This is a genomic window from Paenibacillus sp. FSL F4-0243 (genome assembly GCF_037963295.1).
Taxonomy (GTDB): Bacteria; Bacillota; Bacilli; order Paenibacillales; family Paenibacillaceae; genus Paenibacillus_AQ.
In genome coordinates this window covers 4,667,259-4,724,929 of record NZ_CP150151.1, presented here as the reverse complement: position 1 = coordinate 4,724,929, position 57,671 = coordinate 4,667,259, and the positions used below count along the sequence as shown (strand labels likewise).

Sequence of the window (57,671 nt, the reverse complement as noted above, 5' to 3'; positions counted from 1 at the left end):
CATGACTTGGGGGCCGGACCTGCGTTTTGATCTCTACCAACAAATCGGAGCACCTGAAATTTCAAAAATTGAAGATTATCTGCCCGTGCTGAAAAAAATGCAAGAGCTTGAACCCAAAAATGAGCAAGGAAAGAAAACCTATGCCTTCTCGATGTGGTCTGACTGGGACGGCAACTATAAAATGACACTGGCGAAACAGTTCGCCAACATGATGGGCTATGACGAAATTCCTGATACCGCTGTATATGTTAAAGCAGACGAAGAGAAATATTATGACTTCTTATCCGAAGACAGCTGGTATATGAAGTCGCTTAAACTGTATTTTGAAGCTAACCAAATGGGTCTGGTGGATCCAGATTCTATGACACAAAAATTCGACGATGTTGTAGCGAAATACAAGGATGGTCGTCTGTTGTTCTCTTGGTTCCCGTGGCTAGGGGCAGCAAACTACAATACACCGGAAAGAACAGCAGAAGGTAAAGGTTTTGCATTAGTTCCGTTCAAGGATGAGCTGATGTATTCCACTGGCTTCAATGTATACGGTGGTAACGGTATTATAGCAATCGGTGCAAAAGCTAAAGAACCTGCTAGAATTATGGAATTTATTAACTGGATGTATACTCCGGAAGGTGCAATGATCTCTGCAGGAAGCGGAACAGCGGTGCCTAACGGACCTAAAGGTCTAACCTGGGATATGGATGCAAGCGGTAAACCTGTCGTGACTGACTTTGGTTGGAAGGCTTATGCCGATCAACAGAATACACAAGTGCCTGCAGAATATGGTGGTGGTGACTACTATTACGGCTCTAATCAAATGAACTTCTCTTTTGTAGTTCCGGCGATGGTGAATCCAGACAACAAAGAGCCATACGATCACAATCTATGGACGACAACCCTAGAGCGTAATCCGTCTAAGCTTGATAGTGACTGGAGAGCGAAGATGGGCGTTCTGACGCCTAAGGAGTATTTTGAGAAAAATAATCTATTGGCCGTAGCACCACAAGGCTTCACTGGAAAAGAACCATTGATGATGGACAAAACACTGGAGCAAAAGAACAAACAAATTGGTACGGTCATTCAACAAATTTCTTGGAAAATGGTTTTTGCTAAAGATCAAGCGGAATATGACAAATTGAATAAAGAAATGCATGATAAGGTGAATGGTCTCGGCTATGCCGAAGTTATGGATTTCTCGATTAAAAAGGCAGAGGAATTGTTCGAGGCTCGTAAAAGCGTGAAATAAGGTGTGATTAGAAAAATACAAATAGGGCGGGGCGGCGTGGCGTGGAGGCTGTTCTGCCCTATTCTATTCAATTAAGGATAAATGTGGTATTCTCACATTGATATATATATAGAACGCTTACAGGAAGAAGGAAGAGGATCATTCGGATGGTAAGAGTACTTAAGCGTAATCATACCCCAGTTGTCAAATCCTTACGGAATACCTTATTCATCTATCTAGTTATCGGAACACTTCTTCCGCTTCTCTTAGTAGGATTCGTAACCTACACCTCTATTTACTCTATTCTTTCAGGGAAAATTGGCAATGGTATAAGTGCAAGCTTGAAACAGGAAGCCTCTAGCTTGGAGAATGCCATCGACAATATGGATTTTGCCTCTAAACAGTTTGCGCTGGATGGTCAGATTGTGGAAGAAATGTCCTCATTTATTCAGGAAAAGCAAATTTATCGCAAATCGCAAATGATGAACTCCATCAACCAGAAGATCAACCTCGTTAATTTCACGAATCCCTACATTGGACTTACAGCCTACATTATGCCAAGCAGTGATGATCCGGTTCTGTTCACGAATATGAGTGCGCGCAGAAATTTCGATATCAGTACGTTACCTTCTTTTATGCGATATAACGGAGCTGATTATTATGGACCTCATTCTACGATGTATGCCGTCGGCGATAATCTCGTGTTCTCAGAGCAGCGCATTGTACGCGTACCAGGTGAGCATAAGCTATATATTTATTTAGAGACGAATTATAGCCTGCTTCGCAAAATATTTAATCAGGAATCTTACGGGATGAAGGTTAACCACCTGCTTGTGAATCAACAGGGCTCTAGCACTTATGTCATTGATGGTAAATTGCCTCAAGGAATTATCAAAGCTGCTGGAAGCAACTCTAATCTATCACATGAAACACTTACCGGATATCATCTGTTTCGATACGCTAGTCCACAGGGATGGAAGCTTATTGCAGTAGTTAAAAAGTCCGAATTCAACAGTGAAATTTATTCTTGGTTCTATAAAATGATCCTGCTCGCGTTCTCGACACTACTCTTTGCTGGAGTTCTGGCTTTGATGATCTGGAAAAAGATTTATGGTCCTTTGCGTAAGGTTAACCTTGAAATTAATCGAATGGCGGAAAATGTTACCTCTCCGGTTGCCTACACGAATGTGGAAGAGTTTGATTTTGTGCTTAGTAACTTCCAGCAGATGAAGAAACAGGTGAATGAGCTGATTGTTGCGGTTGCCCATAATGAGAAGCAGAAAAGCCAATTTGAGATTGAAAAGCTACTTAGCCAGATTAACCCTCACTTTTTGCATAATACATTGAATACGGTGCAGTGGATGGCAAGGCTTAACGGTCAGAAGGAGATCGACAAGCTGGTTACCCTTCTTGTAAAGGTGCTGCATTATAATCTGGGCAAGCAAAGCATCATTGTTACCCTTGGAGAGGAAATTGAAGCGATCCGAAATTATATGGAACTGCAGCGCATCCGTTATGACTATGAATTCGAATTTAACGTGGAGGCTGATGAGGATGTATTGTCTGTGGCTGTCCCCAGATTCTTACTTCAACCTCTTGTTGAGAACTCGATTTATCATGGACTAAGCGATAATGGCAGGGTGGACGTCTTGATTACAGAGCATGGTGAAGGAGAAGTTCAGCTGTGTGTAAGAGACAATGGGGCTGGAATGGATGCGGATACGTTAGATCAACTGCTGTCAGAGGATGGCGCCAAGAAACGGGGGCTCGGAATCGGATTCTCGTACGTGAACCGGATGCTCAGAACCTACTATGGAGAACAAATGAAGCTAGAGATGTACAGCAAGCTAGGGGAAGGTACGGTTGTATCTATCGTGATTCCGAGGAAAGGTAAGGAGGACTTCGATGATTAAGGCTGTAGTGGTTGATGACGAGAGACTTGTGCGGAAAGGCTTCATATCTCTAATTGATTGGTCATCCTTAGGGGTTGTGATTGTCGGCGAGGCGGGAGATGGCAAATCGGCCTTGGAGCTACTTCAACAACAGGATGTGGATCTGTTATTTGTAGATTTGACCATGCCCGGCATTTCTGGGTTCGAGCTAATTAAACTAGTAAGGCAGCGTTTCGCAGGTATTCGGTGTGTTGTGCTTACTTGCCATCATGAGTTTGACTATGTGCAGGAGGCCATGCGTTTAGGAGCCGTTGATTATATTGTCAAAACTCTATTGGAGATGGAAAATGCGGACGAGACTATACGTCGCCTGGTCGATCGCATCAAATGGGAGGACAATACAAGGGATGCATTGGTTCATGGTGAAGGTAAAAGGATAGCTGCAGACAAGGCACTGCTCTATTTACCATTAAGCAGCCACTGTAATGAAGAAGAGTTATTTCACCTATCCTTCGTGAAGAATAATCCGCTGATTACCTTTCATGAGATGTGGATGTCGCCCTTGCTTCACCGGTTCTCGGAAGAGGAGGGGAAGCGTGAGCTTAAGAACCAGCTTTCTGGGAGATGGCAGACCGCGCTCATCAGTGGGTTAAGAGATCAGTCACTACAGGAATTGGAGGAGCAGCTCACCACGAAGCTTCGGCATATGCTATTTTATCATTCTAGTGCTGAAGAACTGACCTTTCTGAATTATGAGGAACTAAAGAAGGAAATAGCGGTTCCCCATTTAAAACCGGATGAAGCTGATCTATTCGTGCAAGCTCAAAATCTCAAGTGGACGATTGATGGAAACGAATGGGAGAATTTTGTAACGAACATACTCCTGCAGAAGCCAAGGCAAGATAGATTTCTAACGTTCGCCCATTCCCTTTTGCAAAGCTGGAGTTCTTTACTTTTGAAGTCAGAGGATGCTGTTCAACTAGAACGGGATATTTCTTTTAATTTGAACTGGTGCCATTGGAAGACCTGGCTGCGCCGATTTTCTGATCATGTGGGAAGGAGAATGCTCGAGCTAGGATTGACTAAAGAGGTGATGTCTTGCCTTATTCGCGCAGTTCGTTACATGCAGAGCCATGCAGGTGACAAAATCAATCAGAGCGACGTAGCGGCGGAAATTAATATGAGCCGTGGTTATTTCAGTCAATGTTTCGCTCGTTTTGCCGGGGAGACATTCGGTGAATGTTTACGGGGAATGCGACTTGAGTTGGCTAAATCATTATTGCGGGAGACTTCATTACCCGTCTGTGAGATTGCTTCAAGGTCTGGCTTTGAAGATGACCGTTACTTCAGTAGACTGTTCAAAGAACGTATTGGTCAACTCCCGAGTGAATATCGTGCGGAGGGGAAGGACCAATGATGAGATTGTGTAGATCTATCCTCTTACTTGTAATGATGATCGGACTTACATCATGCCGTGACCAGAACAAAACAGTAGATTCTACTCGAAGTCCTCAGGGTGAGGTCGAAGATGCTTCTATAGCGTATAGCAAATACGAAGATCCGATCGTGATTCGTGTAGGATTTAAGGTTCCCGATTCCAGGCTAAATACAGGTGACAGCAACGACAACAATCCTATCACCCGTTATTTGGAGAGCATTACGAATATCAAGGTAGTTCACTCTTGGGAAGCGAAGGGTGAAGATGCTTTTAATCAAAAAGCACAGCTTGCGATCGATAGCAATGATTTGCCGGATGCGATGGTTGTTGATCGAGATCAATTGAAGAAACTCATTGATAATGACATGATAGAGGATCTTACAGAGACCTACAATGTATATGGCTCTGATTTAATTAAGGATATGTACAATTCTACTCAGGGTGAGGCACTATCCGATGCTTCTCGATACGGCAAATTATACGGATTGCCTAATGTAGCCATTGATGCGGATTCGCCTGTTCTGCTCTGGGTGCGTCAGGATTGGCTGGATAAACTGGAGCTGCAGGCACCGCAAACCTTCGAAGATATTGAGAATATAGCGAAGGCTTTTATTGAGAAAGACCCCGATGGCAATGGCAAAAGAGATACGGTCGGACTTAGCGGCTACAAAAATATCATCTATGGGACAAAGCCATTAGTAAATGGTCTGGATGCTGTGTTTAGTGCATTGCATGCTTTTCCCACCAATTGGATCAAGGATAACGCTGGGAATATCGTATATGGATCCATTACACCTGAGACCAAACAAGCGCTAGCCAAACTGGCTGATTGGTATAAAAGAGGGCTCTTGGACCCTAATTTTGCACTTTATAAAGAAACGCAAGAGCCTATTATTACAGGGAAATCAGGCATGTTCTTTGGCCCGTGGTGGATGCCGTATTATCCTTTGTCAGAGGCGGTTGCTCTCGATACGAAGGCAGAATGGAGAGCGTATGCTGCTCCACTTGATGAGTCTGGTAAATTTGTTGCTCATTTGGCTCCGGTAACAGACCGTTACCTTGTTGTGCGTAAAGGTTTCGAGCATCCAGAGGCGATTATGAAGCAGTTGAACGTGTTTACAAGACTTGAGAGAAGACAAGACCCTAATTCGGAGGAAGTTAAGAAGCTGGATGATTTCTCTGCGCAAACAGGAATTCAGCTGCGTGCTTATTATCCGTTTGACCTTTTAATTGATTATTCGGATGCGATAGAGAAACATTATGCAGATATCCAGCAAGCTTTACATGGCAAAATAGACCCGGAAACATTAAATCCAGATACCCGTCTCATTTATGATCAATGGGTGGAGGACACTGAACAACCAAAGAAAGATCTGGAAGGCTGGAAAGCAGCGAATGCATATAAATATGGAGTTGCCGTCTTAACCTCAACTGCAATTGAGGGAGTGCGGGGAGTATTTTACGGAAACACCCAACTAATGAAGAGTAAGTGGACGGAGCTGCAAAATCTGGAGAGCGAGACATTTTTGAATATCATTGTGGGCGATTCACCGCTTAGTGACTTTGATGTTTTTGTAGCGAAATGGAAGAGCCTCGGCGGGGAGGCGATTACTAAAGAAGTTGCTGAAACTGTAAAGGTGAAGTAAGTACGGGATGATATAGATTTTTTCTCTAAAAGTAGCGGAGTGAATGGACTGATTGTGGAAAAGTGGAGTGTCCTCACCAAGGAAACGGGAGCACAGATCGATAATTAGGGAATTTCTCCCTATAATTTCGCTGATTTGTTGGCAAATACCGATATATTACTCTGATTTTTAAGGGAGGATTTCCCTAATAATTCTCAAAAAAAAGAAGCTGTCCTTTAAGTAGCCTTTACTACTTTTGAGACAGTTTCTTTTTTTGTCCTATTCTTCGTCAGTGCTGATTTTTTGAAGTAAGTAGCGAAGCTGCTCTACTTCCTCGCTGGTTAATTTACCAACTAGGTTCTTGTTATAATCATCTAAAATAGACTGAAGAATTGGCGAGAAATCGATTGCTTTAGGCGTTGGATATAGTAGTTGAGAGCGTCGATCATTAGGATCTGGTTTACGTTCAATATAACCCGAATTCTCTAATTGCTTCACGGAGCGTGCGGTGGTGGCTTTATCGAATTTTAGTTCAGAAGTTAGTTGATCTTGTGTAATCCCTGGTCTGGAAGTAATCAGTTTTAGAAAACTATGTTGCCCACCACTTCCTATTTCATAGGGCATGAATTTTTTTACCAATTGCTTTTGATTTTGACGATGAAAATAGGAAATCAACTTTCCTATAGGCTCTTTTTCCAAGATATAGACACCTCTTTGGGTTTATAGTTCGCGTATTTGCTACTCTGAGACAAAGTGTACAATAAAGTCGTTGCGCGCGCAACTAAATTGATGTACACTGGGTAAGTAAGTTTTGTTGCGTGCGCAACTAAACGTTGATTTTATATTCAATGAGGTGTTAGTTTATGAGTTCTATTAGCGCAACCTATCAGGAAGACAAGGAAATTCAGAAGAAACGCTGGATGATTTTAATTGTTCTGAATATTTTCACCTTCATGTCCACACTTGATGGTAGTATTGTCAACATCGCTCTGCCAGAATTATCGAAACAATTGAAGCTGCCTATGGCACAAATCGAATGGGTAACCACAGGATATTTGATGGCAATTTGTGCTGCGATTCTTTTCTTCGGGAAGCTTGGAGATATTGTCGGGAAGATTCGAATCTTTAAGATTGGTACGATAGTTTTTGTTATTGGTTCTATGCTGTGTGGATTTAGTATAAGTTTACCTGCTTTACTTGCTTCGCGTGTCATTCAGGCTATCGGAGCTTCGATGACAATGGCGAACAGCCAGGGAATCGTTACGGATATCTTTCCTGCCAATGAGCGGGGGAAAGCGCTTGGTTTCATAGGTACATTCGTGTCTCTGGGAAGTATAGCTGGCCCTAGCTTAGGTGGGATTATGGTTTCGACATTAGGCTGGGAGTATATTTTTTGGGTGAACATTCCTATTGGAGTGATCGCTATCCTGTTAGGCTGGAAGGTACTGCCTAAGGATTTAACTAGGACGAAATCTACAATAGACGTTCCAGGTAGTTTACTCTTCGCTATTTTTATCATAAGTTTGTTCGCAGGGCTATTATTGGGACAGCAGCTCGGTTATGGGGATAGCTTAATTGTGACGTCTTTAATCGTAGCTATAGTCAGCTTCATTGCTTTCTTATGGACGGAGCTTCGCCGGAAAGAACCGCTACTGCAATTGTCATTATTTAAGAATCCGTTGTTTTCATTAAGTATTTTATGTGGGTTTCTCGTGTTTACAGCGAACTTCTGCTTTAATATCATCGCGCCGTTTTATGCACAGAATATGCTGAATCTATCGCCCTTTGAAGCGGGATTCCTGTTGATGTTATTACCGATATGTATGGTAGTCGTAGCACCAATAAGCGGTGCTTTATCGGATAAAATCGGGTCTGAATTCCTAACTTTTGCAGGGCTGGTAGTTATGGTTAATGCTCAGTTTGGATTAGCTGAGCTTCATGAAGGAAGCTCTGTTGTGCTGGTAGGCGTGTGGATCGCTATGTTAGGAATAGGGAGTGGTCTGTTTCAGTCGCCAAATAATTCGCTTGTGATGTCAAAGGTGCCTAGAACTCAGCTTGGTTCTGCGGGCAGCGTCAACTCGCTTGTTCGTAATGTGGGGATGGTCGTCGGTATTACGATAGCTACGACGATTCTCTTTCATGTGATGAGCAGTGAAGCTGGTTATCGGGTAACAGGTCTAGTTCCAGGCCGACCAGAGTTATTTATCAGTGGGATGCATGTAGTGTTCATGACTTCGGCATCCATATGCTTTGTGGCTGCACTGCTAACGGGTTGGAGAATGATTAGTGCAAGAAGCGCCAGAGTGCAGACTTCGGAAAGACCATAAGGAGTAAAAGAAGAAGATCCTTCTGACGCTACGGCGTGGAAGGATCTTCTTTGTGATGATATTGAAGGGCTTTCTTAATGGCTTGCAAGTATTGATACCGATAATGATCATCCGGTTCTAAATAGGCACCCTCAGCCCATTCGTTCCAAGCGTTAATATAAATAAAATCACTTTTGAACATCTTCTTGGTCCTCTCAATTTGTCGTGACAGGTATTGACCGAATTTGTGAGGATTTGCACCTAAAGTACTTTGTCCGGCAGCACCTTTGCGTGGTGTATTATCCCAGTTAACAAATGCTCCCGGATATATAATTTCCCCATCCCTATGAGGTGTCCGTTCTAACATAGATTCCCATAATTCATCGTAATCAATGACAATATGCTTTTGATCCTCCACCTGCTTGGAACTCCATAAGTGCTTTACACCGCCATGTGCGAATGTGTAGTGAGGCTCGAATTCTAGACTGGCGTCGAACCCGTGCTCTGTATATAGGGGGAATCCGCCCAGTGTCCGGACAAGATGAAGGCCCTTAAGTCCGTTTTGCTGAGCCAAATCACGCCAACATTGAAGCATTTCATCACACCGAGGGATGCTGGAGGATCTATAGATAATGAATACTGGTTTGCCGTCTACGCAAATATATCGTTCATCTTTGAAGGCCTCCAACAAAGCATAAAAATGCATTCGCCAATCCCGTTCTTCTCCATATTCTTGTGGCATCAAGACATCTTCTTCAGTGCCATCCCAGCTACGTGTCCAAGGTTCGTTAGCCCAAGACAGACAAAAGGGGAAGTCAGGCTCTTTGCTGGCAAGAATCTGCTGAACCGGTTGTTCCAGAAGTCGCCTGCCATTGAACCAATAGTGATAATAACAAAAACCGTAAATGCCATGAGCTTTTGCAGTTTCTGCCTGCCATTGTTTCACATTAGGGTCCGTTAAATCGTAGTAGTTATTATTTAACGGTTTTTTCGGTTGATCATGTCCAGGATAAAGGGCTGTAGCCTTCCTGACATTTGTCCATTCTGTAAATCCCTCTCCCCACCAGGAATCGTTCTCTGCTATCTGATGAAACTGAGGCAATACAAAAGCGATGCATTTCAAGTCAAGTCACCCCCTATGGTTCCGTGAATATTTTTTTGAGAAGCAGCTTTCCCTGCTGAAGATAAGAATGATTGTACTTCACTTCCTTTAGAGCAAGAGAGGCCGAACTTCTCCTTGCATCACTATGAGCAATATAGTACTTGAAGCTCTCAGAGAGCTCTTTAAAGTTCTGGAAACGAATAAGGCCTTCTTCTGTGATGGGGTAACTTTGAAAATGGGGATGATCTTCCACGAACTGAAATACACCGCAAGCAGCGACCTCCATAATTTGCTGCACAGATCCTGTGCAATTGATGATGATCCTTGCTCCATTATAATAGTTAGATATTTCTGCTTTATCGTAGGTGATGTCTATGAAATTTTTGGTGGGCTCCCACCCGCTACCAATGGTCAATATCTTGAGGCCATGAAGTAGTTCTGAATGAGCTAGGGTGTCCAGAACACTATTCATTTGAAAATGGCCGAGAATGAGTACGTCACTGTGGTAACGGTTCTCGACACGTCTTGGATAATAGAGTTCTGTATCTGGAGCATAAGGGAGGTAGCACGAATGTTTCTCACGTAAACCTTGATAATAGATTAGATTAGCTATGTTCTGTGTGAAAATATAATCGAATAACAGCGCTAGATTACGTTCTGTTCGGGTAAGGCAGGTCGCGTCTGCCATCCATACAGCCTTAGGAGCGTTATAAGCTTTGAGGGCAGGAATATTCTCCTCAGGGAACAGGGATTCTGATCCCAAGGCTAGTATCATATCAGGCTGATACTGGGCTAAATATTCTTCTAGATTATGATGTAACTTAATGGCAAGCACTTCTTTGACCAGATGTCTTAGCTGATCTTTAAAAAGTCGTACATTAGGCATTTTATCACTTATCTCTGAGGGGACCAGAAGCAATACTCTTAATTGCTTTAGTTCCCGTGTTATGGTTTCCGCTCTGTAAGAGTTCTCGAGAATGAGATTATGGTGTTGCGATTGATGAACTTGGCTGATGGAGACTTCGTGAGTTGAGGTCCTTTGAGGAGTGAGCCTAGTAGCTGTCTTCTTCATAATTCCTCCTGTATTCATTGGAGCCAGTCGTTCGCTCTAGCACCTAGTCTTGCTAATCATTATATGTGTAGGGGGTTCATTTGACTTTAGGTATAAGACCATTAATCTGAATCTTGAAGGAAAAAGCGGATTTAGTAAAAGATGTATATCTATCTATGACCGGATTGTCTTGTCTAACATAAGATATACTATAAAACCTGAAAGGGATGATCGTCTTGCCAACCTTCGATAATATTCTTGTTACAGGAAGTCAGACCATTCAAAATGATCTGCATGTCAACGGGAATGAGACTATCGATTCAAACTTGCAATTAAATGGTAGTCAGACTATTATGGGAAGCCTTCAGGTGAACGGCAGTCAGTCCCTGCTCGGTCATTTGGGGGTTACCGGTGAGATTAGCGGTGCAGGCACCATCAAAACTGCGACCCGTTTGATCGCGGTGAATCAGGCATTGTCACCAGTTTCAGCACCTACGAGCCTTCAGCAAGTCAGATATTTCGCTGTGGGAGTTTCAAGTCAGACAGGACTCGTGCTGAAGGGCACGGATGGAAATGACTATGTATTATTTATCGATTTGACCGGGGGAACACCTAATATTGGGATCCAGAGAGCTTAAATCTGATAACATTAACATCTTCAAGCTCTGAACAATAAAAAAACAGCAAGTCGCCTAGGTACAAATAGGGACTTGCTGTTTGAGGTTTCTATTAGTTCTTAAAGCTGTGAATTGGAGCAGGAATTCGTCCGCCTCGGTTGATAAAGTTGGCACAATTGAAGCCGTTAACAGCCATGACAGGCGCATATCCAAGTAGGCCGCCAAATTCTACGATTTCGCCTACATCCTTGCCAATGACAGGAATGACGCGAACAGCGGTTGTTTTGTTGTTGACCATTCCGATAGCAGCTTCATCGGCGATGATGCCAGAGATCGTCTCTTTGGTGGTACTTCCCGGAATAGCAATCATGTCCAGTCCCACAGAACATACACAGGTCATGGCTTCTAGCTTCTCAAGTGTAAGAGCACCACGTTGTACGGCTTGAATCATTCCGTGATCTTCACTAACTGGAATAAAGGCTCCACTGAGTCCACCAACATAGGAGGAGGCCATCACGCCACCTTTTTTAACATTGTCATTTAGAATCGCCAGAGCTGCTGTTGTTCCTGGTGCGCCAGCTTCTTCCAGACCCATGACTTGAAAGATCTCCGCAATGGAATCCCCAATTTCTGGTGTTGGAGCCAGAGATAAATCGATAATCCCAAAAGGCACGTTCATCCGTTTCGATGCTTCCTGCGCAACTAGTTGTCCCACACGCGTAACTTTAAACGCAGTTCGTTTGATCGTTTCACACAGGGTTTCGAAGTCCTGACCTTTTACTTCCTCTAATGCACGCTTGATTACACCCGGGCCACTGACGCCAACGTTGATGACACATTCCCGTTCACCGACCCCATGAAAGGCTCCAGCCATAAAAGGATTGTCCTCGACAGCATTACAGAAGACAACCAGCTTAGCACAGCCGATGGAATCCCGATCCTTGGTGCGTTCCGCAGTTTGAATAATGATATCACCCATTAATTTCACAGCATCCATATTGATTCCACTTCTGGAGGAGCCGACGTTGACGGACGAACAGACTCTTTCAGTGACTGCGAGTGCTTCTGGGATACTGTCGATTAGAATACGATCACCTTTGGTGCACCCTTTTTGCACAAGCGCAGAGAAGCCGCCAATAAAGTTAACGCCGACTTCTTTGGCAGCCTTGTCCAAAATTTCCGCTACAGGCACATACGTATCCGTCTTCACGGCGCCAGCAGCAATAGCAATAGGAGTCACAGAAATCCGTTTATTAACAATGGGTACACCGAATTGTCTTTCCAGATCTTCACCTGTTTTGACGAGCTTCTCGGCGGATCTAGTGATTTTGTCGTATACGTTTTGGTTAAAAGTTCTCATATCTGTATGTGCACAATCCATGAGGCTGATCCCCATCGTTATAGTACGTACATCCAGATTCATTTCACGGATCATCTTATTCGTTTCTTGTACTTCCACCAGTGATGTCATGGTCATCCTCCTAAATGCGGTGCATAATATTAAAAATATCCTCATGCTGAAGCTTGATTTCCACGCCGATCGCTTCTCCGATCAAATGTAAATCTTCAACAATATCCTCAAATGCTTTAGTCGCGCCAGAAATGTCTACAATCATCATCATGTTAAAATAATCTTGTACAATCGTCTGAGAAATATCCAGAATGTTCAAATTGTGCTCGGCAAGATATGTACATACCTTGGCAATAATCCCTACTTTGTCTTTTCCTAATACAGTAATAATCCCCTTCATAAATACAGCCTCCCTTTGTATATGGTGATTACGCCGTGTAAACGGAATGAACCATTCCAATCATTATTACAAATGCTGAAGCAAGCTTCAACCAAAGGTTTTTTGTCCGTTTGATCATTTTTATATAAAGTCCTATGAATTTAAAGAAAATTCGATTGACAGTATATGAAAAATATGATGAAGTGAGAGATTGATACGATACTCTGAAGGAGTAAATATGACTACACAAAAATATAAAAATATGGTTGAAGAGCGGACCAAACAAACCCTCCAGGAATGGTCGGAACTGTCGGAAGTTAACGAGAAGGACATTTATCGTTTTTTGCATAATTTGAAAGGTACGGCAGGAACAGTGGGGTTACAAGAAGTTGAACAGTTTGCCGATGCAACGTTGCCCTATTTCATGGAAAGTAGCCTTAAGGGCTGGTCTATTGAAGAGTGGGGCGATTATTTGTATCCGCTTATTCCACTGTTTAACCAAGATTCATCGGTTTCTCTAAGTTCAGTTAAGCCGTTAGACAAAAAAGGAAATGATGATGCGCTCCCACATAATGATATTTTGCTTATTGATGATGATGTAGAATTAGTGGCTTATTTAAAAGAATCATTGGAGAAGCAGAACTATTATGTAAGCATAGCCTTATCCGCTGAACGGGGTCTCAAGATTTTTTATGAAACCAAACCGGATCTAATTCTTCTGGATATTCTTTTGCCTGATATCAGCGGAATTGAGGTCTTGAATCAAATTATCGGCAAAGCCAAAAAAGAACGTATTCCAATCATCATTATAAGTGGGGAGTACTCCAAAGCGACTCAACTGCATGCGTATAGGCTGGGCGTGATGGATTTTTTATCGAAGCCTGTAGATATTGATTTATTTCTGGCTTTGATTAAAAACCGCTTTGAGTTAAAGCGGGAGTGGCAGGAATCCATCATTGTGGATGAATTGACGGGTGCGTTTAATCGAAAACACTTTAATCAAGTGATGAAGCAGCTGATTTGCGATTTTAAGCGCACGGAACGGGTGTTTTCTTTAGCACTGATTGATCTGGACTATTTCAAAAAGATTAATGATACATATGGTCATCTAATCGGTGATGAGGTATTACAGTCCTTATCTGAGCTTGTAAAGGGTTCGATTCGTATGGAAGATACCTTTTGCCGCTTCGGTGGAGAAGAGTTTGCTGTGTTCCTGCCAAATACGGATGCAAGTTCTGCATTGACAGTAATAAACCGTATTCAGGAGCAATTTGCTGCCACCGACTTTTTTGCGAAGAATGAAGTCTTTCATGTGACCTTCTCGAGTGGGATATCAGAGGTAACAGAAGCTGAGAATATTGCCGATAAAATTGTAGAAGAAGCAGACCAAGCTCTCTATGCCAGCAAAGATGCCGGAAGGAATCAGACTACACTCTACACGGACCATTTATCGTCGACTAAAAAGCATTCGGTTCTAAATGTAATTGTTGTGGATGATGATGCGTTGATTCGAAAAATAGTGACTCATCAGATTGATACTTGGGAGCCGGAGGATATTGCTGAGGTGAATATCAGCAGTTATGCGAATGGGCTGGATTTCTTGCAATCGGATTGGTATTCCATAGATGAGAAATATATTATTCTACTGGATGGTGTGATGCCGGATCTTGATGGCGTTGAAGTCCTGGAAAGAATTCGCAAGACGTATCCGGAAGTGAATATATTAGTGATTATGCTGACAGGGAGAAATAATCAGGCGGATATTGTACATGCCCTGCAGATGGGTGCCGATGATTATGTAGTAAAACCTGTCCATATGCCTGAGCTGTTGTCCCGAATGGAACGGTTGGCTCATAGATTTTTGTTCTAACACGAAGGGAATTGTGCGAATATGCAAAAAATAATGGTAGTGGATGATGAAGAAGTATTACGGATGTTAATCGAGGATACATTGGAAGATTTGGAGAATGTTGAGATTCACACAGCGGAGAATGGGTTGGAAGCTCTAACTAAGCTGTCTACGGATCCTTATGATTTGGTGATTCTGGATTATATGATGCCAGAAATGACAGGGATTGAAGTGCTTCAGCAGCTGGATGAGGAGAAAAAGAAAACTACAGCTATATTAATGTTAACGGCCAAAGCTCAAGATGTAGATCGAATTCGAGCAGTTGAAGCAGGTGCGCGTTACTTCATGCCGAAACCATTTAGTCCGATGGAACTCTTGCAGATTGTGGAGGGGATCCTGAGTGGTGAAGAAAAGTAATGCTAATCACAGCATCAAAAATAAATATTTCCGCATTATTGTATTAGTGTTTTCTTTAATCATTCTTATGGGAACTGTTTTTTTTATTTTCATAAACTATGAGCAAGATGAATTAAGTAGAGAACGTGAAAGTTTGCAGTATAAAGCAGACACGATCAGTGAGATGGCGAGCACGTTAAATGAGGTGTTTTTCCGAGCTAGGGGATTCACTTTGCTTAAGGACGAGAATGAATTAAAGCTCTTAAATGCAGCCCTAGTAAAATTTGATCAAATTCTGGATACGTATTCTAATCTTAATTTATCCGCCGAAGAAGCCTTGTTTAGAGATGGTTTAAAATCATTTTATGTCCAGTATAAAAATAAAACGCTACCGGAAGCGATTCGGCTTGTCGAGGCTGATGATTATGCTGCTTTGAGAGTACTATCCGGAGATGGTATTACTAAATCAGTGAATGATTTTCTAACGTATACGAAAGAGTACAGACAGCGATCCGATGCAGCATTAAATACCATGGCTATGGATTATATCAAACGAGCTAACGAATTCACCTTTATCGCCTTCTTTTTTAGCACGATTATTCTACTGTTCTTTACCTTTATGATCTGGCGGATTCTTAAGAATTTGATTAATCCTATTTTGAAGCTGGAAGGGGCCACTCATTCCTTGGCTGCCGGTGAGGAAATTCTTCTCGGCAAGCTTAAGCATCAAGATGAGATTGGTCGGCTTTATAATGCATTTCTAAATATGGCCAGAAGTATTCAGGACAAAGAAGAAGAATTGATGATGCAGAATGAAGAGCTGCACGCGCAGCAAGATGAACTTCAGGATCAGCAGTACAGACTGCAACGTTCGCTTAGTGAAATAGAGAGTATGATGAAGGCACTCGATCAATCCTCAGCGGTGGGGATCCTTACAGATAAAGGAGTATTTACCTACGCGAATGATAATTTAAGCAAATATACCGGCTATAAAAATTCTGAAATTATCGGTTTTACCTATAAGTTATTTGAACTCTATAATATATCTAGAGAACAAATGCAGAAGATCTTCAACAAATTATATACGGGCGGGGTATGGAGCAATGAACTCCAGATTCTGACTAAAGACGGATTGCCAATCTGGATGCATCTGACTGTCGTGCCGTATCTGAACAATGAGGGTGTGATTTATCAGTACATTTTTATCGCATATGATGTCACCTCTATGAAAAGTGTACAGCTGGAGCTAGCGGAAACGCTGAAGAATACAGAACAGACCAAAAAAATGCTTGAACTTAATAATCAGCTGAATCATGACATTACGTACACCTTAGATAAACATGAATTTGCAGATAAGTTTATTCAGTTCATGCATCACCTGTATTCATTTGATTCGAGTTTCTTCCTTCTTGTAAAAGATAAGATCGCGGCTGTTAAAGGGATTCCTCAGGAAAATGTAGAGCGTTATCTCGATAATGAGAACAATGAAATGTTATATCGTTTGAAGACGGAAAAAACCTATCTGATTAAGCGTCTAGCTACGCAATCGGAACAGGGGATTTCTGCGGATGAGGTCTACTGTTATGATTTTTATACCACTGTTGTAAATGCAGAAGATGAGATTCTAGCTGTATTTTGCGGGACCCGGATTGGACATTCTTTCAGTAAAGAAGAGATTAATGAGGTTCAAGGAATGATGAACCGCGTAGCTCTGGCGATTGAACGTTTGTTCATGTACGAAGAGATTGAACATGGGCGAAAGCTGAACCGCGATATCGTGAATAACGTAAACGAAGGCATTCAGTTCGTGAGTACAGAAGGCGTGATGCTTCAGATGAATAAGGCGCTGTGCAACATCGTTAACTATGACTGGATTGAAGGTACACTGACTCCTAGAAAAGAATGGATGGATTATTTCATCGAACGCTCGAATGAGAACCATGAACTTCGGTCGTTTTTTGAACAGGCAATCTCTGAGGATGCTCTGGAGTCCAGCAGTATGCAATACTCCATTGGAACGGAATCCAAGAAGCATATTGATGTTTATGCGATTCCTGTTTTCCGCCGGGAGCTTAGAATTGGTACATTGTTTGTATATAGAGATATCACTAGGGAGTACGAGCTGGATCTTATGAAATCTGATCTTGTCAGTACGGTAAGTCATGAGCTGAGAACGCCATTGTCGAGTGTATTAGGATTCACGGAACTGCTATTGTCCAAAACCATGAAGCCTGAGAAGCAGCTGAAGTATTTGGAGACGATTCATAAGGAAGCGAAGCGGTTGACTGAGCTTATTAATGATTTTCTGGATCTGCAGAGAATGGAGTCAGGGAAGCAGCAGTATATCACGGAGCATGTAAATCTTAGTGAAATTGTCCTTGGGGTTATCGATCAATATAAACTTAGTAGCACACATCATGTGCTATTGGTGGATGAGGCTCTGAATGCGGAGGTAGATGTGGACAAGGATAAGATCGTCCAAGTTCTAACAAATTTGTTAAGTAATGCGATCAAGTTCTCACCCTCTAACAATGAAGTGAAGGTACTGCTGCATAATGAGCCGGATCATATTATTGTGCGTATCCAGGATAATGGTCTGGGCATTCCAAAGGATCAAATCGGACAGCTATTCCAAAAATTCAGACGAGTGGACAACAGCGCCTCCAAAAGAATTGGTGGAACAGGTCTCGGTCTTGCCATCTGTAAAGAAATTATTGAGAAACAAAAGGGAACCATCGGTATTGATTCGGTAGAGGGTGAAGGGACAACCGTTTGGTTTAGCCTTCCAATCCTTAATGCAGAAGCAAGCCGGCAGCAAGATGAGCTGAATAAATGGAATGCTGATAAAGAGCTCAAACCGAATGTAATGATTGTTGAAGATGATTATAGTCTTTCGTTGCTTTTATCAGAAGAGCTTAAAGGGAAGGGGTTCCGTGTTACCCATCACTATCATCCACAGCAAGCTTTTGATCAAGCCTTGAAAACACCATTTGTTGCGATCGTGGTTGATTTGATGCTTGGTGAAGAACTGGACGGCTGGGATTTGATCCGAATGCTAAAAGAGGATTCGAGAACAGAGAATATTCCGATTGTTATCTCTTCTGCTCTGGATCAATCAGATAAGAACCAATTGAATGATGTGATACAGAAGTATTTGACGAAGCCTTATCCGCCAGGTGAGTTATCAAATACGCTTGAAGAGATTGTGAAGATAAAGACAGGGGTAGGCGAGGTATTATTTCCCGAAAGTAAGAAGGATTTATAGTTTTTATTTATCACAATATTTTATAAATAGTATCATTTTTTATAATGAAACCGATCAAAACAGGGAAAATCATACTGTTTTGATCGGTTTTTACGTACTTTATTGATACTTTTTCAATAATTAACAATTTTTAGGTGAAAATGACTTCATTGATCGTTTACAAATATTGTGATAGCCTGATTTTATGAGGTTCTAAAAAAGGCTCAGATAAATTCAATTGAGGCACGGATCATAACCAGATTTCATGTTTAGGAGAGGTGGATATTGTTGCAACTACAGGTAACGAACAGTCCTTTTAACGAGAATCAAGTCGAGCTTCTCAATCGTCTTCTACCAACCTTAACGGAGACGCAGCAAATATGGCTCAGTGGATATTTGTCCGCGATTGGACGTACTACGGCGGCAGCGCCAGCAGGTGCTGAACTTCAAGTGCCATCGAATAAGATTGGAAATACAGAGGTTGGCGCTGCTGTAACGAGCCAACCAGCAGCCTCACGGGAAGTGACCATATTATTTGGTTCGCAAACGGGGAATTGCCAGCGACTTGCGGGGAGCTTGTCCCGCAAGCTGGAAGAGCAAGGATTTCAGGTCACACTCTCCGCGATGAACAATTTCAAACCTACAGCGCTTAAAAAGGTTGAGAATCTACTTCTATTGGTGAGTACTCATGGAGAAGGTGAACCACCTGATAATGCAAGGATTTTTCATGAATTTCTTTACAGTAAAAGAGCTCCTCAATTAGAGAACCTACGGTTTTCAGTTCTGGCTCTGGGAGACACCTCTTATGAATTTTTCTGTCAGACGGGTAAAGAGTTCGATCAGAGGTTAGAGGAGCTTGGTGGTAAGCGCCTAAGTCCACGTGTAGATTGTGATCTCGATTATGACGATTCCGTTGCCGAATGGTTTGAAGGTGTAATTGGTGCATTAAATGCAAATTTAAATGCTCCAGCCATTGCTGCAAAAGCGGTTCAAGCCGCGGAGGACGCAGAGTCACAAGAACCTCTATATACTCGTAATAATCCTTTTAAGGCAGAGGTACTGGAGAATCTGAATTTGAACGGACGCGGTTCGGACCGGGAGACTCGCCATTTGGAACTATCGCTTGAAGGCTCTAATATACAGTTTGAACCTGGGGATGCACTGGGAGTATACCCAGAGAATCATCCTGAACTGGTGGACGCTATTATTCATACTATGGGCTGGAATCCTAATGATAAGGTTCCGTTTAATAAGAAAGGTGATGAAGGAGCCTTACGTGAGGCACTTCTGCATCATTATGAAATCACTGTATTGACCAAACCTTTGCTGGAGCAAGCGGCAAAGCTGTCTGCTTCAAACAAGCTGAGTGAGTTATTAGCTCCAGACCGTGCTCCGGAGCTTAAAGCGTATATTCAAGGACGCGATCTACTCGATTTGATCCAGGACTTCTCACCGTGGGAAGGTCCAGCCAGCAGTTTTGTGACGATTTTGCGGAAGCTTCCTGCACGGCTATATTCTATCGCCAGCAGTTATAAAGCTAACCCGGATGAGGTTCATCTAACCGTCAGAGCTGTACGTTATGAGGCTCACGGTAGGGAACGTTACGGTGTCTGCTCAGTGCATTGCGCAGAAAGAGTAGAGCCGGGAGATACATTGCCTATTTACATTCAGCATAATCCTAACTTTAAGCTGCCGACTAATCCGGATGCGCCGATCATCATGATCGGACCAGGCACAGGTGTTGCACCATTCCGCTCTTTCCTAGAGGAACGTGGAGAGCTGGGAGCGGAAGGGAAATCTTGGCTGTTCTATGGGGATCGGCATTTTGTAACAGATTTCCTGTATCAGACTGATTGGCAGAGAATGCTAAAGGATGGCGTTCTAAGTAAGCTGGATGTCGCCTTCTCACGTGATACCGAAGAGAAAGTATATGTACAACATCGCATTTTACAAAAGAGTCGTGAGGTTTATGAATGGCTGCAAGAAGGTGCTCATATCTACGTTTGTGGTGACGAGAAGTACATGGCGCATGATGTTCATTCTGCACTGCTTACGGTGATTCAGAGTGAGGGCGGACTGAGCCCTGAAGCGGCAGCGGCTTATCTGGAAGATATGCAACAGACGCAGCGTTACCAGCGTGATGTCTATTAATGGATAGATGGAGTTATCGAATGACTTCGGGGGGAGATAACAACAATGGCAAACAATGAGAAGGTTAAGCCGATCGGCGGGCCTCCAAGTGATGTTGAGCATATTAAATCGGAGAGTAACTATCTGCGGGGTGCATTAGTTGAGACACTAAGCAATCCGATTACGGGTGGTCTGCCTGAAGATGATAATCGGCTGCTTAAATTTCACGGAAGCTATATGCAGGATGACAGAGATTTGCGCAATGAACGGGAACGTCAGAAGCTGGAGCCAGCATTCCAGTTTATGCTCCGCGTAGTTGCCCCAGGTGGTGTAGCTACACCAGAACAATGGCTGGTGATGGATGATCTGGCACAGAAGTATGGTAACGGAACCTTACGTCTGACTACAAGACAGGCATTTCAAATGCATGGCGTTCTCAAATGGAACTTAAAAAAAACCATTCGAAGCATCAATGATACGCTAATGACAACCCTTGCAGCTTGTGGGGATGTCAACCGTAACGTAATGAGCAATCCGAATCCTTATCAATCTGAGGTGCATGCAGAAGTCTATGAATGGGCGCGCAAAGTTAGTGATCATCTATCCCCACGTACTCCCGCTTACCATGAAATTTGGCTAGACGGTGAAAAGGTAGTGGATAGTTTAGGAGATCGGGCAGAAGTTGAACCGATCTATGGTCCGGTATATTTACCGCGTAAATTCAAGATTGGTCTTGCGGTGCCTCCTTCAAATGACGTAGATGTGTTCTCGCAGGATCTAGGCTTCATCGCTATTCTTGAGAATGATAAGCTGGTAGGGTTCAACGTTTCTGTAGGCGGTGGTATGGGAATGACGCATGGCGATACCAGCACGTATCCTCAGCTTGGCCGTATCATTGGTTTTTGCCGTCCTGATCAATTAATCGATGTAGCGGAGAAGACAGTAACGATTCAGCGGGACTATGGAAATCGTTCTGTCCGCAAAAATGCACGGTTCAAGTATACGATTGACCGCCACGGTCTGGAATGGTTTGTCGATGAGCTGCATGAAAGACTCGGATGGCAGCTTGAGGCGGCACGTGAGTACCATTTCGACCATAATGGAGACCGCTATGGCTGGGTGAAGGGTACGAATGGAAAATGGAATTTGACGCTTTATATCCAAAGCGGACGGATTCATGACCAAGAAGGGTACACGTTGATGACTGGACTGCGGGAAATTGCCAAGATTCATACCGGGGATTTCCGGCTTACGCCGAATCAGAATTTAACGATTGCTAACGTAACCACTGCCAAAAAGCGAAAAGTGGCTGAGCTGGCTAAACAGCATGGACTTACGGACGGAGCCCATCTGTCTGCGCTACGACGCAGTTCGATGTCTTGTGTGGCGCTACCAACCTGCGGACTTGCAATGGCTGAAGCAGAACGTTATTTGCCTTCGTTGATTGATAAGCTAGAGCTTGTCCTTGATGAAGCTGGTCTACGCGATGAGGAAATCGTGATCCGGATGACAGGCTGTCCTAATGGATGTGCAAGACCGGCACTAGGTGAAATCTCATTTATTGGTAAAGGTCCAGGCAGATATAATATGTACTTGGGAGCAGGGTTTACAGGAGATCGCTTGAACAAAATGTATAAAGAAAACATAGATGAAAAAGAAATTCTAGAGACGCTGGAGCCAATTCTTCATCGTTATTCGAAAGAACGTCTGCATAGCGAGCATTTTGGAGATTTCGTGATCCGTGCGGGTTATGTCAAAGCGGTTTCGTCAGGTCTTAATTTTCATGACTAATCTAATTTAGACTGAAATGGGTGTCCCAGAGCCTGCATTATGGCTACTGGGACACCTCTTTGTTGGTTGGCCTTACCCTAACCACATTTTTAATAAGAATAAGGGGAGTTTTTTAGTTTCAGACAGGAATAAATATTTTTTTTACATAATGATTTGGATTTCTCGTGTTTTTCTTTCATAATATAAAGGGGAAACTAAATACAAAAGAAGAGCCATTGCCCGAGAGTGATGTGTTCTGTACAGAAGAGGCGATATTATGATTATCATGAAAACGATGGAAGAGATCGAAAAAATGCGTGCGGCGGGAAAAATTCTCGCCGAATGTCATCGTCAAATTGCGCAAATTCTACAGCCGGGAATTACTACCTGGGAGATTGATGAATTTGCAGAAAAATTTATACTGTCTCAAGGAGCAACTCCTGAGCAAAAGGGATATAACGGATATCCGTACGCAACCTGTGCCTCTGTAAATGATGTAATCTGCCACGGATTTCCGAAGAAGGAACCACTTAAAGATGGAGATATAGTAACCATAGACATGGTAGTTAACTTAGATGGCTGGTTGGCAGATTCCGCTTGGTCATATGGGATTGGCAACATTAGTGAGCAGGCGACTAAATTGCTAGACACCACAAAGGAATCTTTATTCCGTGGTATCGAGCAGGCAGTTGCAGGCAACCGTATCGGGGATGTCGCTCATGCTATTCAAGTTTACGCAGAGTCTAATGGTTTTTCTGTTGTGCGTGATTTTATTGGCCATGGGATTGGTTCAGAAATGCATGAAGCACCAGAAGTACCTCACTATGGTCCGGCTGGCAGAGGACCTCGTCTTAAAGAGGGGATGGTATTTACGATTGAACCGATGCTGAATACAGGCAGCTACAGAACAAAAATTGATGCGGATGGTTGGACTGCACGTACCATTGACGGCGGTCTGTCAGCACAGTATGAACATACATTAGCTATCACCCCTCAAGGAACCATTATTCTGACTGAACTATAATTTAGGGTGGAAAATAGACCTGATTAGCTTCATCTTCTCATGATGTTGCTGATCAGGTCTTTTTGTTGTTCAATTAATCAGTTAATCAGTAATGTTGCGAGTATAATATTCAATGATATCTTTTCGACGAATAATTCCGACAAACACGCCTTCTTTATCAATCACAGGGACGAAATTCTGATCTGCAGCGAGCGTCAGCATATCCTCCATTTCGGCATTTATGAGAACGCTCTCGTTATGAACATGCTTCTGGATATCGCTTACTGGAACTTCTCCTATATTGTCAAAAGTTAGACCTGCTGTGTTTTTCAGCTTCCACAATAGATCACCTTCCGAAAGTGTTCCTACATATTTTCCTTCATTATCAATAATAGGGATAGCCGTATAATGGTGCTGCTCTAATTGTTCTAAGGCTTCCAGCATGGATAGTGAGTTAGTGATATAGGCAACTTGATCTTTAGGCAACAAAAAAGAGGATATTTCCATCGGCATGACTCCTTTGTATTGAGATTTTTTTAGTTAGGCTACTTTTATTTAAACATACTTTTTGAAGGGATAGGTGTTTTAAATTTTATTATTTAATTATAGGTGAAAAGACCTATTTAATGATAGTCGTATTTTGTCGATTAAAGATAAGGTATATTATCCTAGAGTGGAGTTGTTCAGATGGCGTTATATCGTAGGCTTTCTTTAACGGTTAAATTTGTTCTGGTAGTAAGTTTAGTTATCATTGTTATCTTTTTCTTTAGTCTAATCGCGAATCTGCTTAATCTGCGAAGTGTGAGCATATCGAACGGTGAACTAGAGGCGGAAGTTGCTGGACGAAGTTATGCGGAAACTATTCAGAATAGTATGGTAGACATAGAGTCGGCAGCAAAGGTATTCACAGAAGTACTGGTTGAATCAAGAGAACATCAAACTTTGAGTCGTGAAGAAGTTATTTCTACAATGAAATCGATGCTTGAGAATAGACCCGAGCTTTTTGCAATTAGTACAGTGTGGGAACCCAATGCCTTCGATCAAAACGATCAGGCTAATATCAATAAGACGCCATATGATGATGGTACGGGGCGTTTTATTCCTTATGTTCTTAGGAATCAAGGTTCAATAACGGTTGAACCCTTAAAGAATTACGATGTAGAAGGTGCGGGTGATTATTACCTTATACCTAAAAAAGAGAAAAAACCGATCTACATTGAACCCTATTCCTATGAGACGACTGGTGGGGCTATAGAGATGATTTCGGTTATGCTGCCCATTTTGGACAAATCGGGCACTTTTCTTGGGACGGTAGGATTTGATGTTTCGTTATCAAAGCTCCAGGAGGACGCTGATAAATATAAACCTATGGGTGGATACGTTTCTCTAATCACGGGTAATGGTAAATATGCAGCTAATCCTAATGATCCAGAAAGTGTACTTAAAGATTTCGGTGATACGGAAGAGAAAGCTGCACTGTGGAGACAAGTGAAGAATGGGAAGACGGTTCAGGGGTACACCAAAAATTCCAAAGGAGCAAATGTACTTCGTATTTTTGTTCCGATTCCACTGCCAAAAAGCGATCAGGTATGGTATGCGCAGACTGCGATTCCTAAAACTACAATCATGGCTGACTACGAACAAACGAAAACAGAATCATTTATCATCATGCTTGTTGGGATGCTGGTACTAGGAATAGTTATAGTCTTTCAATTATGGTTAATGGTGATCAAACCGCTTCGAGTATTATCTGAGAAATTGCAGCTTATGGCTCAAGGGGATTTAACACAAACATTGCAGGTTCGAAATGATGATGAATTCGGTAAGATGTCTTCACATTTTAACCAGATGACACATAAGCTTCGAGAAATGTTTGGACTTGTGGCAGATTTATCGATGTCAGTGGGTGCTACTTCTGAAGAGTTGACAGCGAACGCGGAACAGACAGGGAAAGCTGCTGAACAGATTGCTGTGGCTATTGGACGAGTCGCCGAGGGAGCGCAACTGCAGAATGGTTATGCAGGAGAATCTTCTCTGGCCATGAGCGATCTTAGCATTGGAGTGCAACGTATCGCTGACTCTTCATCAGCGGTGTCTGCATCTGCAGATGAAGTAACCGATCAAACGAAGAGAGGCAGTGCACAGCTTCAAATGGCGGTGAACCAGATGACAGAGCTTAAGCAATCCGTGGACGAGACCAGTCTGGCGATTGAACGACTAGGTGAAAGATCTGTACAGATTAGTGGGATTATTGGTCTGATCTCTAATATTAGTAAACAGACTAATCTATTGGCATTAAACGCAGCAATTGAAGCATCCAGAGTGGGTGAACAAGGTCGTGGATTTGCTGTAGTAGCTTCGGAAATACGGATGTTGGCGGATCAAACGAAACAAGCTGCCGAACAAGTTACTGAATTAGTCGAACATGTGGTCCAAGATACTAATCAAGCCTCACAGGCTATGGCTGTTGGTAATGAGCAAGTACGTATCGGTGTGCAGGGTGTATCTGACAGTGATCTTTTGTTTACATCGATTCTTGCTGAAATGACACAGGTTACAGATCAGATTCAGGAAGTATCTGCAGCTGCACAGCAGATGACTGCTGGTACAGAGCAAATTTCAGCTAGTGTAAAAGTATTATCCGAACTTGCATCAGAAGCGTCCGCAGATTCACAAAGTGTTGCAGCAGCCTCAGAGGAGCAGCTTGCTTCTATGGAAGAAATCTCAGCTTCGACGGAATCCCTCAGCTCAATGGTGCAAGATTTGCTGGACAAATTGTCTTATTTTAAAATTTAAACTGATGTGATATCGTGATTACAGGTGGGAAACCCTGTCCTTTTCTAAAGGATTAGGGTTTTTTCCATTTATTGCATAATCTAAAAGGTATCTACATGCCATCGGATGTGCTATAATCAATATATCGAAAGTAGTTACCTGCTAATTCACATAGCGTAGAGGGTTATTCTTAAGGTGACAATAACCTTGTACCATATGTGAATTTTTATTTTTTTAGAGATTTTGTAAGAGATTTTTTTGGGATAAGAATAACATGTAAATTAAAAAAAGGTGGTAATTATATTATGCAAACAGGAACAGTGAAATGGTTTAACGCAGATAAAGGCTTTGGTTTTATCGAGGTTGAAGGCGGAGAAGACGTATTCGTACATTTCAGCGCAATCACTGGTGACGGATTCAAATCTTTGGATGAAGGACAACGTGTAGAATTTAACGTAGTTCAAGGCAATCGTGGTCAACAAGCTGAGAATGTTGTGAAACTCTAAAGTTGTGAAAAAAATCCCCAAACTTAGTTTGGGGATTTTTTTAAATATAAGAAATTATAAGTTTCACACATTACTTTATGTCTTATATTTCTCGCTTAGTAGAAAGGTGGCGGATGTAAGTGCAGGTGTTTGAAGACTGGAATTTAAAAGTGAAGAAAACCTTTAACGCTACAAGCAATAAAGAAGTATTGACTGTGTCTGAGGCTGGTAGCTTGCTTGGTCTAACTAAAGATCAAATGAAAAGCTATGTAGACCAGCATAAGTTAACTAAAGTTCCGATCATGAGAAGTGTTGTCAGGTATCTTATACTGAAAAGTGAAATCGATACGATTCTGAACAAAATCTAATGTAAGCTCAATAAACTTTGCAGACCCATCCTTGATAGGATGTGGTCTTTTTTTTTGCCTCAAAAATTTCTTATAAATAGAAACTTATCGATCCGATGATCGTCTATAATAATGGGATATTTAGGTAATGGGGGGAGGCATAAGTATAACGTGATGTTCATTAATGGTGAGAAGTCGCATAAACAGAAAGGGTAATTCATTCAAATGAAAAATAAACAGAGCACTCATCCACCTGCTTCATTTGCTTTAAGTAGAATCGAGAAAAAGAAAGTGAAAAAGAATAAAATCAGCAAGAAAATGAAGATTTGGTATTTTTCGATCGCTACCTTACTTCTTGTTGGGCTGGGATCCTTTATTTTCCGTAAAGAACTAATGATTTTTGGGTTTAATAATGTTGTAGCACCCACTATTGAACACACCCTTGAAGAGTCCTATGTGCCGTTGGAAGACACTGAAGAATCTGGATTACAAGCAACGACGGAAAATAAAGACCGTCCTTTCTCTATCCTTCTACTAGGCACCGATCAGCGTGGCAAAGAAAACGGACTATCTGATTCTATTATTTATACAGTTATTCGACCTGTAGACCATAAAGCACTGCTCGTCTCCATTCCCCGTGATTCATATACTGAAATTATTGGAGCAGAAAATATCAAAGGAGCACGAAAAGAAACCAAGATTAATGCAGCGCATTCCTACGGTGGTCCTCAGATGAGTGTGGATACCGTTAAGAATCTACTGAACGCACCTATTGATTACTATGCTACTATTAATTTTAATGGGCTTGTGGGTGTTACAGATGCTCTTGGAGGAGTGGTGCTTCCAATCACCAAGGTGATAGAGAATAAGAGCCCCGATCATGAGAAACTAAGAATTGAGCCGAACAAACCGATCTATTCCGGTAAGGAAGCTTTAATGTATGTAAGATATCGGGAAGATTCTGATTTTAAGCGAACAGAGAGACAACGGATTTTCCTAAAAGCAGCGCTTGATCGGATGAAAAGAATAGATAATATTCTTAATATACAGAACATTATTGAAATTGCTGGCAGTAACTTTAAAACCAATATGAAGTCAGATTTTATTTTGGATTTGGCTAAGAAGGTAATTCTTGAAGGTGGAACCCCTGAAATAACGAGTCATATGCTCCAAGGGGAAGGAAAACATACGGATCAATGGTATTATATACTCGATGAAAATGATGTAAAGCGTACCCATGATATGATTGAGATTTGGCTGAATCCAGAATCTACTGAGGCTGATCTAATAACTGCTTCTAAGGATGATGCTGCATAATATTTTTGCTATTCTATTTTATATTCACACGGAGGTTAGCTTCTATGGCAGTAAAATCAAAGGAGCAAATGATACTCGAATTTAAGTCTCTTATTCCATTCGTGAAATCATTAGAAGAGGTGCCAGATAAACATTGGGATAAGCCCATAGCTACTGGTAAATGGACCGTGAAGGATATTCTCTGTCACCTCATGCTCTGGGATAAATATTTCTATGAAGGTGCTATTAAGAAGATTATTTTGAAAGAACCACTAACAACGAAACATTTGGATTTTAACGAATTTAATGCTAACGCGATTGAGTATGCCAAATTGTTATCCAAGCAAACCTTGATTGAACAATTTGTGCTCTACAGATCTAGAATTTTAGATGCAGTCTCTGGATTATCGGATGAAGAATGCGATTTGGAATATAAGGATGGAGACCGCAAGAAGTTTAGTGTTCGCAAGTATATGAGAAGTTTTATTCCACATGATAAGCATCATAAAAAACAGATTGAACAATTTCTAAAATACATACAGCAAGGTTGAAAGCATGCCTTTTATGGTTTAAGCTTTAGCGCGATTCTGAACCAATTTCATGGATTGGCGAATGAGTATTGGGCCGAACATGCTGCCGGCTGAGGCGGCTATAAAGGAATGTAAGGGAAACCTAATGGCAAAGTAAATGACCGTTCCAGCTACAAAGTCAATAAGAATGAATTTCTTGATCTCGGATAGTGGGATTGTGACGAATACAAATGATTCTTTATTTTTCAAGTGGTTGACCTCCTATTTGATAACGCAGCATATAAATCCACTGTTCATTCTATTTTGAGAACAAGATGTCCCATTCGAAATATTTAGACTAACGGCATAGAAGAGTAAAGGGTGAAGACTCGAATGGATAATCAGGATCATCAAAAAGAGCGGAAACCGCTATTATATATACAGACAGCAAATCATGTTATGGAAGAAATAAGGAAGAGAAAGCTTCAGTCACATGATCTTGTCCCATCTGAAGGGGAGATTGCCAAGTTGTACGGTGTCAGTCGCATGACGGCGAAGCTTGCTCTGCAGATCTTGGAGAAAAAAGGGATCGTTTATCGCCATGCCCGTCGTGGGACATTCATATCTGCTGATTACCAGCATACACATTCCGGTGAACAGATGCTGGAGAAGGTGATCGAGGAGAAGAAACCGATACGAAGGATTGCATTGGTGATTCCTAATATGGATGATTATATCGGTAGAATAATTACTTCCGTCGAAAAAGAAGCGCGTGAAGCGAATTGTCATTTACTCATTCGAATGACTTGGGACAAAGAAGACGAAAGCATATGCTTGCAAGAGCTGTACGATGATCAAGTGGAGGGTATTATTTTATATCCGCGTGGGAGTACGCAGTGCAGTGAGAAAGTATTGGAGCTTAGTCTATTAAACTACCCTCTAGTTATCATTGATCGTATCTTTCGAGAGGTGCAGATTGACTGTGTCTACCATGATCATTACCAAGGGGCTTATAAAACCACCCAGTATTTGATTGAGAAAGGCCATCAGGAAATCGGATATCTTTCAATGGCATTTGATGGTGTGACGAGCAGGGAAGACCGGTATAGAGGTTATCTTCAAGCTATGTTGGATCATGATCTGCCGGTAAACAGTCGAAATATTTACTTGAGCTGCTCAGAAGATTATATGCATCAGTTGAATGCTCCGAATGTGCAGTTGGCGTCGTTTTTAGGTAATAATTCCGCTTTAACGGCAGTCGTATGTGCAGACGACTATATCGCTGCATCATGCTTGTATACGGCAATCTCCATGCAAATATTGGTTCCGGATCATTTGTCTATCATAGGGTTTACCGACATTCAATTGGCAAGCTTGCTGCCGGTTCCATTAACTACAGCAAGACAAGCTACAGAGAAACTCGGACAAGCAGCTGTCCAGCGAGTTGTTAAACGGATGGATAATTCACGTGAAAGGGCGCTAACGATTAAGATTGATACCACCATCGTCGAGCGAAGCTCCGTTAGACCCAACGTTATTAAATAATTCGCTTGTAAATTACCTTTTGAGGCTCTTTCCCCACATTTTTGTGGAGGGAAGAGTTTTTTTATATCAGTGATATAAAATTTCGACATTGTATTTTTCATATTATTTAATGTTATTATTTCGGAATATTTGGTTGTATAGATCAGTGACATATAATAATCTGAAAATAGATCGTTGGAAATTCCAGTTTTCTATAAGCCATAATCTAACGGAAGCAGGTCGGGAAAATGAATAACAATAAGAAGGTCCATGTTGTATTTAAAACGCATTTGGATATTGGGTTCACGAATTTGGCTGCGCATGTATTAAGACAATACATGGAAGAGTATATTCCGAAAGCGATCGCTTTGGCCGATACATTAGAGGCTGAAGGAGGCCGCGCGCAATTTGTATGGACGACTGGATCTTGGCTAATTCGTTATTATTTGGATCGCGCACCTGCTTCGGAAAGAGAAGCGATGGAGAAGGCAATTCGTAAAGGACATATAGTGTGGCATGGGTTACCGTTCACTACACATACAGAGCTTATGGATAAGGAGCTTTTCCAATACGGGCTAACGATCAGCCAAGAGCTTGATCAACAATTTGGAAAACAAACGATAGCCGCCAAAATGACGGATGTGCCAGGTCATACCCTGTCCATGGTTCCGTATATGCAGAAAGCAGGCATTCAGTATATGCATCTCGGAGTTAACCCAGCATCTATGCGTCCTGATGTACCAAAGCTGTTTCGCTGGCAGGCAGAGGATGGCAGCGAATTAATTGTGAACTATGCCGGAAGCTACGGAGAGCCGGTTGAGATTGAAGGGATCGACGATATATTGCTATTTGCGCATACGGGTGACAATTGTGGGCCGCCAAGTGCTGAGGAAATCGAAGAGCAGTTTCGTGAAATCCAAGAACGATACCCTGACGCTGAGATTATAGCGTCTTCACTAGATGCATTTGCAAGAAGTCTTATGCAGGTTCGCGAGCAGCTTCCTGTGGTTAGTGAAGAAATCGGTGATACTTGGATTCATGGTGCAGGGACAGATCCATTAAAACTTGCCAAGCTTCGCGAGCTTCAACGTTTGAGAAGCAAATGGCTGTCCGAAGGAAGCTTAGACGAGCATAGTACTGCCTATAAAGGGATGAGTGATGCTATGTTGATGGTAGCAGAGCATACATGGGGTTTAGACGTAAAGAAATGGCTTCCTGACTTTCGAAACTATGCGAAAATAGATTTCAATAATGCTAGAATCAAGGACGAGATTGATGTAGATGATATTCCTGCGAAATTCAATTATATTGGTGCATTCGCTATGGATGAATTCGATAAACATTCTAGTGGTTTATTTGCCTCAGAACAGAGTGTCCGAAAGTATTCGATGATCGAACGTTCTTGGGCGGAGCAACGGGGCTATCTGGATCATGCAGTCGCATGCCTGGATAAAGATAAACAAGCGGAGGCAAAGGAAGCGTTCGGTAGGCTAGAGCCTACGAGGAAAGATTGTTCCGCTGATGCTGAGGAGGTTAGTGTCCAAGAGGTGTACGCGGTTGAAGGTTATAAACTGACCTTTGGTGTGAATGGCTCACTTGTTCATTTATCGGACGCTAATGAGAAAGTATGGGTAGACGAAAGCCATCCCTTCGGCGTTTACGCCTATGAGACGTTTGGAACGGAGGACTATGCCAGATACTTCCGTACCTATATGCAAAATTTAGGCTTCACCCATCCATGGTCTGATGCCGACTTTAATAAGCCTGGCTTTGAATTCGTTCGACCATTACCTAGCCATCAGCTATATGAGCCCATCGTGACTGATATGAAGCGAGTAAACGGCAAACGGTTCTTGCTACGTTTACGCATGCCGGTACAAGCCTATGAATTATATGGTGCGCCGAAGGAACTTGAATTAGTGTATGATTTTGAGCATGAAGGTACGGTTGACGTATCACTGCAATGGTTCGGAAAAGAAGCGAACCGCCTTCCAGAAGCAAGCTGGTTCGGTTGTGCATTGAATGTCGATAATCCAAATCTTTGGATGATGGATAAGATGGGCTTGCCAGTCTCACCTTTGCGTGTAGTGAAGGACGGGAATCGTAATCTTCATGCCATTGGACGTGGCGTTAGTTATCAGGGTGCAGATGGGAGCGCCTTTATCGAAACCAAGGATGCTGCTTTGGCTGCACCGGGTCAAAAAAGACTGCTACAATTTGATAATTCTTTTGTTTCTCTAGATAAAGGATGGCATTTTAATTTGCACAACAATATCTGGGGTACCAATTTCCCTATGTGGTACGGTGAAGATGCAGTATTTCGTTTTCGTCTAAATTTACAATCGAACCGTAAGTAAAATAATAGATGTACTTGTGACTGAAATGCACCCCTTAGAATAAACATTGGAAAACCCTCTGGGTCCGATGTCTTTCTATGAGGTGCATTTTTGCTCAGTTTCTGCAACTGATAAGATCTCAATGTTAAAAAGACAAATTTCCACTTGGAAAATTTGGTTTTCATAGATGATATCCCATATTCCGCCGATTTCTTCTACCGCATTCTTTACGCTTTTTAGACCGATACCATGAAAATGCTTGTCTCGTTTTGTTGTGGCTAATTCCCCGAAATGATTCATACGTATTGAATGCTGATATGGATTCTGTATTCTGATAAATAAAGTACCCTTATGATAATGAAGCTGGAATTTAATATAGGGCTGAGTCACACCTGGATGCTTGCATGCTTCTATGGCATTATCAAGGGTGTTCCCTAGAATAATGCTAAATGCATAAGCATCAAGGTCAAGCTGAGGTGGAATCTTAATATCCGTTTGAAAGGAGATACCCAGCTTTTTGGCAAATTGCGACTTGTAATTAATGATAGAGTCGATTAGGATGGAGCCGGTATTACTTTCACCTGAAGAGAGTTCTATTACTCCAAGAAGCTTATCCACATCATTCAGTCCAGCTTCTTTTTCCCCAGCTTGTAATTGAGACCTCAGGCCGAGCAAGATATTCCTGAAATCATGTTGAAACGTAAAGACTTCTTGCTGCCTTTCTTTCGTGAGCAGATACTGGTTCATATAGTAGGTGTTCTGCTGTTCCAACAAGTAGTTTTTATTCTGTGCCGATTGTATGGTTAATACACGATCACACAAAAGAATGATCAGGAAGTTGATCAACAGCAATCCTCCGGACAAAGTCGGATACAACGCCGGATATTCCCGCAATGACAGCTCGCCCGATAATTTTGCAATACTGAGAATGCTGATAAACGGAAAGCAGAACAGCCCGATCCAATACCAACTGCTTAGACTACCCTCGCCAAAAGCTTTGGTAAAACGAAGCGTGATCTGTACCAGTATAAACATCAGAATCTTCGACAAAAACAAGGTAAAGATGTATCCGCTTGTCGTATACACAGGTGCAGTAGCTGCATCTGAAAGAATAATCAGTGCGACTATAAATAAAGCAGCACCAATTCGCCATTGTATTTTTCCTTTATACAAAAAGGACAAGAGAACGATCGCCACTATATTAAGCCCTAGCATCCATAAGCCGGGGAGTGGGCTGTAATGAAGGAGGAGTACGAAAATATAATAAGCAGTGTATACGGAATAAAGGATTACTTTGGATTCCCAAAGCCGTGGGAAACAATGATCATAGAAATAATGAATGATAAATGGGAGAGCTGCCAGTGTGAGGGCATAGAACAGTTCATCCAGTAGAATATTATTCAAGCAGACTCCCCCTGAATTGCAAATAACTCTTTTTCACTACGGTGCTTTGCTTATCGCTAATCGGAAGTTCTTCCCCACTCGTTAATACAATTTTTTTGCCCTGAATTTGTTTTATGTAATCGAAATTCACAAGATACGATTGATGAATCCGCACAAACTGCTTCGAAGGTAGCTTTCCTTCTTCTATAGATAAAGTACTGTAATATTCCGTTTGATCTTCCGTTGTTTGCAAAATGATTTTTCGGCGATCACTTGCCAAGTACATAATATTACGGATTGGAATAAGTAGTTTAGTTCCACTTTGGTGTACAGGCAGTAATTTTGGTTGATTTTGCTGACGCTTGACCTTTATTTGCTGAATCATAGAGATTAGTTTTTTTTCAAAAGACTCGTTATGTATAGGCTTCTTTATAAAACCAGAAGGTTGAACGTCAAATAGTTGAACATGATACTCTTCGTGGCTCGATACGTAAATCAACCGAACCCTATCATTATCACAATCTCTCCGTAATATATGACCCGCTGTTATTCCGCTTATTCCCTTCATTTCTATATCCATAAAAATAAGATCAAATGGACAACCATGTTGAATGGCTTTCGTGAAGCTTTCACCAGAATAGAATATGGATACCTCTATCTTTACGGTCTGCTGAATGGGATGGTTGAGGATCAATCTCTCAATATATTCTGTTGTCTTGAAATCATCATCACAAATAGCAATATGTATCATGTGAAATTCCCCTCCTGTGTTATAAATAATAATACATTATATGGGATTATAATCAACCTTTATCCTTTTAGGGATCACTTGGAAGCGGCGAAAGTTACATTTATTCCCGTGTTTTTTACCATGGCGATTAGTAAGTCTAGTAAACATGCTAATTTAATATCAATTAGTAGTAGCAGAGGCAATGGAGGAGTTGAAAAATGAATACAACAATCTTTGAAGCTGAGGGATTAACTAAACAGTACGGCAGTGCAAATGCGCTTCAAAATATAAATATGCAGATTAAACAGGGTGATATCTATGGTTTTGTAGGTGAGAATGGAGCAGGTAAAACCACACTCATGAAAATAATTAGTGGCTTAGTTTACCCTACAAAAGGGACTATCCAATTGATGGGTAAAAGTAGTGAGAAGGACATCGCACGAGTCAGAAAAAAAATGGGGGTTTTAATAGAGCTACCTGCCCTCTACCCCCATATGAATGCTGAAGAGAATTTAAGCTTTTATTGCAAGATTCATGGTATTTCGGATTTCAATAGAATTAAAGATGTGCTGAATTTAGTGGGACTAACGGATGTTGAAAACAAAAATACAACGGAATATTCTCTGGGCATGCGTCAACGCTTAGGGCTGGCAATTTCTCTTCTCAATGAACCGGAATTTTTAGTGTTGGATGAACCGATTAATGGACTTGATCCTACAGGAATTGTAGAGATGAGAAAATTATTGGCTAAGCTGGCACATGAAAAAGGGGTTACCATCTTGATCTCCAGCCATATTTTGAGTGAGCTCCAATTGTTAGCTACCAAATTCGGGTTTATTCATAAAGGGCAGTTCATTAAGGAAGTCTCTGTGGAAGAACTCTTGCAATCAGCCGAAGCGCAAATTTGTATTAAGACCGTTGAAATAGCTGCAGCAATAAACGTGCTTAAGAACGATCTTAATATTCATTCGATCACATTGTCAGAAGCCGGAGAAATATTGGTTCCCAAGGATTTGACAGATCTTGAACAGTTAATGTCAACGTTAATTAGAAATGGAATTCCACTTGAAGGAATTAACCTGTCCACAGCAAATCTTGAGCATTATTATATGGATCTGATAGGAGAATGAGCAATGAGGGATTTTCTGAAAGCTGAGTCTTACTTTATAAGAAGGGATATCATGTTTAAGGGAATTTCTCTTCTGTTCCTTATAGCAAGTCTGGTATTAGCAATCTGGATTGGCGGTAAAGCTGGTTTTGAAATCGGTAATCTCGCGGAACCCTTAACGATTGTGACACCTTTATCTTTATTTTTTTATTTTATTATTCCAGTTTACGTATGTTTTTTTGCAACCGAAGGATTTGAATATGGATCTATCAAAGTTATCCTGGCTTCCGGACAAAGTAGGTTTATCTATATCACGGGGAAATACCTTTCTGTTTTTAAAATTATTATATGGTGGATTTTACAATTTACAGTAGTGTTTTATCTCGCTTATATGATAGCTGCTTTGATAATTGGGACTGACATCGGTAATCGTAATTTTTCTGCTGACTTGATTCAAGTTTCCCGTGTACTGGGATTAAATATCCTTTATTTATCAGCTTATGCTGCTCTAATCATTATGGTAGGTATTCTTATTAAAAGAACGGCTTCAGCGGTGGTTGTAACTTTTCTAATTATATTCGGAGACTTCATGATATCCGGTTATTTCCGTGATGCTTCCTCCGCATTGTTAAGGGCGATTTCAGACCATGCTTTAACGACTCAGGTTATGAAGTTTTCCGGAATCTACGTCGTTAATTCACAACATATAGTCCTAACCGGAGCAAAGAGCTTTATGGAAGTGGTGTTGATTCCTGTGATTATCATAGCTATTAGTTTGTCTGTCACCTATATTTCGTTTGGAAAAAGAGATATACACGCGTAGATAAAGGAGGAATTGAAATGGACAGGGGTAATAGATCACCAAAAACGATCGTTATTATAGGTGCGTTGCTAGCTATTGTAGTTTTTGTTGTTCTTTTTGTTGGTATTGAGATGGGATGAGGCTAGTCTCAGTATATGTTGCGGGGAGTTATGTGAAATGAAATACAATGTAGTATGGATCAGCATTAAAGAGTTATTTCATCCTTACCGTAAAAACATTTGGATAATCAGTATTGTTATGTTGGTGACTTCTGTAGGGAGCTTTTTGACTCCTTGGTTTACCAAGCAACTTATTGACATTGGTATTCTAGGTTTGGATTTTTATCGAGTTATTCAATACGTAGGACTGATATTTTTAGTATTCCTTATCCAACAATTACTTGGTATTTTTCAGTTCTATTACTACAAGGAAATAAGTGTGAGAATACCATATGACTTGAATAAGAAAGCATGTAAACATGTGTTATCCGTACGCACGAAATTTTTTAAAGACAGAAATTTCTCAGTAGTGATGTCTGAGCTTTTTCAAGATATCGCCAACATATCGTCTTTGACAGACACGCAATTTTTAACATCTTTCGTTAATCTATTTAAAGTTTTCGCCGGCTTAACAGCATTGTTTTATATTAACTGGAAATTAACTCTAGTTATGCTCGCTACAATTCCAGTCAAAATGCTAATTAGCAGTTTTTTATATAAAAAGCAAGTAAAGGTATATGAAATCATTATGCACTTGCAATCAAATTTCTCAGAATGGTTAGGGGATGCAATTAGTGGCATTGAAGCGATAAAAGTATGGGGGATTACTGGAAAACGACTAGCGAAACTGAAAGTGAATCTGGATGGAAGTAAAAATGCTAAATCCAAGTTAATGCGTTATGGATTTATTGATAGTATATCGGGTTCGTTTATGACGACATTGTTTACTTGTGGTCTTTACTTGTACGGTGCTTGGTTAATCCAAAAAGATGAAATCACCATTGGCGGTCTGGTATCTTTCATTTCGTACTCATCATTGGTATTTGAACCAATTACTATCATATCGTATTTGATTACGCAATTATCCAGCGTGAAACCAGCTTTTGAGCGGTTTTTAAAATTTCTAAATACCGATGCTGAAATTGATAAACCGGAAGCGAAGGAATTATTAGAATCAATATCTATCAATGATCTGAAATTCGAAAACGTATCCTTGGTTTATGAGAATGAAAAAGCTCTGGATCAAGTGAGTTTTACCATTCAAAAAGGTGAGAAAGTAGCGATTATTGGTTTGAACGGCAGCGGCAAATCATCCGTTGTAAATCTGCTGCTAAGATTCTATGAGCCTACTGAAGGCAGCATCAAAATAAACGATAAAGATGTGAAAGAGTATACTTTTGAATCCTATCGCTCAATATGGAGCTTGATGGCTCAAAACAATTATCTTTTCAATGATACTGTGGCGAACAATATCAATATTTCTGAAGAGCTTACACTTACTGAGATATTGGAAAGCTGCAAACAGTCAGGAGCATATTCATTTATCCAAGACCTGCCCGAAAAAATGGACACTCGAATTGGTTATAATGGCGCTAAACTATCGGGTGGACAAAAACAAAAAATAGCACTCGCCCGAACATTAGCACGTAAGGATACAAAAATTCTGCTATTGGATGAAGCAACCTCAAGCTATGACTATTATTCGGAGCAGGTTTTTAACGAGGAACTGTTATCTTCAGATCGTTATATGATGACTATCATTATCACGCATCGACCGGAAGTATTAAAGAGATTAGATAAGATTATTTATTTAAATGGTGGCAAGGTTCTTGGGATAGGAACTTTTGATGAGTTGTATACATCTCAGGAGAGTTTTAGAGATATGATTACTAGTACGCAAAGGGAGGAAACCCCGGATGCCTTTTATTCCTTTTCAAACGAGAGCGAATCTACATTACGTCTATGACATGAATAGAAACAGTATTTATAAAATCAAACAGAATCAGTATGAAGCGTTAAGTCATATTTCTGAAGGCAGTTATGAGGAAGCTGATGTAAATGTGCTTAAAGATTTTCAAAAGAGAGGGCTTCTAGCTGAATCTCCGATTCTACAAATTGAGCATCCGGCAAGTCAAATGTTGGAGTACCAGTTAGAGCGCTGTGTTAACTCAATCACTTTTCAAATGTCTCAAAATTGCAACTTGCGTTGTGGTTACTGTCCTTACTCAAGCAATGAAATTTATAATAATCGTTCACATTCTGCCCTGAATATAACCTGGGATACTCTGCAGCAAGGGATTGATTTCCTTGTAGCCCATTCTAAAGACGTGGACCACTTGCATGTAGCTTTTTATGGTGGAGAGCCTTTGATTGAAAAAAAACTCATCATAGATACTATGAAATATACACAGGAAAAAGTCAGCGGCAAAGAAATTTCCTTTGGTATGACTACTAATGGCACACTTCTGGATGATAGTTTTGCAAGGGAAGTTCGTGATTTTAACATATCCATTATGATTAGCCTGGATGGACCGAAGGATGTTCATAATGAAAATAGGACGTTTGTAAATGGACGTGGTTCCTATGAGATTGTATATCGTAATGTTGTACATATTCGAGATAACTATCCTGATCTATATCAAAAACTGAAGTTCAATACAGTTATTAGTCCAGATGGTAAGTTTGAAGAGATCTTTGATTATTTTAGAGCGGGAGAAGGAGTTAGTGACCTCTCTAAAGTTAACTTTAATACACTATCCATGAACTATACAGAGACGGAATTCGTTTATGGTGAGGCTTATTTTGAAGAACGGAATTACGAAGCTTTGAAGGCATATCTATTGCTGCTAGGAAAAGTAAAAGAAGAGCCTGTGGCCTATCATAAACGTGATATTGAAACCATTTATAGCTACAAAGAGTTTCTTTCGCCAATCAATGAGACCCCGAAAATTGCTCATCCCAGCGGGACTTGTATACCAGGCTTGAAAAAACTTTTTGTAGATGTAAACGGTAACTTATTTCCTTGCGAGCGTATTGATGAAAATTCTTCACTGATGAAAATGGGAAATCTTCAGGATGGTTTTGATATTAAAAAGGTTCGAGAAATTTTGAATGTTGGAGCAGTTACGGAACAACACTGTAAAGAATGCTGGGCCTTTCATTGCTGCTCTATATGCCCCGCTGCAGCGGATAATGGAAAGGATGAACATTATTCAGAAAGCTATAAGCTTAGCAAATGCAACAGGGTTAAAGCGTCGGCATTAGAGAATTTGAAGAACTATACGATGATGAGGGAATTTAAATATCAGTTTAAAAGAGAGGATATTTCACTGTGAAGAAAAAACTGGCGGTTTACCCTTTTCATAAAGGTCTGATGCCTTTATTGCTAACAGAAAGTGAGCTTCAGAATTTCGAGCTGATATATGCCGTAGTTCCAAAAGGCTGGGAGTCATTCGATGAAGTGGACGACACTAAAAAGGCTTTAATATGTGATGAAGAGAGCTTTTATTTAAATGATCTGATTAACTCAGTTGATGTACTGTTATTATGTAAGCCTCAATTTCAAGTTGATGAATCAGGTTACTGCCGGTTAACTTCTCTTGCAGAAGAGAAGGGAAAGCATATTATGTACGTGGCTGAATTGAAAACTGTATTAAACCAATCAACCATAGAGGGTTGGGAGTGTCTGAATCTAGAGCATCCTTCTATATCGAAACAGAATGCATTAGCGAGTATCGACGTCCCAGTTATTTTAATTATGGGGATGGGGGAAAACTGCGGAAAATGGAATTTGCAGCTTAAACTAAGTGAAAACTTTCGCAATTCGGGATATAAGATGAGTTTGATTTCCAGCAATGCACTATCTAGATTATGGGGATACCATACAATCCCAGACATTATAGACGGCAATGATCTAACGTTTTCAGAACAAGTCGAGAGTATGAATGCCTATATTAAATATATAGAACATGCTGAGAATCCAGATGTCATTATTATTGGAGTTCCAGGAAGCATTCTTAAGTATAGCACTTCAGTTCCCAATGGATATGGGTATATACCTTTCCTAATCAGTAATGCAGTCACACCAGATATCACAATATTAAGTTTGTATAACGGAAATTACGAAGAATCCCATTTGAAAGAAATGAAGTCCACTTGTTTATACAAATATGGCGTTAATATTGATTACTATCATATTTCTGAGAATGTTTGTTTATATAATCCAGAAGCAAGACAACTAGAATACTATTCTGTAGATTATCTGGACTCAGTGGAAAACAATTTCTATTCTCAAGAGGGGATGTATACTTTTAATCTTTCTAATTCTACAAGTCAAGGAGATGCTTTTAGAAGAATTATAAGTGAGCTGCAAAATAATATTCCGATGATTTAAAGGAGGGGAAGGAGTTGTTGTATCTAAACGAACAGGTTATAGAAGAAACAGTCAAAAATTATGTCAAAGAATTCGATAGAACGACCAATCTATTAGGTGTAACTTCTGTTAGAAATATCATTTATATTTTAACAGATCTCGAGAACGAACTTGGATTCCAAATCAATGATTCTTTTATCCGTGAAATCAAAGACTTAACTGTAGAAAAACTTATTGAAGTTATACCGAAACATCTAAAGTAGTGGCATAGAAATTTCGCTCTATCATTGTCAATGCTGACATAAGAGATGTATTCAAAACAGACCCTATGACAAACTGAAAGGAGGGGACTAAAACAATGGAACTGAATAAAAACGCTTCTCAACAAGTAGCTCCTATGGTCTCTACATTTGCAGCTTGCTGGTGCATGTGCCTATGCCTTATTTTTACAGAAAAAAGACATAGTGACCAATTAGATGCTCTAAATGCAGTTAAAAATTAGTGGATTTATGCATCATTAATTGAGATCCTGTTTTTGATGAAGTTTTATTAGAAAATTGGCTGTTTTGGATACATCCTTTATGTCAGCATTTAAACTCTAATCTAAAATCTCCGGCAACCATATTGCCAGGAGATTTTTTTTGTTCAGGGCTTGTTTTTGATTGGGCTGATATCGGAAGAGTACTGAAAGTCACAGAGGATTATTTTAATTATCGATATAATGAAAGCGTTATCTTTTTATTGCAGTTTACTTAAATTAAAAGGAGATAAGCTATGAGAGTGAGCAAAGTTTCTTTTAACCAGCTTGTGTTTATTTGTTTAGGGATTCAATACATGTTAATGCATTTGTTCTCTGCAGGCGAGGCGATTATCATCACATCCATAGAGCTTGTTATATACATGATTTTTACCGTTGTTGGCTTTGTAGGATTTTTTATGCGGAGCAGAAAAGTGGATAGTGAGGCTATTTCCGGATTGGTCGCATTATTCTTCAGTGTATTATGGATGGTATCTTTATTCTCGCAATTTAAGAAAGAAAGCTACCCAGATGCTTTAACGGTAATTAATTCGCTTGGCGTTGCTACTGCCCTACTTGTGCTTCTGGCTGAGTTCATCATTATAGCTAAGGCCTAGCGTAAACACAAACAAAAAAACAAGACAGGTCTATTTAAGACTTGTCTTGTTTTTTATGCATTCCCAGAAATGAAAGCTCACCCTGTACATTCCGCTTAAATTCATATTCTGAATCATGCTTCGTATGATGGAATCTTGTTTCCGAGATTGGATAAAAGGGAGTGACTTCTACATCATTCCAGACAAAATAGTAAGCTTGCCCACTACGCTCCACGCTCGCTTTGCAGCCATATCCCTCATAGGTTCCCATATATGAAGCATAAATGCTATCATCAAGCGGGTAGGCTTGCGGAGAGATCGGCACCCTTACAGGTTCGCCGAAGACTAATCCAGCTAGCGATTCCGATAACTTAGTGACGGGTACGCAATCATAATTAGTCAACATGATTATGCTTGTTTGATCTTCAGGGTATCTATGCAGTTCACTTCGGAAGCCGCGATAGGCACCGCCGTGATACATTCTTTTTCGATCAAAACGTTCGTCCAAGAACCAACCAAATCGATATTTGAGGTTACTGGAATGAAAAGCCATCTCTAGGGTGTTATGAGACACTAATTGATCGGAGTATAAGGCTTGATCCCACAGGAAAAGATCGGCAGCGGTCGAATACATCCCGCCAGCAGATAAGATAGAACTCATATCTATGTATTCCCCCTGAGTATACTCTCCCCAAGAAGAATGATAAGGTGAGGCTAATTTTTGAATAATCTGCTGATTGTTATAAACTCCTGTATTTACCATGCCCAGAGGCTGTAATATAAAAGTAGTGATATAATCTTCAAATGTCATCCCTGTAATCTTCTCAATAATCATCCCCAGCAAATAATAACCTGAGTTGTTATAGGCAAATGAAGTGCCAGGCATAAATGCAGGGGGCTGACTCACAAATAGCTGTAACATCTCCTGTGGAGTCAGCTTTAGCTTATTTAATTTTTGATTATATTCGGGTATGGAAGTGTAGTTGGCTATACCAGAGGTATGTCCTAGCAGGTGAAGGATGGTAATCCCCTCTAGTACATGCTGCTGAGGGAGATATTTTAGGATTGGATCTTCCAGTCTGAGACGTTTTTGTTCTTTTAGCATCAGGATAGCCATGCCAGTGAATGATTTGGTAAGTGACCAGATCCGGAATTTGGTATCTAAAGTGTTGGGGACCTGATGTTCAAGATTCGCATATCCGTACGCTTTATGTAACTTGATTTCTCCACGCTGAGCTATTAAGACTGTGCCACTTAATGGCCAGCTTTGTTCGTATTTATCTAAATAGTGCTCCAGACGCTGGAACTGTGTATCCACAGGTAACCCCTCCTTAAAGGCATATTCTAACATAATAATAAATTCAGTTGAAGTGGAGAGAAATCGATGAGATATGATTGTTTGATTATTGATGATGAAATTGAGCTTGCGGAGACCACCTGCGAATATTTTAATTTGTTTGATGTTCAAACCGCATTTGTTACGAGCGCCGATGCCTGTCGGAGCTTTTTGAGTGAGCATCAGGTGTCGATGTTACTCCTAGATATTAATTTAGGTGGTGAATCCGGCTTCCAGTTATGCAAAGAACTGCGTCAGACGACCGGGATTCCCATCCTGTTTATTAGTGCCCGCTCCAGTGAGGATGATGTATTAATTGCGCTAGATATCGGGGGAGATGATTATATTCATAAGCCGTATACCCTGAGAGTGCTGCTGGCAAAAGTAAAGGCGGTGCTTAAACGGTACAACAACGAAGTTGTAGCCGAGTCCTCCCTTCTTGAATCCGGACCCATCCAGATTGATCCCGAACTCAGAAGGGCAAGTCTTAACGGCGTACCCCTCAAGCTGAAAACAATGGAATATAAATTGCTAAAGTTTTTGATCCAGCATAAAAATCGGGTAATCCCTAAAGAGGAGCTATTTACAGGGGTATGGGGGGATGTTTTTGCGGGAGATGGCACCTTAAATGTACATATCCGTCATCTTCGTGAGAAGATTGAGCAGAATCCTAACGATCCGCAGTACATCCGTACCGTATGGGGCATCGGTTATGCTTTTGAGGATAAATAGTGATGACTAAAAAATTGCTACTGGCGCTAATGCTCACTATACTCGCTGCAAGTATAACTCTCATATTCCTGATATTTAATTTGAAGGTGGAGACCTCAACAGACCGAGTGGCGATCAATACCATTGTTAAGCTTACAGAGCAGCATTGGGATAAGCTTGAGCCGAAACTGTACAAGGAAAGTCCCTATGATTTCGCCATTATTGATACTTCTGGTGAGCTAAAATATCAGACTGAAAATGCGATTTCCGTTAGCGTTAATGAAGCTATCAATAATCGGGATACCTTAGTCGACGTTGTTGTTCAGGATCAGCTGGTGGGTAAAGTAATTATTAATAATGATTACCGTACGATTTTTATACATATGAAACAACAATTTATACAAGTTTCAGTTGCGATGCTGCTTTTGCTTACAATTCTAGGCATCCTCTATATTTGGTTCCTGAATAGATCCATTCTTCGTCCGTTTCGCAAAATGCAGCTATTCGCAAAGCATATCGCAAGAGGCGATCTTGAAGTGCCTCTGGAGATGGATCGTAATCATCTATTTGGTGCTTTTACCGAAAGCTTCGATATGATGCGGGAAGAGCTTGCGGCGGCTAGACACAGTGAATATTTAGCGAACAAGAGTAAGAAGGAGCTGGTTGCTAGTCTCAGTCATGATATTAAGACACCCGTCGCTTCGATGAAGGCGATTACGGAACTGATGTTATTAAGCACAAGAGATGAGAAGACAAGCAGACAGCTAAATACCTTGTATTCCAAAGCGGATCAGATTGATCGTCTGGTCACAGACATGTTCCATTCCACCTTGGAGGAACTGAATGAACTAAAAGTCAGCTTAACGGAGGAGCATAGTCACCTGCTGACCCAAATTATAAATAATGTTAACTTCTACGAACGGATTTCAGCTGCATCTGTGCCAGACTGCATTATTATGGTGGATCCTTTACGGCTGCAGCAGGTCATCGATAATGTGGTGAACAATTCCTATAAGTATGCCTTCTCCGGTACACCCATCGATATTACATTCGAGATTAGGGATCATTATCTGGAAGTTGATATTCTGGATTATGGTCCTGGTGTTCCTGAGGAGGAATTGCCATTAATATTCAATAAATTCTTTCGGGGCAGTCTGGCCGTGAGCCAGAACGGTGCAGGTCTAGGTCTGTACATTTCTCGTTATATGATGCAAAAAATGCAGGGCGACATTGTATGCTCCAATCGGGAGGATGGATTTACTGTAAAGCTGCTGATTCCTTTAGCAGGATAGAATTAAGAATTCGTTAAGGATTGCACAAAGACATGTTAAGAACATTTAACGTACGATTAGGTTGCAATTACGAATGAGTCTGTGATTGCAGCCATTATAATGTGCGTAGAGCTAGGGTTACTATTAGCGCAATTAATGAGCATGAACGTAAATGGAGTGTTCAACATGAACGAAGTGAATAATAAAGTATTGATGCAGACCCATAAGCTTGGAAAAACCTTTTCCCATGGAGGAACTCAGCAGCATGTATTAAAAAATCTGGATCTGACCTTATATCATGGTGATTTCACGATTATCATGGGCAGCTCTGGTTCTGGTAAATCAACACTGCTGTACGCCATTTCGGGAATGGATAAGCCAACGCTTGGAGAGGTCTTGTTTGAAGGTCAAGATATTACGGCGATGAGTAATGATCAGCTGGCGATATTCCGGCGGAAGAATTGTGGATTTGTGTTTCAGCAGATCCATCTGCTCGATTCAATGAGTGTCCTCGACAATGTATTATCAAGTGCTTTTCTTGTCCAAAAGGATAGAGCTGGGGCTGTGGAAAAAGCCAAAAAGCTGCTCTTAGATGTAGGCCTGGATGACACCATCTGGGGTAAGTTTCCAGCGCAAATTTCAGGAGGAGAAGCTCAGCGTGCCGGTATTATCCGGGCCCTTATCAACAGTCCAAAAGCGGTCTTTGCGGATGAGCCGACTGGAGCGTTAAATAGCTCAGCAGGAATAGGGGTACTGCGTGTCCTAACCGAGGTAAATAAGCAGGGGCAAAGCATAATTATGGTAACCCATGATCTCAAAACTGCGCTGCGTGGTAATCGGATCTTGTATCTGCAGGATGGGGTAGTCATCGGAGATTTGCGCCTTTCCCCTTATAGCGAAGATAGTGGACCTGAACGGCAGCAGCAATTACAGTCCTTTCTGACCGAATTGGGGTGGTAGGGATGAGAAGCTTAATAGGAAAGCTTGCTTGGTCCAATATTCGTAAAAGAAAAAGTGCAACGATTACGCTCTTCGTATTGATTATGATTGCTGCGCTGCTGCTGAACATTGGCCTCACGGTCAGCTTGAAGCTTAATTCTTTTCAGCAAGAAAAAATATCGAAGCTAAATACACCTGATATCACCGCTTATTTTCCTTTAAATGAGAATGTGAAGAATTATGAATCTCTGGTGGATAGCTATCCTTATACTGAAACATGGGAGAATGAGGCGGCGCTTCTGCTACCTGATGTAAAGATAAACTACGGGGGAAACAATACAGCTATTGCTTTCTTGATTCTTAACAAGGATTCGCAGCGCTCTATGGGACTATTTAATACCACTTCTCGGTTGGAACCTGCGGATCAAAATACAATTTATTTGCCGTATATCTTTCACGGAGGCTCAGGGTATAACCTTGGGGATACGATCTCGTTTGAATACGATAACAACAAATTTACTTATACCATCGGTGGATTTACGGAGGAACCCCTTTTTGGGACATTGACGAATGGGGCTTTGAAAATATTTTTAAACGATGAAGGTTATAAGCAATTAGAGGAACGGCTTGGGAAAGAAGTTCAATTTAATTTTTTATCTGTACAATTAAACGAACGGGCGAAAGAAGTCAAGCTGGAGCAAGAGTTGAGTGAACAGATTTTTGGATCTGGAAACACAAGTTCATTTTTAGTCATGCGAACTGATGTGGGGCTCGAAGGTAACCGCGTTTTTGTGAATATTTTAGCCGCTATTCTGATTGTATTTGCATTGATTATGGTTGTAATCTCGTTGATTGTGATCAGGTTTCAGATCTTCGGGAATATTGAGGATAACCTAACCAACATCGGTGTTTTGAAAGCGAACGGTTATACGTCAAGGCAGATCATATCCTCATTTCTGTTACAGTTCGTCTCAGTGTCTATAATGGCCTCCATACCGGGAAGTTTGATTTCTGTTCTAGTCATGCCCTTAGTAGGTAATATGATTTCGTCTTCGGTTGGACTGTTGTGGCCGACAACTTTTGAATTATTAAGTGCTTTGTTGAGTTTGCTTATCGTTACGGTACTGATTCTCTTAGTTGCCTACCTGTCTAGTAGAAAGATTCGAAGGATTACTCCGATAGCAGCTCTTCAGAGCGGGCTTCTTACCCACAATTTTAAGAAAAATCATTTTCCGCTAGCGAGCACTTCATTGAATTTGCAATTCGCCTTAAGTCTGAAGTCTTTATTTAGACAGACCAAGCAGAATTTTATGATCGTGCTGATCGTTGCAGGATTGACCTTTTCGAGTATATTTTGCTCCATCCTTAATTTTAACTTTAAAGGGGATACTTCAGCCGTTTTAGATTTAGTGGGTCTAGAACGTACCAATTTGCAACTTGATCTAAAAAAAGCTGATCATGATCCAAAGATATTTGCAGAAGTAGAGGCCATGCCTGAGGTTCAGAAGATCTCCATATTGGAAGGTAGAGTAGCTTCTATAGATGATTCCAGTTTTATGATCCGTGTATCTGATGATTATGCCAAGCTGGAGACGCAGACGGTCTATAAAGGTAGGCAGCCCATTTTTGATAATGAAATTGCGGTATCCGGTGTAATCTCAAAAATGAAAAATAAATCGATTGGGGACGAGATTCCAGTTACGTTTAATGGGGTAACCCAAAATTATTTGGTGACTGGTCTTAGCCAGCAGATTAATCAGTTAGGTATGGTTGCTACCATAACAGAAGATGGAATGAGAAAATTGCAGCCGAATTATTCCGTCCAGTCCATTAATGTATACTTAAAGGAAGGGGAAGATCCTCAAGTCTTCATTCAAAAGCTTGAAGAACGTCTCCCTGGACAATGGATCGTAACGAACATTTTAGACATGTTAGAAAGCACGCTTAGTACATTCACTTCAGCAGTATCTTCTATGACAGCAGTCATTACCGCGGTCACAATTATAGTGGTTAGTTTAATTTTGTATTTGGTGATTAAGACGTTGATTATGAAACGTAAGCGGGAATTCGGTATTCTTAAAGGTATTGGATATACAACCTTTAATCTGATGACACAGATTACGTTCAGTCTTTTTCCGGTGATTGTAGTTGGAGTATTATTGGGGAGTTTAGCAGGTTATTTTTTCTCGGATTCAGCGTTTGTATTATTGCTTTCAAGTCTAGGCATTTATAACGTTCAGCTGGCGGTTAGTCTGCCTCAAGTGCTTCTACTCTGTGCTGTCATTCTAGTGGTTGCTTATGTGGTATCCATGTTAGTTGCAAGACGGATTCGGAAGGTCAGTGTATATGATTTAATTATGGACTAAGCGCTTGAACAAGAAACAACGAGCTGGAGGTAGGCCGCACCTGTATTAATAGGTTTCGTAGCCACTCCATACTCGTTGTTATTTTTATTACATATTCATTCGTCCGTCATCATAATTGAATTGCCAATCGATGCCGAATTTATCTTTTAGACTACCATAACACGAGCTCCAGAAGGTTTCTTGTAATTCCATACCTACTTTGCCGCCTTCTTTAAGCTTATGAAAATATTTTTTTATGCCATCCAAATCCTTACTAACTACCGAAAGACTAATGTTATTTCCTTCCACAAAAGGCATGCCCGGAAAAACATCAGAGAACATTACATTACTGCCTTCGATATTCAAGCGAGTGTGCATAACTAAATCTTTGGCTTCTTCAGGAAGAGTGAAATTGGGATCAGGTGGTGCTTCGCCAAAGGTCATGATTTGTGGACGTTCAACGCCAAACACCTCCGCGTAAAATTCTGCGGCTTGACGACAATTCCCGTTGAAATTCAGATAAACATCGATAGACATTTACTTCACTCCTTAAAAGTTTTATTGGCATCGAAAGCATAGTTTAAAGTTAAAATTTAAGATATCTCGCGACTTCCATATTGTATCATTTACCAGTGTATAAACAAATATACTTATAGTCTCATTTGGTATGAACTTAAATATGACTAATCAAAAGAGCCGCTGGAATATGATCCAGCGGCTCTTTTCCTATGATTTAATTCGTTTACCGAGCAGAACTAGTAGCCAAATGATACCAGCACCTACTATGGCATGACCGAGACCTGCAATATGCGGTAAGAAGCTGATATCATTCCCGTTAATTTGCAGCATCCCGCGAGTGGCCATAGTACCGATCGTGATCAGGAGACCAATGTTATATACAATGTACCATGCGCCAAAGGATTTAGCTTCATGGATATTAAATAACTTGGCTAGGATCAATGCGATTATAAAGAAGAAAAAGCCCAGTACAAGGATATGAGTATGAAGTGCAACTAAGATGGTGTTTCCTTCGAAATCATTCATTTTGGTAATTTCACGATAAGCAACACCTGCTATCAAACCAAGAATGGCATAGAAAAAAGACGTGTAATACAATTTTTTCATGATCATGACTCCTTTATGTTTATTGTTATATTGAAATCATATCTTTCAAATAAGAACGCAGTATGAACAAATGATTATATAGTGATTAATTTCACGGAATTGACAAAAAATAATCTCTTAAGCATGTCCCACATAGTTTCCACACAATATTCATCTATAATCATTAATATTATTGAACCCCACTATTCATTGGATTCAGGGTGTTCGATCGCACGGGAGGATGAATATGAAAAAAGCGGATTGGATCATAGCCATTCTAGTTATGGGAATGGGTCTGATGTGCATGTTGGTTTCAGCAAATTTTTTTCGTATTGATTTTTTCCGTATTATAAAGTAGGAGATGGTTTTTTTGAAAAGAGGAGTATTTGCAGTAATCTGTGTTGTTATTTTGTCATTTGGAATTGGAACAGCAGCTTATGCTGCCGGGTTTGCTCCAAGCACTTTTAAAGAGATGTTGCCCTTTATGAAAGAAAGACATCCTAACTTAGGTGATTCCGAACTAGAACAAATGTATAAGAGCTGTCATCAACAAGAGGGCATTTCTAATACTCGTGGAATGATGTAAGGCTATGCTGATATAGAGTCAACTATAAACAACGCATTTTAAAAAGAACCCTTTGTTGCATACAACAAAGGGTTCTTTTTTTATCATCGCATAAGTATCGTATTACAATCTTAAGTTGCGGGGTTCAATGCTCCCTGATACTCATACATTAAATTGTCAATAATCTGCTGTACGGACAATATCTCTTTAATCTCATGAACTCTGGACCCGGCAAACACTAATCCGTTCTTAACATCTCCTCTAAGCGAAGTTAGCAGGGATTCCATGGTACAGAAGCGATGCGAACATACCTTTAGACAATTAGAGCATTTTGCTATTTTTAATTTGGCATCATCACTAATACGTTCTGTGAATTCATTACGAATCGCTCTGCCATCTAGCCCAACTGTAGACTTAATTAGAATAGTATCACCTTGCTGAGCATCTACATATTTTTGCTTAAAGGCCAGAGGAGCATCACATTCATGGCTCGCCACGAAACGAGTCCCCATCTGAACACCAGAAGCGCCAATCCGAAGGGCTTTTGCGATATCATCTCCCGTCAGAATCCCACCAGCAGCAATAACCGGAATCGAAACGGCTTCTACAACCTCAGGAAGAATTTCGAACATGGATCTCTCTGTGCCCAAATGGCCCCCGGCTTCAAATCCTTCCACTACGACTGCAGAAGCACCAAGTCTTTCGGATATTCTGGCTAATTTGGCGGAGGAAACAATAGACACCACAGGAGTACCATACTCTTTACCCCAAGCATAAATATCTCTGGAAATCCCGGCTCCAGAAATAATAAAGTCCACTTTTTCTTCCAAAGCGACCTTCATTTTATCAGCAAAATCCTTCATCGCGAATAGAACATTCACACCGATATATCCAATCCCTTTTGAGAGCTCTCTTGTTTTGCGAATATGCATTCTCAGTTCATCAGTGGTGATTCCTGTACCGGAAATGGTGCCGATCCCGCCTGCATTGGCTACAGCAGCAGCTAAGCCACTTAAGGATATGCCTACGCCCATACCCCCTTGAATTACAGGAACCTTGGATTTAATATGCCCAAATTGGATTGTTGGCAGTTTCATAAACGCACCTCTTTCACTAGTTGTAGACCGTTATAAAATGTCTACTGGAGTAACAGTTATAAAGGTATCACAGTTAAATCTTTGCAGATGTGACTGTGCGCATGCTCAAACTATGTTAAATATCATGTTCATATTATAGGAGGGAGAAATATAGAAATCCGTTTATGATACAATAAATAGCAATATTATAAGGAGAGAAGGACTATGTATGGAGTTTGAATATTTGCTTCGTGTAGTTGGAGCTGGAATTTGTGGTGTTTTAGTTGGCTTTGAACGAAAAAGTCGGATGAAAGAAGCGGGAGTTAGAACGCATTTTATTGTTGCTTTAGGTGCTGCACTTATGATGATCATTTCAAAATATGGATTTCAGGATCAAGCTGATTGGTCCTATGTTAAGCTCGATCCCGCACGTATAGCTGCCCAGGTAGTAAGTGGAGTGGGATTTCTTGGTGCAGGAATGATTTTCATGCATAGACACACTGTGAAGGGCCTGACAACTGCAGCGGGGATTTGGGCAACGGCGGGACTAGGGCTGGCGATTGGATCGGGCCTATATATTCTTGGTGGAGGAGCAACAATTATTATCTTACTTGGACAAAAGATTTTGCATGGCCGCTACAGTTGGCTGGCCTCACCGAAAACGCAACAGATTGTGATCTGTCTGACTAATTCAGAAGGAGCCGTGAGTAGAATTCAACAGCTCCTTGAAGAAAAAAATATTACCATTTTAAGCTTTCACGCTGAAAATAATAGTCTTGCCTCCGAATTGAATTTAGAAATTATCGTAAAATTTCCTGAATCGTTTAATGCTGTGAAATTGTTGTCATTGATACAAGAGGACGCGTCTGTTAAGGCAGTAGAGTTTCAATAATTTTTTTAACACTACGCATCAAAAGTTGGTTTCTATATGAAGAACTTGCTTTTGATGCGGGTGCAATCTCCATTTCACTATCAATCCGCGCACGATTCTACCTTTTTTCCAATATTCAGATTCACAAAACTTCTGCATCGACCCCAAACCTCTTTTATTTTTAAGATATTTCCTCCACCTCTAAATTAAGTTTTTCCTATTTATAGTTTCCGCCCGGTCTATTATGAGAGCGGTTTTGGTCTTTGATGTTATGTTTGTGTTATGTATTTATTGGAGATTGTTATAAAAATCACATATTAAACGCTTTCATTTATTTCGAATAAAAAAATATGTCATTTATATTGACATACAATCAATGAGCCTTTATTATTAATCCCATCACTGGAGAAACTAAACTGAAATTTAATCAAATAATACATTAGCGTAGCTTAATTGGCAAATTTTTTCTTATTTTTATAGTTTTATTAGTTTGATTAATGCACTGAAGAAAATAATTAGGAGAATGTCTGTGAAAAAGCATGATCAGGATTTTATGAAGCGGCAAAATCGTTTGACGGTCTTCGAAATCATAAAAAATCAACAACCAATTTCTCGCGCTTCCATCGCCAAACAAACGGGTATGAGTCCTACAACTGTAAGTCGAATTGTTGGGGAATTAACTGAACAGGGCTATCTACTGGATTCGGATCAGGTATCGTCAGGATTAGGTCGGAAATCAACGTTGCTAGCTATGGTTGACGCTTCTGTATTGTCGGTTGGGGTTGAGCTGGATCGCAGTCTTATGATTGTAGGTATCGTAGATTTGCAAGGTAAGCTTCTCTGCAGCAGGCAATACCCGCGTACTCCGGACGAGAGTCCAGACAAGACACTGGAACGAATCAATGAAGCGATTGAACAACTGACGCAGCAGCATGTGATTGACAGAACGCGTATCGTCGGTATTGGCGTTGGACTTCCTGGAATTGTGAATAACGAAGAAGGTATTGTTGTCTTCTCTGTTCAGCTTGGATGGAAGAATGTTGCCTTAGCAAAACGCCTAAAGGAACTAACCGGTTTTGAAATTGCTGTAGATAATGAGTTGAAAGTTAGAGCTCTTGCTGAACACCTCAAAGGCGCTGCTGTTGGATCTGTCCGTACCGCACTATTGGGCTTCGGGCAAGGCGTTGGCTCGGCGATGATCCTTGAAGGAGAGATTTATCGCGGGGTGATGAACAGTGCTGGTGAAATAGGGCATACGACAGTGGATCCTAACGGAATGATGTGCGAGTGCGGTAAGGCGGGTTGCTTACAGACCTATATAAATATCAGTTCATTGTTGTCGGAAGCCAATCGGATTCGTCCGATTCGCACGATCGAGGAGTTATTTGAAGCAAAGGATGCAGGAGAGCATTGGGCGGTTCATTTGATCGAGCGTGCGCTCATGTATATGGCGATTACTATCAACAATGTCGTATGCATGTATAACCCCGATAGTGTGATCCTGAGTGGAGAACTCGTAGACAAATTTCCGGATATTTATGAAGCAGTCGAGAAGCTATATCTTTCACGCTTCACATGGGAACCCCTTCGTGGGTCTTTCTCCATTCATCGTTCGATGTTGAACGAGAATGGTGTAATTATTGGATCTGGACTACTATCGCAAAATCGTTTTTTCGCATTGGATTAAAATAATTACATCGAAGGAGGTTGTACAGATGGGGTTTACAACATTAGTAGAAGAATATCGCGGTGGCTTACTGGAGAATGTCCATTATGGTGCAGTTAGCGTGGTCGATGAGAAAGGTAATATTTTGTATAAAGCAGGTAATCCGGAGCATATGACCTATCTTCGTTCAGCTGCTAAACCATTCCAAGCTTTACCGGTTATGAAGCGTCGGATCGATGAGGTTTACGGTTTGACAAGTAAGGAAGCCTCACTCTTTACTGCTTCGCATCGGGGAGAGGCCTTTCATATTGAAGCTCTTGAATCTCTTTTTCAGAAAATGGGATTAAAAGAAGAGGGACTTCATTGTTGTTCTACATACCCACTGAATGAGGAAGCCAAGGCAGAACGCCATCGGGCGAATGAGCCCACTCGTAAAATCTTTCATAATTGCTCAGGTAAACATGCAGGGTTAATGGGCCTTAGCAAATATATGGGTTGGGATATAGATACTTATTATGATCCTAACCATCCCGTGCAACAGGAGATCATTGATATCATGGCTTATATCGCAGAAGTATCGAAGGAATCCATTCCTCAAGGGATTGATGGTTGTGGTCTTCCTATCTTCGCACTCCCTCTTCATAAAATCGCTTATTCATATTTAAAGCTAGCTTGTCCTGATTTGATTGAGAATACGGAAATACGTAACGCAGCTGCTGCGACTGCAAAGCTTATGAACGATAATCCGGTGATGATTGCAGATACGAAATTCGTCTGCTCGGAGCTTCTAAAGGATGATAATCTGACGGCAAAGGGCGGCGCTAAAGGTGTATATGGGATTGGACTCCGAAAGGAACGAATCGGTATCTCGCTAAAAGTATCCGATGGCTCCGAGCAAGTATGGCCTTGTATCATCGCATCGATTCTGGAACGTTTAGGCTATAGCAATCAAGATACGATTGATCGTTTATATGCACTCGTGCCGAACACTATTGTCAATGATGGCGGTACAATTGTGGGCGAGCGACGTGCTGTATTCCAATGGGAAGTCTGATTATAAGGATCGAGAATAATCTTCAAGTCTCATGAATAATCGGACTGGGAGCTTTTCTAATACATCGTTTCTAAAGGGGAGTGTATAACATGAAAGCAAAAGGAAAAGTATGGTCAATGTTCATGCTGCTGCTTATTACAGTAGTAGTGACTGCAGGGTGCGGCAACAAAGCGAACAACGAGGGACAAGGCGGCAATACCGCTGGTGGAACGGAAACTAGCACCCCAACTACAAAAAATGATAAAGACATTGTAATTGCCATCAATGCTAACTTTATTACGCTGGACCCTCATAACGCAAGCGATACACATTCAATCAGCGCTGCCAGAACGATGTACGAAGGTCTAATGGGTTTTGATGAGAATATGAACGTAGTTCCTGTCCTTGCTGCTAGCCATTCCATAAGTGAAGACGGGTTGGTCTACACGTTCAACTTACAAGAGAACGTTAAATTCCAAGACGGTACTGACTTCAATGCTGAAGCGGTTAAAGTAAACATCGCCCGTATTCAAGATGAGAAGAACAATCTGAGACTGCGCAAAAGCTTTGCAAAGGTAGCAAAAGTGGAGACTCCTGATGCCAAAACCGTGGTTATTACACTCAGCGAGCCATACAACGCATTTTTAAATAAAGTTGCTATGGCACCTATTATTAGCCCAAAAGCTTTAGAAGAAAACGGAGCTGATATTTCGAAAAAACCTGTAGGAACGGGTCCGTTTAAGTTCAAAGAATGGGTGCAAGGTGATCGTCTAGTTGTTGAGAAGAATCCGGATTACTGGCAAAAGGACTTGCCGAAAGTGGATAGTATAACCTTTAGACCCGTACCAGAGAATGGATCACGGATTGCGATGCTGAAGACTGGAGAGGCTGATTTCATTTATCCAATGCCTACCGAGCAAGTATCCGAGGTTGAAGGCATTGAAGGAATTACTATAGATACCATCGATTCAACCATTGTTCGTTATGTTACTTTGAATACGATGAAGAAACCTTTCGATGATGTAAAGGTACGTCAAGCCATTAACTATGCTATCAACAAAGATGCGTATATCAAGGTGGTGAAATCGGGTCTTGGCGCTAAGCTTGATTCCACGATGTCATCCAAAACACAATATTATTCCCCACAAACAGGTTATGACTATGACATTGAAAAAGCTAAGCAACTGCTTGCTGAAGCGGGTTATCCAGACGGATTCGAAACCGAAATTTGGGGTGAGAATGAATCCGAAACTATGAAGGGTATGCAATTTATCCAACAACAGCTAGCGCTTGTAGGCATTAAAGTAGAAGTGAAGTCCATGGAAGGCGGTACTTTATCCGACCAAATTAACGCTGCTAAAACACCTGAAGAAGCAAAAATTCAAATGTGGTATGTCAGCTGGTCTCCATCCTCCGGTGATGCAGATGGTGCTACTAGAGGTTTGTTCAGTAGTGAAATGTTCCCACCAGCTGGCTCGAATACAGCTTATTATAAAAATGAAAATGTAGATAAATGGATTGCTGAAGCAAACAAATCTGTTGATCCGGAAGCGGCTAAATCCATTTATGCAAATATTCAAAAAACAGTATGGGAAGATGCTCCGTGGGCATTCATGGGCGTTGACCAAATCATCTCAGGCAAACGATCGAATCTGGAAGGTGTCAAAGTCTTCCCGGATGGTTCCATTAATGTCCTAAATGCAGAAGTGAAATAATTCAAGTCAAACGCAAGATTTAATTTCCCAAGAATTGAACGAGGCCGCTTCTTAAGAATGGTAGGAAGCGGCCTCAACTAAATCATTTGTCGATACTGAAGGGGGCTTATGAGTTGGGTAGATATGCTTTACAAAGACTCCTCGGGGTTATTCCGTTGCTATTCATTGTATCGGTATTAGTCTTTCTGTTTATTCACTTAATTCCGGGCGATCCGGCCCGGCTTATTGCGGGTAAAGACGCCACACTTGAAGAGATTCATGGCATTCAAGAGCAACTAGGTCTCAATCTGCCGCTGTGGAATCAATACATAAACTACATGAGCGATCTACTAAGTGGTAATCTGGGTAATTCGATTCGATCAGGGATTCCAGTAACCGATATGCTAGAAAGTAGAATAATGCCTACCTTGTGGTTAACGTTTCTCAGCATGGCTTGGGCGCTTGTCATTGGTCTTCTAATTGGTGTTATTTCAGCGGTTTATCGTAATAGATGGCCTGATCACTTAGGCACATTGACAGCCATTTCGGGGATGTCGATTCCTGGATTCTGGTTAGGTTTGGTACTCATTCAAATTTTCTCGGTAGAGCTTGGCTGGTTTCCGACCGGTGGTGTAGATTCCTGGAAGTCGTATATTCTTCCTTCCATTACACTTGGAATGGGAATTATGTCGATGCTGGCTCGTTACTCACGGTCATCGATGCTAGAAACGTTACGGGAGGATTATATCCGTACTGGACGTGCGAAAGGCTTACGCGAGTATGTTGTTATTAGCAGGCATGCGCTGCGCAATTCTCTAATACAGGTCGTTACTGTAGCTGGACTTCAATTTGGATTCTTGCTTGGTGGATCGGTAATGGTTGAGACAGTTTTCAGTATTCCTGGTC

At 41.1% G+C, this 57,671-nt stretch carries 50 protein-coding genes (2 of these 50 cut by a window edge); 37 read left to right on the top strand and 13 right to left on the bottom strand.

Going from position 1 to position 57,671, the window contains the following annotated elements; all coding sequences use genetic code 11:
- The 4 genes from NSS87_RS21065 to NSS87_RS21050 form a co-directional block, all read left to right on the top strand.
- A protein-coding gene (locus NSS87_RS21065; protein ID WP_339242592.1) for an ABC transporter substrate-binding protein crosses the window boundary here: on the top strand, nt 1-1,243 show its 3' portion. Its footprint begins 593 nt before the window's first position; only the last 1,243 of its 1,836 coding nucleotides appear in the window; its start codon lies beyond the left edge, outside the window; it ends in the stop codon at nt 1,241-1,243.
- A gap of 146 nt (nt 1,244-1,389) precedes the next feature.
- The gene (locus NSS87_RS21060) at nt 1,390-3,135 is read left to right on the top strand and encodes a histidine kinase (RefSeq protein ID WP_339242590.1); all 1,746 of its coding nucleotides are present in this window, start codon (nt 1,390-1,392) and stop codon (nt 3,133-3,135) included.
- On the top strand, nt 3,128-4,531 hold the full coding sequence (locus NSS87_RS21055) for a response regulator (protein ID WP_339242588.1): 1,404 nt from the start codon (nt 3,128-3,130) through the stop codon (nt 4,529-4,531). The genes NSS87_RS21060 and NSS87_RS21055 overlap by 8 nt, the downstream gene beginning before the upstream one ends.
- Complete coding sequence (locus NSS87_RS21050) at nt 4,528-6,198, top strand: extracellular solute-binding protein (protein WP_339242586.1); 1,671 nt, start codon at nt 4,528-4,530, stop codon at nt 6,196-6,198. The genes NSS87_RS21055 and NSS87_RS21050 overlap by 4 nt, the downstream gene beginning before the upstream one ends.
- A gap of 258 nt (nt 6,199-6,456) precedes the next feature.
- Here the strand turns inward: NSS87_RS21050 and NSS87_RS21045 are convergent, their stop codons facing one another.
- Nucleotides 6,457-6,876 (bottom strand): MarR family winged helix-turn-helix transcriptional regulator, encoded by a 420-nt coding sequence (locus tag NSS87_RS21045; protein WP_339242584.1) that lies wholly within the window; start codon nt 6,874-6,876, stop codon nt 6,457-6,459.
- 164 nt (nt 6,877-7,040) lie between these two features.
- On the opposite strand from NSS87_RS21045, the gene NSS87_RS21040 reads away from it, so the two are divergent.
- Complete coding sequence (locus NSS87_RS21040) at nt 7,041-8,504, top strand: MFS transporter (RefSeq protein ID WP_339242582.1); 1,464 nt, start codon at nt 7,041-7,043, stop codon at nt 8,502-8,504.
- 28 nt (nt 8,505-8,532) lie between these two features.
- Here the strand turns inward: NSS87_RS21040 and NSS87_RS21035 are convergent, their stop codons facing one another.
- The gene (locus tag NSS87_RS21035) at nt 8,533-9,606 is read right to left on the bottom strand and encodes a glycoside hydrolase family 99-like domain-containing protein (protein ID WP_339242580.1); all 1,074 of its coding nucleotides are present in this window, start codon (nt 9,604-9,606) and stop codon (nt 8,533-8,535) included.
- Between the two features lie 13 nt (nt 9,607-9,619).
- On the bottom strand, nt 9,620-10,657 hold the full coding sequence (locus tag NSS87_RS21030) for a glycosyltransferase (protein ID WP_339242578.1): 1,038 nt from the start codon (nt 10,655-10,657) through the stop codon (nt 9,620-9,622).
- 206 nt (nt 10,658-10,863) lie between these two features.
- On the opposite strand from NSS87_RS21030, the gene NSS87_RS21025 reads away from it, so the two are divergent.
- Nucleotides 10,864-11,274, top strand: a complete 411-nt coding sequence (locus NSS87_RS21025) for a hypothetical protein (protein ID WP_231573315.1) — start codon at nt 10,864-10,866, stop codon at nt 11,272-11,274.
- A 91-nt stretch (nt 11,275-11,365) separates the two neighbouring features.
- Here the strand turns inward: NSS87_RS21025 and NSS87_RS21020 are convergent, their stop codons facing one another.
- Together NSS87_RS21020 and NSS87_RS21015 are read right to left on the bottom strand one after the other, a co-directional pair.
- A complete protein-coding gene (locus NSS87_RS21020; protein WP_339242576.1) occupies nt 11,366-12,724 on the bottom strand; it encodes a PFL family protein in 1,359 nt (452 codons plus the stop codon).
- A gap of 10 nt (nt 12,725-12,734) precedes the next feature.
- A complete protein-coding gene (locus NSS87_RS21015) occupies nt 12,735-13,004 on the bottom strand; it encodes an ACT domain-containing protein (protein WP_042189980.1) in 270 nt (89 codons plus the stop codon).
- Nucleotides 13,005-13,221: 217 nt separating this feature from the next.
- On the opposite strand from NSS87_RS21015, the gene NSS87_RS21010 reads away from it, so the two are divergent.
- The 6 genes from NSS87_RS21010 (at nt 13,222) to map (ending at nt 23,396) form a co-directional block, all read left to right on the top strand.
- Nucleotides 13,222-14,853, top strand: a complete 1,632-nt coding sequence (locus tag NSS87_RS21010) for a diguanylate cyclase (RefSeq protein ID WP_339242574.1) — start codon at nt 13,222-13,224, stop codon at nt 14,851-14,853.
- Nucleotides 14,854-14,874: 21 nt separating this feature from the next.
- The gene (locus tag NSS87_RS21005) at nt 14,875-15,249 is read left to right on the top strand and encodes a response regulator (protein WP_076284629.1); all 375 of its coding nucleotides are present in this window, start codon (nt 14,875-14,877) and stop codon (nt 15,247-15,249) included.
- Entirely contained in the window at nt 15,236-18,493 is a 3,258-nt protein-coding gene (locus tag NSS87_RS21000) for an ATP-binding protein (RefSeq protein ID WP_339242570.1), read from the top strand. The genes NSS87_RS21005 and NSS87_RS21000 overlap by 14 nt, the downstream gene beginning before the upstream one ends.
- 267 nt (nt 18,494-18,760) lie before the next feature.
- Nucleotides 18,761-20,623, top strand: coding sequence for an assimilatory sulfite reductase (NADPH) flavoprotein subunit (locus NSS87_RS20995; RefSeq protein WP_339248628.1), 1,863 nt, complete (start codon nt 18,761-18,763; stop codon nt 20,621-20,623).
- Nucleotides 20,624-20,668: 45 nt separating this feature from the next.
- Nucleotides 20,669-22,393, top strand: coding sequence for an assimilatory sulfite reductase (NADPH) hemoprotein subunit (gene cysI, locus NSS87_RS20990; protein WP_339242568.1), 1,725 nt, complete (start codon nt 20,669-20,671; stop codon nt 22,391-22,393).
- A 256-nt stretch (nt 22,394-22,649) separates the two neighbouring features.
- Nucleotides 22,650-23,396 (top strand): type I methionyl aminopeptidase, encoded by a 747-nt coding sequence (gene map, locus NSS87_RS20985; protein ID WP_042129378.1) that lies wholly within the window; start codon nt 22,650-22,652, stop codon nt 23,394-23,396.
- Between the two features lie 81 nt (nt 23,397-23,477).
- Here the strand turns inward: map and NSS87_RS20980 are convergent, their stop codons facing one another.
- Entirely contained in the window at nt 23,478-23,882 is a 405-nt protein-coding gene (locus NSS87_RS20980; RefSeq protein WP_042189973.1) for a CBS domain-containing protein, read from the bottom strand.
- A gap of 180 nt (nt 23,883-24,062) precedes the next feature.
- On the opposite strand from NSS87_RS20980, the gene NSS87_RS20975 reads away from it, so the two are divergent.
- The 5 genes from NSS87_RS20975 to NSS87_RS20955 all read left to right on the top strand — a co-directional run bounded on the left by NSS87_RS20975 (nt 24,063) and on the right by NSS87_RS20955 (nt 28,829).
- Nucleotides 24,063-26,171, top strand: coding sequence for a methyl-accepting chemotaxis protein (locus NSS87_RS20975; protein ID WP_339242565.1), 2,109 nt, complete (start codon nt 24,063-24,065; stop codon nt 26,169-26,171).
- Between the two features lie 284 nt (nt 26,172-26,455).
- Entirely contained in the window at nt 26,456-26,656 is a 201-nt protein-coding gene (locus tag NSS87_RS20970) for a cold-shock protein (RefSeq protein WP_036685790.1), read from the top strand.
- 119 nt (nt 26,657-26,775) lie between these two features.
- Nucleotides 26,776-27,003, top strand: a complete 228-nt coding sequence (locus NSS87_RS20965) for a DNA-binding protein (RefSeq protein WP_339242562.1) — start codon at nt 26,776-26,778, stop codon at nt 27,001-27,003.
- A gap of 204 nt (nt 27,004-27,207) precedes the next feature.
- Nucleotides 27,208-28,299: an LCP family protein gene (locus tag NSS87_RS20960; protein WP_339242560.1), complete on the top strand. Its 1,092-nt coding sequence runs from the start codon at nt 27,208-27,210 to the stop codon at nt 28,297-28,299.
- 44 nt (nt 28,300-28,343) lie between these two features.
- Nucleotides 28,344-28,829 (top strand): DinB family protein, encoded by a 486-nt coding sequence (locus NSS87_RS20955; protein WP_042189967.1) that lies wholly within the window; start codon nt 28,344-28,346, stop codon nt 28,827-28,829.
- A gap of 18 nt (nt 28,830-28,847) precedes the next feature.
- Here the strand turns inward: NSS87_RS20955 and NSS87_RS20950 are convergent, their stop codons facing one another.
- Entirely contained in the window at nt 28,848-29,057 is a 210-nt protein-coding gene (locus NSS87_RS20950) for a hypothetical protein (RefSeq protein WP_042189964.1), read from the bottom strand.
- Nucleotides 29,058-29,180: 123 nt separating this feature from the next.
- On the opposite strand from NSS87_RS20950, the gene NSS87_RS20945 reads away from it, so the two are divergent.
- Together NSS87_RS20945 and NSS87_RS20940 are read left to right on the top strand one after the other, a co-directional pair.
- Nucleotides 29,181-30,332 (top strand): GntR family transcriptional regulator, encoded by a 1,152-nt coding sequence (locus NSS87_RS20945; protein WP_339242557.1) that lies wholly within the window; start codon nt 29,181-29,183, stop codon nt 30,330-30,332.
- A gap of 227 nt (nt 30,333-30,559) precedes the next feature.
- Nucleotides 30,560-32,668, top strand: a complete 2,109-nt coding sequence (locus NSS87_RS20940) for a DUF5054 domain-containing protein (RefSeq protein WP_339242555.1) — start codon at nt 30,560-30,562, stop codon at nt 32,666-32,668.
- 75 nt (nt 32,669-32,743) lie between these two features.
- Here NSS87_RS20940 and NSS87_RS20935 read toward each other — a convergent pair whose 3' ends face one another.
- Entirely contained in the window at nt 32,744-34,051 is a 1,308-nt protein-coding gene (locus tag NSS87_RS20935; protein ID WP_339242553.1) for a GHKL domain-containing protein, read from the bottom strand.
- Nucleotides 34,044-34,781 carry a LytTR family DNA-binding domain-containing protein gene (locus NSS87_RS20930; RefSeq protein WP_339242551.1) on the bottom strand — a complete coding sequence of 246 codons (738 nt, stop codon included), beginning with the start codon at nt 34,779-34,781 and terminating at the stop codon, nt 34,044-34,046. Before NSS87_RS20930 ends, NSS87_RS20935 begins: the two co-directional genes overlap by 8 nt.
- A gap of 197 nt (nt 34,782-34,978) precedes the next feature.
- On the opposite strand from NSS87_RS20930, the gene NSS87_RS20925 reads away from it, so the two are divergent.
- The 8 genes from NSS87_RS20925 (at nt 34,979) to NSS87_RS20890 (ending at nt 42,175) form a co-directional block, all read left to right on the top strand.
- A complete protein-coding gene (locus NSS87_RS20925; protein WP_339242549.1) occupies nt 34,979-35,890 on the top strand; it encodes an ATP-binding cassette domain-containing protein in 912 nt (303 codons plus the stop codon).
- Between the two features lie 3 nt (nt 35,891-35,893).
- On the top strand, nt 35,894-36,691 hold the full coding sequence (locus NSS87_RS20920; RefSeq protein WP_339242547.1) for a hypothetical protein: 798 nt from the start codon (nt 35,894-35,896) through the stop codon (nt 36,689-36,691).
- A 156-nt stretch (nt 36,692-36,847) separates the two neighbouring features.
- Entirely contained in the window at nt 36,848-38,635 is a 1,788-nt protein-coding gene (locus NSS87_RS20915) for an ABC transporter ATP-binding protein (protein WP_339242545.1), read from the top strand.
- A 94-nt stretch (nt 38,636-38,729) separates the two neighbouring features.
- Nucleotides 38,730-40,004 (top strand): radical SAM protein, encoded by a 1,275-nt coding sequence (locus NSS87_RS20910; protein WP_339242542.1) that lies wholly within the window; start codon nt 38,730-38,732, stop codon nt 40,002-40,004.
- Nucleotides 40,001-41,062: a TIGR04066 family peptide maturation system protein gene (locus NSS87_RS20905; protein WP_339242540.1), complete on the top strand. Its 1,062-nt coding sequence runs from the start codon at nt 40,001-40,003 to the stop codon at nt 41,060-41,062. The genes NSS87_RS20910 and NSS87_RS20905 overlap by 4 nt, the downstream gene beginning before the upstream one ends.
- Before the next feature lie 14 nt (nt 41,063-41,076).
- Nucleotides 41,077-41,304 (top strand): hypothetical protein, encoded by a 228-nt coding sequence (locus NSS87_RS20900; RefSeq protein ID WP_339242538.1) that lies wholly within the window; start codon nt 41,077-41,079, stop codon nt 41,302-41,304.
- 95 nt (nt 41,305-41,399) lie between these two features.
- Complete coding sequence (locus NSS87_RS20895) at nt 41,400-41,543, top strand: hypothetical protein (RefSeq protein WP_156113154.1); 144 nt, start codon at nt 41,400-41,402, stop codon at nt 41,541-41,543.
- 272 nt (nt 41,544-41,815) lie between these two features.
- The gene (locus NSS87_RS20890; protein WP_339242536.1) at nt 41,816-42,175 is read left to right on the top strand and encodes a hypothetical protein; all 360 of its coding nucleotides are present in this window, start codon (nt 41,816-41,818) and stop codon (nt 42,173-42,175) included.
- A 34-nt stretch (nt 42,176-42,209) separates the two neighbouring features.
- Here NSS87_RS20890 and NSS87_RS20885 read toward each other — a convergent pair whose 3' ends face one another.
- Nucleotides 42,210-43,472 carry a serine hydrolase domain-containing protein gene (locus NSS87_RS20885; RefSeq protein WP_339242534.1) on the bottom strand — a complete coding sequence of 421 codons (1,263 nt, stop codon included), beginning with the start codon at nt 43,470-43,472 and terminating at the stop codon, nt 42,210-42,212.
- Between the two features lie 66 nt (nt 43,473-43,538).
- Between NSS87_RS20885 and NSS87_RS20880 the strand changes: the two genes are divergently transcribed.
- From NSS87_RS20880 to NSS87_RS20865, 4 genes are all read left to right on the top strand, one after another.
- Nucleotides 43,539-44,222, top strand: a complete 684-nt coding sequence (locus NSS87_RS20880) for a response regulator transcription factor (protein WP_076300532.1) — start codon at nt 43,539-43,541, stop codon at nt 44,220-44,222.
- A 2-nt stretch (nt 44,223-44,224) separates the two neighbouring features.
- On the top strand, nt 44,225-45,493 hold the full coding sequence (locus tag NSS87_RS20875; RefSeq protein WP_339242532.1) for a HAMP domain-containing sensor histidine kinase: 1,269 nt from the start codon (nt 44,225-44,227) through the stop codon (nt 45,491-45,493).
- Between the two features lie 165 nt (nt 45,494-45,658).
- Nucleotides 45,659-46,432 carry an ABC transporter ATP-binding protein gene (locus tag NSS87_RS20870; protein WP_042189939.1) on the top strand — a complete coding sequence of 258 codons (774 nt, stop codon included), beginning with the start codon at nt 45,659-45,661 and terminating at the stop codon, nt 46,430-46,432.
- 2 nt (nt 46,433-46,434) lie between these two features.
- On the top strand, nt 46,435-48,777 hold the full coding sequence (locus NSS87_RS20865) for an ABC transporter permease (protein ID WP_339242529.1): 2,343 nt from the start codon (nt 46,435-46,437) through the stop codon (nt 48,775-48,777).
- 87 nt (nt 48,778-48,864) lie between these two features.
- On the opposite strand, the gene NSS87_RS20860 is transcribed toward NSS87_RS20865, so the two are convergent.
- Nucleotides 48,865-49,293 (bottom strand): VOC family protein, encoded by a 429-nt coding sequence (locus NSS87_RS20860; protein WP_339242528.1) that lies wholly within the window; start codon nt 49,291-49,293, stop codon nt 48,865-48,867.
- A gap of 189 nt (nt 49,294-49,482) precedes the next feature.
- Nucleotides 49,483-49,881 (bottom strand): DUF2871 domain-containing protein, encoded by a 399-nt coding sequence (locus tag NSS87_RS20855; RefSeq protein WP_339242526.1) that lies wholly within the window; start codon nt 49,879-49,881, stop codon nt 49,483-49,485.
- 349 nt (nt 49,882-50,230) lie between these two features.
- On the opposite strand from NSS87_RS20855, the gene NSS87_RS20850 reads away from it, so the two are divergent.
- Nucleotides 50,231-50,446, top strand: coding sequence for a hypothetical protein (locus NSS87_RS20850; RefSeq protein WP_234532155.1), 216 nt, complete (start codon nt 50,231-50,233; stop codon nt 50,444-50,446).
- Between the two features lie 110 nt (nt 50,447-50,556).
- Here the strand turns inward: NSS87_RS20850 and NSS87_RS20845 are convergent, their stop codons facing one another.
- A complete protein-coding gene (locus NSS87_RS20845) occupies nt 50,557-51,522 on the bottom strand; it encodes a nitronate monooxygenase (RefSeq protein WP_339242522.1) in 966 nt (321 codons plus the stop codon).
- A 208-nt stretch (nt 51,523-51,730) separates the two neighbouring features.
- Between NSS87_RS20845 and NSS87_RS20840 the strand changes: the two genes are divergently transcribed.
- From NSS87_RS20840 to NSS87_RS20820, 5 genes are all read left to right on the top strand, one after another.
- The gene (locus tag NSS87_RS20840) at nt 51,731-52,393 is read left to right on the top strand and encodes an MgtC/SapB family protein (protein WP_042189928.1); all 663 of its coding nucleotides are present in this window, start codon (nt 51,731-51,733) and stop codon (nt 52,391-52,393) included.
- 508 nt (nt 52,394-52,901) lie between these two features.
- The gene (locus tag NSS87_RS20835) at nt 52,902-54,059 is read left to right on the top strand and encodes an ROK family transcriptional regulator (RefSeq protein WP_076300528.1); all 1,158 of its coding nucleotides are present in this window, start codon (nt 52,902-52,904) and stop codon (nt 54,057-54,059) included.
- Between the two features lie 28 nt (nt 54,060-54,087).
- Entirely contained in the window at nt 54,088-55,092 is a 1,005-nt protein-coding gene (locus tag NSS87_RS20830; RefSeq protein WP_339242520.1) for an asparaginase, read from the top strand.
- Nucleotides 55,093-55,181: 89 nt separating this feature from the next.
- Complete coding sequence (locus NSS87_RS20825) at nt 55,182-56,786, top strand: glutathione ABC transporter substrate-binding protein (protein WP_339242518.1); 1,605 nt, start codon at nt 55,182-55,184, stop codon at nt 56,784-56,786.
- 113 nt (nt 56,787-56,899) lie between these two features.
- On the top strand, nt 56,900-57,671 hold the 5' portion of the coding sequence (locus NSS87_RS20820) for an ABC transporter permease subunit (protein ID WP_042189920.1). Its footprint extends 152 nt past the window's final position; the window shows 772 of its 924 coding nt (coding positions 1-772); it begins with the start codon at nt 56,900-56,902; the stop codon falls past the right edge of the window.

Excerpts from the sequence above, each read along its gene's own strand:
- NSS87_RS20890 (WP_339242536.1), top strand. The coding sequence starts at position 41,816 with ATGAGAGTGAGCAAAGTTTCTTTTAACCAGCTTGTGTTTATTTGTTTA.
- NSS87_RS21010 (WP_339242574.1), top strand. The coding sequence starts at position 13,222 with ATGACTACACAAAAATATAAAAATATGGTTGAAGAGCGGACCAAACAA.
- NSS87_RS21020 (WP_339242576.1), bottom strand. The coding sequence starts at position 12,724 with ATGACATCACTGGTGGAAGTACAAGAAACGAATAAGATGATCCGTGAA.
- NSS87_RS21060 (WP_339242590.1), top strand. The coding sequence starts at position 1,390 with ATGGTAAGAGTACTTAAGCGTAATCATACCCCAGTTGTCAAATCCTTA.
- NSS87_RS20880 (WP_076300532.1), top strand. The coding sequence starts at position 43,539 with ATGAGATATGATTGTTTGATTATTGATGATGAAATTGAGCTTGCGGAG.
- NSS87_RS21005 (WP_076284629.1), top strand. The coding sequence starts at position 14,875 with ATGCAAAAAATAATGGTAGTGGATGATGAAGAAGTATTACGGATGTTA.
- NSS87_RS20875 (WP_339242532.1), top strand. The coding sequence starts at position 44,225 with ATGACTAAAAAATTGCTACTGGCGCTAATGCTCACTATACTCGCTGCA.
- NSS87_RS21030 (WP_339242578.1), bottom strand. The coding sequence starts at position 10,657 with ATGAAGAAGACAGCTACTAGGCTCACTCCTCAAAGGACCTCAACTCAC.
- NSS87_RS20865 (WP_339242529.1), top strand. The coding sequence starts at position 46,435 with ATGAGAAGCTTAATAGGAAAGCTTGCTTGGTCCAATATTCGTAAAAGA.
- NSS87_RS20895 (WP_156113154.1), top strand. The coding sequence starts at position 41,400 with ATGGAACTGAATAAAAACGCTTCTCAACAAGTAGCTCCTATGGTCTCT.
- NSS87_RS21055 (WP_339242588.1), top strand. The coding sequence starts at position 3,128 with ATGATTAAGGCTGTAGTGGTTGATGACGAGAGACTTGTGCGGAAAGGC.
- NSS87_RS20855 (WP_339242526.1), bottom strand. The coding sequence starts at position 49,881 with ATGAAAAAATTGTATTACACGTCTTTTTTCTATGCCATTCTTGGTTTG.
- NSS87_RS20825 (WP_339242518.1), top strand. The coding sequence starts at position 55,182 with ATGAAAGCAAAAGGAAAAGTATGGTCAATGTTCATGCTGCTGCTTATT.
- NSS87_RS20915 (WP_339242545.1), top strand. The coding sequence starts at position 36,848 with ATGAAATACAATGTAGTATGGATCAGCATTAAAGAGTTATTTCATCCT.
- NSS87_RS21050 (WP_339242586.1), top strand. The coding sequence starts at position 4,528 with ATGATGAGATTGTGTAGATCTATCCTCTTACTTGTAATGATGATCGGA.
- cysI (WP_339242568.1), top strand. The coding sequence starts at position 20,669 with ATGGCAAACAATGAGAAGGTTAAGCCGATCGGCGGGCCTCCAAGTGAT.
- NSS87_RS20955 (WP_042189967.1), top strand. The coding sequence starts at position 28,344 with ATGGCAGTAAAATCAAAGGAGCAAATGATACTCGAATTTAAGTCTCTT.
- NSS87_RS20870 (WP_042189939.1), top strand. The coding sequence starts at position 45,659 with ATGAACGAAGTGAATAATAAAGTATTGATGCAGACCCATAAGCTTGGA.
- NSS87_RS20840 (WP_042189928.1), top strand. The coding sequence starts at position 51,731 with ATGGAGTTTGAATATTTGCTTCGTGTAGTTGGAGCTGGAATTTGTGGT.
- NSS87_RS20925 (WP_339242549.1), top strand. The coding sequence starts at position 34,979 with ATGAATACAACAATCTTTGAAGCTGAGGGATTAACTAAACAGTACGGC.
- NSS87_RS20920 (WP_339242547.1), top strand. The coding sequence starts at position 35,894 with ATGAGGGATTTTCTGAAAGCTGAGTCTTACTTTATAAGAAGGGATATC.
- NSS87_RS21025 (WP_231573315.1), top strand. The coding sequence starts at position 10,864 with ATGATCGTCTTGCCAACCTTCGATAATATTCTTGTTACAGGAAGTCAG.
- NSS87_RS20845 (WP_339242522.1), bottom strand. The coding sequence starts at position 51,522 with ATGAAACTGCCAACAATCCAATTTGGGCATATTAAATCCAAGGTTCCT.
- NSS87_RS20975 (WP_339242565.1), top strand. The coding sequence starts at position 24,063 with ATGGCGTTATATCGTAGGCTTTCTTTAACGGTTAAATTTGTTCTGGTA.
- NSS87_RS20945 (WP_339242557.1), top strand. The coding sequence starts at position 29,181 with ATGGATAATCAGGATCATCAAAAAGAGCGGAAACCGCTATTATATATA.
- NSS87_RS20940 (WP_339242555.1), top strand. The coding sequence starts at position 30,560 with ATGAATAACAATAAGAAGGTCCATGTTGTATTTAAAACGCATTTGGAT.
- NSS87_RS21040 (WP_339242582.1), top strand. The coding sequence starts at position 7,041 with ATGAGTTCTATTAGCGCAACCTATCAGGAAGACAAGGAAATTCAGAAG.
- NSS87_RS20860 (WP_339242528.1), bottom strand. The coding sequence starts at position 49,293 with ATGTCTATCGATGTTTATCTGAATTTCAACGGGAATTGTCGTCAAGCC.
- NSS87_RS20930 (WP_339242551.1), bottom strand. The coding sequence starts at position 34,781 with ATGATACATATTGCTATTTGTGATGATGATTTCAAGACAACAGAATAT.
- NSS87_RS21015 (WP_042189980.1), bottom strand. The coding sequence starts at position 13,004 with ATGAAGGGGATTATTACTGTATTAGGAAAAGACAAAGTAGGGATTATT.
- NSS87_RS20960 (WP_339242560.1), top strand. The coding sequence starts at position 27,208 with ATGAAAAATAAACAGAGCACTCATCCACCTGCTTCATTTGCTTTAAGT.
- map (WP_042129378.1), top strand. The coding sequence starts at position 22,650 with ATGATTATCATGAAAACGATGGAAGAGATCGAAAAAATGCGTGCGGCG.
- NSS87_RS20970 (WP_036685790.1), top strand. The coding sequence starts at position 26,456 with ATGCAAACAGGAACAGTGAAATGGTTTAACGCAGATAAAGGCTTTGGT.
- NSS87_RS20980 (WP_042189973.1), bottom strand. The coding sequence starts at position 23,882 with ATGGAAATATCCTCTTTTTTGTTGCCTAAAGATCAAGTTGCCTATATC.
- NSS87_RS20830 (WP_339242520.1), top strand. The coding sequence starts at position 54,088 with ATGGGGTTTACAACATTAGTAGAAGAATATCGCGGTGGCTTACTGGAG.